This is a genomic window from Mycobacterium sp. NGS69, from assembly GCF_059812165.1.
The window spans coordinates 500,462-557,086 of the sequence record NZ_JCALCD010000002.1 but is presented as its reverse complement, the minus strand read 5'-3'; the positions used below and the strand labels follow the sequence as shown (position 1 = coordinate 557,086).

The 56,625-nt window shown below is 69.9% G+C and carries 51 protein-coding genes and 1 pseudogene (2 of these 52 only partly in view); 21 read left to right on the top strand and 31 right to left on the bottom strand.

What is annotated here, in order from left to right; genetic code table 11:
• A protein-coding gene (gene alaS / locus AC5Y2S_RS08005; protein ID WP_499955239.1) for an alanine--tRNA ligase crosses the window boundary here: on the bottom strand, positions 1 to 2,646 show its 5' portion. Its footprint begins 66 nt before the window's first position; only the first 2,646 of its 2,712 coding nucleotides appear in the window; it begins with the start codon at positions 2,644 to 2,646; its stop codon lies beyond the left edge, outside the window.
• Between the two features lie 62 nt (positions 2,647 to 2,708).
• On the bottom strand, positions 2,709 to 3,098 hold the full coding sequence (locus AC5Y2S_RS08000; RefSeq protein ID WP_193376520.1) for a secondary thiamine-phosphate synthase enzyme YjbQ: 390 nt from the start codon (positions 3,096 to 3,098) through the stop codon (positions 2,709 to 2,711).
• 169 nt (positions 3,099 to 3,267) lie between these two features.
• On the opposite strand from AC5Y2S_RS08000, the gene AC5Y2S_RS07995 reads away from it, so the two are divergent.
• Both AC5Y2S_RS07995 and AC5Y2S_RS07990 read left to right on the top strand, forming a co-directional pair.
• Entirely contained in the window at positions 3,268 to 3,888 is a 621-nt protein-coding gene (locus AC5Y2S_RS07995) for a hypothetical protein (protein ID WP_499955237.1), read from the top strand.
• 115 nt (positions 3,889 to 4,003) lie between these two features.
• Positions 4,004 to 4,627: a hypothetical protein gene (locus tag AC5Y2S_RS07990; RefSeq protein ID WP_499955235.1), complete on the top strand. Its 624-nt coding sequence runs from the start codon at positions 4,004 to 4,006 to the stop codon at positions 4,625 to 4,627.
• Here AC5Y2S_RS07990 and AC5Y2S_RS07985 read toward each other — a convergent pair.
• Entirely contained in the window at positions 4,624 to 4,959 is a 336-nt protein-coding gene (locus AC5Y2S_RS07985) for a hypothetical protein (RefSeq protein ID WP_499902236.1), read from the bottom strand. The genes AC5Y2S_RS07990 and AC5Y2S_RS07985 overlap by 4 nt on opposite strands.
• Positions 4,956 to 6,305: a replication-associated recombination protein A gene (locus AC5Y2S_RS07980; RefSeq protein ID WP_499955233.1), complete on the bottom strand. Its 1,350-nt coding sequence runs from the start codon at positions 6,303 to 6,305 to the stop codon at positions 4,956 to 4,958. Before AC5Y2S_RS07980 ends, AC5Y2S_RS07985 begins: the two co-directional genes overlap by 4 nt.
• 138 nt (positions 6,306 to 6,443) lie before the next feature.
• Between AC5Y2S_RS07980 and AC5Y2S_RS07975 the strand changes: the two genes are divergently transcribed.
• The 3 genes from AC5Y2S_RS07975 (at position 6,444) to AC5Y2S_RS07965 (ending at position 13,469) form a co-directional block, all read left to right on the top strand.
• Complete coding sequence (locus AC5Y2S_RS07975) at positions 6,444 to 7,436, top strand: hypothetical protein (RefSeq protein WP_499955232.1); 993 nt, start codon at positions 6,444 to 6,446, stop codon at positions 7,434 to 7,436.
• Positions 7,437 to 7,508: 72 nt separating this feature from the next.
• Positions 7,509 to 10,838 carry a transglutaminase family protein gene (locus AC5Y2S_RS07970; RefSeq protein WP_499955230.1) on the top strand — a complete coding sequence of 1,110 codons (3,330 nt, stop codon included), beginning with the start codon at positions 7,509 to 7,511 and terminating at the stop codon, positions 10,836 to 10,838.
• Positions 10,839 to 13,469, top strand: coding sequence for a circularly permuted type 2 ATP-grasp protein (locus tag AC5Y2S_RS07965; RefSeq protein ID WP_499955228.1), 2,631 nt, complete (start codon positions 10,839 to 10,841; stop codon positions 13,467 to 13,469).
• A 10-nt stretch (positions 13,470 to 13,479) separates the two neighbouring features.
• Here the strand turns inward: AC5Y2S_RS07965 and AC5Y2S_RS07960 are convergent, their stop codons facing one another.
• The 3 genes from AC5Y2S_RS07960 to AC5Y2S_RS07950 form a co-directional block, all read right to left on the bottom strand.
• On the bottom strand, positions 13,480 to 14,178 hold the full coding sequence (locus AC5Y2S_RS07960; RefSeq protein WP_499955226.1) for a hypothetical protein: 699 nt from the start codon (positions 14,176 to 14,178) through the stop codon (positions 13,480 to 13,482).
• 177 nt (positions 14,179 to 14,355) lie between these two features.
• Positions 14,356 to 15,411 carry a zinc-binding metallopeptidase family protein gene (locus AC5Y2S_RS07955; protein ID WP_499955225.1) on the bottom strand — a complete coding sequence of 352 codons (1,056 nt, stop codon included), beginning with the start codon at positions 15,409 to 15,411 and terminating at the stop codon, positions 14,356 to 14,358.
• Positions 15,404 to 16,324 carry a transglutaminase family protein gene (locus tag AC5Y2S_RS07950; RefSeq protein WP_499955223.1) on the bottom strand — a complete coding sequence of 307 codons (921 nt, stop codon included), beginning with the start codon at positions 16,322 to 16,324 and terminating at the stop codon, positions 15,404 to 15,406. Before AC5Y2S_RS07950 ends, AC5Y2S_RS07955 begins: the two co-directional genes overlap by 8 nt.
• A 72-nt stretch (positions 16,325 to 16,396) precedes the next feature.
• Between AC5Y2S_RS07950 and AC5Y2S_RS07945 the strand changes: the two genes are divergently transcribed.
• Entirely contained in the window at positions 16,397 to 16,786 is a 390-nt protein-coding gene (locus AC5Y2S_RS07945; RefSeq protein WP_499902246.1) for an MmcQ/YjbR family DNA-binding protein, read from the top strand.
• Here the strand turns inward: AC5Y2S_RS07945 and AC5Y2S_RS07940 are convergent.
• The 3 genes from AC5Y2S_RS07940 to aspS are packed head-to-tail and all read right to left on the bottom strand — an operon-like array spanning position 16,781 to position 20,024.
• Entirely contained in the window at positions 16,781 to 17,809 is a 1,029-nt protein-coding gene (locus AC5Y2S_RS07940) for an FUSC family protein (RefSeq protein WP_499955222.1), read from the bottom strand. The genes AC5Y2S_RS07945 and AC5Y2S_RS07940 overlap by 6 nt on opposite strands.
• A gap of 11 nt (positions 17,810 to 17,820) precedes the next feature.
• A complete protein-coding gene (locus tag AC5Y2S_RS07935) occupies positions 17,821 to 18,252 on the bottom strand; it encodes a nitroreductase family deazaflavin-dependent oxidoreductase (RefSeq protein ID WP_499955220.1) in 432 nt (143 codons plus the stop codon).
• A complete protein-coding gene (gene aspS / locus AC5Y2S_RS07930; protein WP_499955218.1) occupies positions 18,249 to 20,024 on the bottom strand; it encodes an aspartate--tRNA ligase in 1,776 nt (591 codons plus the stop codon). The genes AC5Y2S_RS07935 and aspS overlap by 4 nt, the downstream gene beginning before the upstream one ends.
• Before the next feature lie 84 nt (positions 20,025 to 20,108).
• Here aspS and AC5Y2S_RS07925 point away from each other — a divergent pair, with 84 nt between their 5' ends.
• From AC5Y2S_RS07925 to AC5Y2S_RS07905, 5 genes are read left to right on the top strand one after another with little or no spacing between them, the layout of a single operon-like run.
• Entirely contained in the window at positions 20,109 to 21,050 is a 942-nt protein-coding gene (locus AC5Y2S_RS07925) for an alpha/beta hydrolase (RefSeq protein ID WP_499955216.1), read from the top strand.
• 13 nt (positions 21,051 to 21,063) lie between these two features.
• Positions 21,064 to 21,951, top strand: a complete 888-nt coding sequence (locus AC5Y2S_RS07920; protein WP_499955688.1) for an oxidoreductase — start codon at positions 21,064 to 21,066, stop codon at positions 21,949 to 21,951.
• Positions 21,952 to 21,960: 9 nt separating this feature from the next.
• Positions 21,961 to 22,464, top strand: coding sequence for an SRPBCC family protein (locus AC5Y2S_RS07915; RefSeq protein WP_499955214.1), 504 nt, complete (start codon positions 21,961 to 21,963; stop codon positions 22,462 to 22,464).
• Positions 22,465 to 22,473: 9 nt separating this feature from the next.
• Entirely contained in the window at positions 22,474 to 23,352 is an 879-nt protein-coding gene (ypfJ, locus tag AC5Y2S_RS07910) for a KPN_02809 family neutral zinc metallopeptidase (RefSeq protein ID WP_499955212.1), read from the top strand.
• A 6-nt stretch (positions 23,353 to 23,358) separates the two neighbouring features.
• Positions 23,359 to 24,972 carry an MFS transporter gene (locus AC5Y2S_RS07905; protein WP_499955210.1) on the top strand — a complete coding sequence of 538 codons (1,614 nt, stop codon included), beginning with the start codon at positions 23,359 to 23,361 and terminating at the stop codon, positions 24,970 to 24,972.
• A gap of 15 nt (positions 24,973 to 24,987) precedes the next feature.
• On the opposite strand, the gene AC5Y2S_RS07900 is transcribed toward AC5Y2S_RS07905, so the two are convergent.
• Entirely contained in the window at positions 24,988 to 25,416 is a 429-nt protein-coding gene (locus AC5Y2S_RS07900) for an Rv2576c family protein (protein WP_499955208.1), read from the bottom strand.
• Positions 25,417 to 25,497: 81 nt separating this feature from the next.
• On the opposite strand from AC5Y2S_RS07900, the gene AC5Y2S_RS07895 reads away from it, so the two are divergent.
• Positions 25,498 to 27,063, top strand: a complete 1,566-nt coding sequence (locus AC5Y2S_RS07895) for a purple acid phosphatase family protein (protein WP_499955206.1) — start codon at positions 25,498 to 25,500, stop codon at positions 27,061 to 27,063.
• Between the two features lies 1 nt (position 27,064).
• Here AC5Y2S_RS07895 and AC5Y2S_RS07890 read toward each other — a convergent pair whose 3' ends face one another.
• Positions 27,065 to 28,069, bottom strand: coding sequence for an Rv2578c family radical SAM protein (locus AC5Y2S_RS07890; protein ID WP_499955204.1), 1,005 nt, complete (start codon positions 28,067 to 28,069; stop codon positions 27,065 to 27,067).
• A 52-nt stretch (positions 28,070 to 28,121) separates the two neighbouring features.
• Here AC5Y2S_RS07890 and AC5Y2S_RS07885 point away from each other — a divergent pair, with 52 nt between their 5' ends.
• Positions 28,122 to 28,994 carry a haloalkane dehalogenase gene (locus tag AC5Y2S_RS07885; RefSeq protein ID WP_499955202.1) on the top strand — a complete coding sequence of 291 codons (873 nt, stop codon included), beginning with the start codon at positions 28,122 to 28,124 and terminating at the stop codon, positions 28,992 to 28,994.
• Here AC5Y2S_RS07885 and AC5Y2S_RS07880 read toward each other — a convergent pair.
• The gene (locus AC5Y2S_RS07880) at positions 28,991 to 30,499 is read right to left on the bottom strand and encodes an HNH endonuclease signature motif containing protein (RefSeq protein WP_499955200.1); all 1,509 of its coding nucleotides are present in this window, start codon (positions 30,497 to 30,499) and stop codon (positions 28,991 to 28,993) included. The two genes, AC5Y2S_RS07885 and AC5Y2S_RS07880, sit on opposite strands and share 4 nt — an antisense overlap.
• A gap of 203 nt (positions 30,500 to 30,702) precedes the next feature.
• Between AC5Y2S_RS07880 and AC5Y2S_RS07875 the strand changes: the two genes are divergently transcribed.
• The gene (locus tag AC5Y2S_RS07875) at positions 30,703 to 31,119 is read left to right on the top strand and encodes a hypothetical protein (RefSeq protein WP_499955198.1); all 417 of its coding nucleotides are present in this window, start codon (positions 30,703 to 30,705) and stop codon (positions 31,117 to 31,119) included.
• Positions 31,120 to 31,168: 49 nt separating this feature from the next.
• Here the strand turns inward: AC5Y2S_RS07875 and AC5Y2S_RS07870 are convergent, their stop codons facing one another.
• From AC5Y2S_RS07870 to AC5Y2S_RS07845, 6 genes and pseudogenes are all read right to left on the bottom strand, one after another.
• On the bottom strand, positions 31,169 to 31,645 hold the full coding sequence (locus tag AC5Y2S_RS07870) for a hypothetical protein (protein WP_499955196.1): 477 nt from the start codon (positions 31,643 to 31,645) through the stop codon (positions 31,169 to 31,171).
• Between the two features lie 8 nt (positions 31,646 to 31,653).
• Entirely contained in the window at positions 31,654 to 31,962 is a 309-nt protein-coding gene (locus AC5Y2S_RS07865; RefSeq protein ID WP_499955194.1) for a hypothetical protein, read from the bottom strand.
• Between the two features lie 48 nt (positions 31,963 to 32,010).
• Positions 32,011 to 32,100 (bottom strand): annotated as a pseudogene (locus tag AC5Y2S_RS07860) (hypothetical protein); the annotation flags it as partial.
• A gap of 31 nt (positions 32,101 to 32,131) precedes the next feature.
• The gene (locus AC5Y2S_RS07855) at positions 32,132 to 32,887 is read right to left on the bottom strand and encodes a hypothetical protein (protein ID WP_499955193.1); all 756 of its coding nucleotides are present in this window, start codon (positions 32,885 to 32,887) and stop codon (positions 32,132 to 32,134) included.
• Between the two features lie 113 nt (positions 32,888 to 33,000).
• Entirely contained in the window at positions 33,001 to 34,266 is a 1,266-nt protein-coding gene (gene hisS, locus AC5Y2S_RS07850) for a histidine--tRNA ligase (protein WP_499955191.1), read from the bottom strand.
• Positions 34,263 to 34,925, bottom strand: a complete 663-nt coding sequence (locus AC5Y2S_RS07845) for an MBL fold metallo-hydrolase (protein ID WP_499955189.1) — start codon at positions 34,923 to 34,925, stop codon at positions 34,263 to 34,265. Before AC5Y2S_RS07845 ends, hisS begins: the two co-directional genes overlap by 4 nt.
• Positions 34,926 to 35,032: 107 nt before the next feature.
• On the opposite strand from AC5Y2S_RS07845, the gene AC5Y2S_RS07840 reads away from it, so the two are divergent.
• Positions 35,033 to 35,929, top strand: coding sequence for a peptidylprolyl isomerase (locus AC5Y2S_RS07840; protein WP_499955187.1), 897 nt, complete (start codon positions 35,033 to 35,035; stop codon positions 35,927 to 35,929).
• 78 nt (positions 35,930 to 36,007) lie between these two features.
• Positions 36,008 to 37,807 carry a protein kinase domain-containing protein gene (locus AC5Y2S_RS07835; protein WP_499955185.1) on the top strand — a complete coding sequence of 600 codons (1,800 nt, stop codon included), beginning with the start codon at positions 36,008 to 36,010 and terminating at the stop codon, positions 37,805 to 37,807.
• 5 nt (positions 37,808 to 37,812) lie between these two features.
• Here AC5Y2S_RS07835 and AC5Y2S_RS07830 read toward each other — a convergent pair whose 3' ends face one another.
• From AC5Y2S_RS07830 to yajC, 6 genes are all read right to left on the bottom strand, one after another.
• Positions 37,813 to 40,173 carry a RelA/SpoT family protein gene (locus tag AC5Y2S_RS07830; protein WP_499955183.1) on the bottom strand — a complete coding sequence of 787 codons (2,361 nt, stop codon included), beginning with the start codon at positions 40,171 to 40,173 and terminating at the stop codon, positions 37,813 to 37,815.
• Between the two features lie 64 nt (positions 40,174 to 40,237).
• A complete protein-coding gene (locus tag AC5Y2S_RS07825) occupies positions 40,238 to 40,783 on the bottom strand; it encodes an adenine phosphoribosyltransferase (protein WP_499955181.1) in 546 nt (181 codons plus the stop codon).
• Complete coding sequence (locus AC5Y2S_RS07820; RefSeq protein ID WP_499955179.1) at positions 40,765 to 42,423, bottom strand: ABC transporter substrate-binding protein; 1,659 nt, start codon at positions 42,421 to 42,423, stop codon at positions 40,765 to 40,767. Before AC5Y2S_RS07820 ends, AC5Y2S_RS07825 begins: the two co-directional genes overlap by 19 nt.
• 5 nt (positions 42,424 to 42,428) lie before the next feature.
• Positions 42,429 to 43,670 (bottom strand): protein translocase subunit SecF, encoded by a 1,242-nt coding sequence (secF, locus tag AC5Y2S_RS07815; protein WP_499955177.1) that lies wholly within the window; start codon positions 43,668 to 43,670, stop codon positions 42,429 to 42,431.
• 3 nt (positions 43,671 to 43,673) lie between these two features.
• Entirely contained in the window at positions 43,674 to 45,446 is a 1,773-nt protein-coding gene (secD, locus tag AC5Y2S_RS07810) for a protein translocase subunit SecD (protein ID WP_499955175.1), read from the bottom strand.
• A 70-nt stretch (positions 45,447 to 45,516) separates the two neighbouring features.
• On the bottom strand, positions 45,517 to 45,864 hold the full coding sequence (yajC, locus tag AC5Y2S_RS07805) for a preprotein translocase subunit YajC (RefSeq protein ID WP_499955173.1): 348 nt from the start codon (positions 45,862 to 45,864) through the stop codon (positions 45,517 to 45,519).
• Between the two features lie 160 nt (positions 45,865 to 46,024).
• On the opposite strand from yajC, the gene gabT reads away from it, so the two are divergent.
• Together gabT and car are read left to right on the top strand one after the other, a co-directional pair.
• Positions 46,025 to 47,374, top strand: a complete 1,350-nt coding sequence (gabT, locus tag AC5Y2S_RS07800) for a 4-aminobutyrate--2-oxoglutarate transaminase (protein ID WP_499955171.1) — start codon at positions 46,025 to 46,027, stop codon at positions 47,372 to 47,374.
• Between the two features lie 129 nt (positions 47,375 to 47,503).
• Positions 47,504 to 51,001, top strand: coding sequence for a carboxylic acid reductase (gene car / locus AC5Y2S_RS07795; protein WP_499955169.1), 3,498 nt, complete (start codon positions 47,504 to 47,506; stop codon positions 50,999 to 51,001).
• Between the two features lie 58 nt (positions 51,002 to 51,059).
• On the opposite strand, the gene AC5Y2S_RS07790 is transcribed toward car, so the two are convergent.
• The 6 genes from AC5Y2S_RS07790 to ruvC all read right to left on the bottom strand — a co-directional run bounded on the left by AC5Y2S_RS07790 (position 51,060) and on the right by ruvC (position 55,300).
• Positions 51,060 to 51,734 carry a hypothetical protein gene (locus AC5Y2S_RS07790; RefSeq protein ID WP_499955167.1) on the bottom strand — a complete coding sequence of 225 codons (675 nt, stop codon included), beginning with the start codon at positions 51,732 to 51,734 and terminating at the stop codon, positions 51,060 to 51,062.
• Between the two features lie 126 nt (positions 51,735 to 51,860).
• A complete protein-coding gene (locus tag AC5Y2S_RS07785) occupies positions 51,861 to 52,247 on the bottom strand; it encodes a DUF1304 domain-containing protein (RefSeq protein WP_499955165.1) in 387 nt (128 codons plus the stop codon).
• Between the two features lie 120 nt (positions 52,248 to 52,367).
• Complete coding sequence (locus tag AC5Y2S_RS07780) at positions 52,368 to 53,018, bottom strand: hypothetical protein (RefSeq protein ID WP_499955163.1); 651 nt, start codon at positions 53,016 to 53,018, stop codon at positions 52,368 to 52,370.
• 70 nt (positions 53,019 to 53,088) lie between these two features.
• Positions 53,089 to 54,147, bottom strand: coding sequence for a Holliday junction branch migration DNA helicase RuvB (gene ruvB, locus AC5Y2S_RS07775; RefSeq protein ID WP_499955161.1), 1,059 nt, complete (start codon positions 54,145 to 54,147; stop codon positions 53,089 to 53,091).
• Positions 54,144 to 54,734 carry a Holliday junction branch migration protein RuvA gene (ruvA, locus tag AC5Y2S_RS07770; protein ID WP_499955159.1) on the bottom strand — a complete coding sequence of 197 codons (591 nt, stop codon included), beginning with the start codon at positions 54,732 to 54,734 and terminating at the stop codon, positions 54,144 to 54,146. Before ruvA ends, ruvB begins: the two co-directional genes overlap by 4 nt.
• Complete coding sequence (gene ruvC, locus AC5Y2S_RS07765) at positions 54,731 to 55,300, bottom strand: crossover junction endodeoxyribonuclease RuvC (protein WP_499955157.1); 570 nt, start codon at positions 55,298 to 55,300, stop codon at positions 54,731 to 54,733. The genes ruvA and ruvC overlap by 4 nt, the downstream gene beginning before the upstream one ends.
• 144 nt (positions 55,301 to 55,444) lie before the next feature.
• On the opposite strand from ruvC, the gene AC5Y2S_RS07760 reads away from it, so the two are divergent.
• The 3 genes in view from AC5Y2S_RS07760 to AC5Y2S_RS07750 are tightly spaced (at most 10 nt apart) and all read left to right on the top strand, a layout consistent with a single transcriptional unit that may run on beyond the window.
• Positions 55,445 to 56,056, top strand: a complete 612-nt coding sequence (locus AC5Y2S_RS07760) for a DUF4178 domain-containing protein (protein WP_499902281.1) — start codon at positions 55,445 to 55,447, stop codon at positions 56,054 to 56,056.
• 10 nt (positions 56,057 to 56,066) lie between these two features.
• Complete coding sequence (locus tag AC5Y2S_RS07755) at positions 56,067 to 56,573, top strand: DUF2617 family protein (protein WP_499955155.1); 507 nt, start codon at positions 56,067 to 56,069, stop codon at positions 56,571 to 56,573.
• Positions 56,570 to 56,625, top strand: partial view of a DUF4247 domain-containing protein gene (locus AC5Y2S_RS07750; RefSeq protein WP_499955153.1) — the beginning only. The gene runs 376 nt beyond the window's last position; only the first 56 of its 432 coding nucleotides appear in the window; the start codon lies at positions 56,570 to 56,572; its stop codon lies beyond the right edge, outside the window. Before AC5Y2S_RS07755 ends, AC5Y2S_RS07750 begins: the two co-directional genes overlap by 4 nt.

The following is a 56,625-nucleotide window of genomic DNA, read 5'->3' as shown; positions in this document are numbered from 1 at the left end:
CGGGTCCTTTCCGGAGCCCTGCGCCAGGTCGGCCTTGCCGCCGCCGCGGCCGTCGACGGCCCCGGCGAGCGGCTTGATCAGTTCGTTGGCGCGGATGCCGAGATTTTGGGCGGCGGCGTTGGCGGCGATCGCATACGGCACGACTGGTGCGTCGCCCGCTGAATTCTCTGCGATCAGCGCCACCACCGCCGGATCGCTGCCCAGCTTGCCCCGGATGTCGCCGACCAGGGAGCGCAGGTCGGCCGCCGTCATCCCACTCGACATCCGCTGCGCCACCACACGCACGTTACCGATGCGCTCGGCGCCGGCCGCGGCGTTGGTCGCGGCGGCCCGCGCGCCCGCGAGCCGGGCGCGCTCCAATTCCTTCTCGGCCGCCTTGAGGCGCTCCACCAGGTTGGCGACCCGGGCCGGCACCTCCTCGGACGGCACCTTCAGCGACGACGCCAGCCCGGCCATCAGCGCGCGCTCCTTGGCCAGGTGGCGGAAGGACTCCAGCCCGACGTAGGCCTCCACGCGGCGGACCCCGGAGCCGATCGACGACTCGCCCAGGAGGGTCACCGGACCGATCTGCGCCGAGTTGTGCACGTGCGTCCCGCCGCACAGCTCCAGGGAGAACGGCCCGCCGATCTCCACCACCCGCACCTCGTCGGGGTAGGCCTCGCCGAAGAGCGCCATCGCCCCCATCGCCTTGGCCTTCTCCAGCCTCTCGGTGAAGGTGTGCACCTCGAAGTCGGCCTGCACGGCCTGGTTGGTGACCTCTTCGATCTGGGTGCGCTGGTCCTCGCTCAGCGGCCCCTGCCAGTTGAAGTCGAAACGCAGGTAGCCCGGCCGGTTCAGCGATCCCGCCTGAACGGCGTTGGGCCCCAGCACCTGTCGCAGCGCGGCGTGCACCATGTGGGTGCCCGAGTGTCCCTGGGTGGCGCCGCGGCGCCAATCCGGATCCACGGCGGCGACGACGGTGTCACCCTCCACGAACTCCCCGGACTCGACGTTGACCCGGTGCACCCAAAGGGTTTTGGCGATCTTCTGCACGTCGGTGACGGCCGCGCGGGCGCTCCCGCCCGCGCCGGTTCCGCTGATGCTGCCCTCGTCGGCGATCTGCCCGCCCGACTCCGCGTACAGCGGGGTGCGGTCCAGCACCAGCTCGACGCGCTCGGCCCCGTCGGCTCCGTGCGCGACGACCGGCACCCGCTTGCCGTCCACAAAGATGCCCAAAATCCTTGCCTCGGAGGTCAACTCGTCGAAGCCGGTGAACTCGGTGGGCCCGGCGTCGACGAGCTCGCGGTAGGCGCTCAGGTCGGCGTGCGCGTGCTTGCGGGCGGCGGCGTCGGCCTTGGCACGCTGGCGCTGCTGCAGCATCAGCTCGTGAAAGCCCGCCTGGTCGACCTTCAAACCGGCCTCGGACGCCATCTCCAGCGTGAGCTCGATCGGGAAGCCGTAGGTGTCGTGCAGGGTGAACGCATCGGAGCCCGAGACCTGTTTGGCGCCCGATGATTTCGTCGCGCTGACCACCTCGTCGAACAACCTCGAACCCGACGACAGCGTCCGGTTGAAGGCCGTCTCCTCGGCCACGGCGATGCGCCGGATCCGGTCGAAGTCGGTGACGAGTTCGGGATACGACGGGCCCATCGAGTCGCGCACGGTGGCCATCAGGTCGCCGACGATCGGGTCCTCGATGCCCAGCAGCTTGGCCGACCGGATCACCCGGCGCAGCAGCCGGCGCAGCACGTAGCCGCGCCCGTCGTTGCCCGGGCTGACGCCGTCGCCGATCAGGATCGCCGCCGTGCGGCTGTGGTCGGCGATGACGCGGTAACGCACGTCGTCGTCGTGGTTGCCCAGGTCGTAACCGCGCGGGGCGCGCGCCGCCACCACGTCGATGATCGGCCGCAGCAGGTCGGTTTCGTAGACGTTGTGCACACCCTGCAGGACCAGCGCGATCCGCTCGACGCCCATGCCGGTGTCGATGTTCTTGCGCGGCAACGGCCCGAGGATGGCGTAGTCCTCCTTGGTGCTGCCCTCGCCGCGCTCGTTCTGCATGAAGACCAGGTTCCAGACCTCGAGGTAGCGGTCCTCGTTGGCGACGGGACCGCCCTCGGGGCCGAACTCGGGCCCGCGGTCGTAGTAGATCTCCGACGACGGCCCGCACGGTCCGGGAATGCCCATCGACCAGTAGTTGTCGGCCATGCCCCGGCGCTGGATCCGTTCGGTCGGCAGGCCGGCGATCTCCTGCCAGAGCTCGACGGCCTCGTCGTCGTCGTGAAACACCGTGGCCCAGAGCCTTTCGGGGTCCAGGCCGTAGCCGCCGTCGGCGACCGGATTGGTCAGCAGCGACCAGGCCAGCTCGATCGCCCCGCGCTTGAAGTAGTCGCCGAAGGAGAAGTTGCCGGCCATCTGGAAGAAGGTGTTGTGCCGGGTGGTGATGCCCACCTCGTCGATATCGGGCGTGCGGATGCACTTTTGGATGCTGGTGGCCGTCGCGTACGGCGGCGTGCGCGCGCCCAGGAAGAACGGCACGAACTGGACCATCCCGGCGTTGACGAACAGCAGGTTGGGGTCGTCGAGGATCACCGATGCGCTGGGCACCTCGGTGTGGCCCGCCTTCACGAAGTGATCGAGGAATCGCTTCCTGATCTCGTGTGTCTGCACTTTTGGTCCGCTTCTTCCTTGTCGCGTTGCTTTGCTTCGATCGGGGTTCCCAGCCTAGACAGCTAGCCCTCCAGGAAGCTCAACCGCACCGACCGCCGCGGATTGTCCCGGTTGAGGTCGACCAGCACGATGCTTTGCCACGTGCCCAGCTGCGGGTCGCCGCTGGCGACCGGCACCGTCACCGACGGCGCGACGATCGCCGGCAGCACGTGGTCGGCGCCGTGCCCGGGCGACCCGTGCGCGTGCCGGTACCGCTCGTCGCGCGGCAACAGCCGCTCCAGCGTGTCGACCAGGTCGTCGTCGGAGCCGGCGCCGGTCTCGATGATCGCGACCCCGGCCGTCGCGTGCGGGACGAACACGTTGCACAGGCCGTCGCCGTAGCTGAAGCAGAACCGGCGCACCGCATCGGTCAGATCGACGATGCGGCGCTGGGCGGTGTCTACCTGCAGCACATCGGTATGCACCCGGTCCAGCCTACGGCGAGGCCAGCATGACCGGCCAATCGTTTGTGAGGGCGGCCACACCCCCGGGGGGCATTGCCACCGTTAACTGCCAGGAGGAAGGTAACTCCTGGACCGGTGGCGCCACCGGGGCGCTGCCCCGACAAAGAGGGGGTGGATCGTGTACGCACGCTCTACCACTATTCAGGCGCAAACCTCTTCCATCGATGGGGGTATCGCGCACGTTCGCGATGAGGTGATGCCCGCGCTGCAGGCCATGGCGGGCTGTGTCGGGGTGTCCCTTTTGGTCGACCGGCAGTCCGGCCGGTGCATTGCTACGAGTGCGTGGGAGACCGAGGACGCGATGCGCGCCAGCGCGGATCAGGTGACGCCGATCCGCGATCGGGCCGGGGAAATGTTCGGCGGCACGGCATCTGTCGACGAGTGGGAGATCGCGTCGCTGCACCGCGACCACCACGCGCCCGACGGTGCGGGCGTCCGAGCGACCTGGGTCAAGGTGCCGCAGGACCAGATGGACAGCGGCATCGAGTACTTCAAGTCGTCCGTCCTGCCCCAGCTCGAGGACCTCGACGGGTTCTGCAGCGCCAGCCTGCTGGTCGACCGCGCATCCGGGCGGGGGGTGTCGTCCGTGACGTTCGACAGCCTCGACGCGATGGATCGCAACCGGGACCAGGCGACCGCCCTCAAGATCGCGTCGATCCGGGAGGCCGGCGTCGAGGAACTCGACGAGCGCGAGTTCGAGCTGGCGCTGGCGCACCTGCGGGTTCCTGAGATGGCCTGACCTGGGTCAGGTGGCTCCGCCGGGCCCATTGCCACGCCCAGTCCGCAGGAGGAAGGTAGTCGGTGGGACCGGTGGCGCCACCGGGGCGCTGCCCCGACATGAGGAGGGGTCGGTCGTGTACGCACGCTCTACCACCATCCAGGCGCAACCCTTGTCGGTCGACATCGGCATTGCGCACGTTCGCGATGTCGTCATGCCCGCCCTGCAGGAGATGGACGGGTATGTCGGGATGTCGCTGCTGGTCGACCGGCAGGACGGCACCTGCATCGCCACCAGCTCCTGGAACAGCCTGGAGCAGATGCGCGCCAGCGCCGAGCGGGTGGCGCCCATCCGCGACCGCGCCGCCATGATGTTCTCCGGCCAGGCGAGGGTCGAAGAATGGGACATCTCGCTGATGCGTCGCGATCATCGGTCGCATCAGGGGGCATGCGTGCGGGCCACGTGGCTCAAAGTGGTGCCGGACCAGATCGAGCGGTCCCTCAACTTCTACCGGATGTATGTGCTGCCGGAGTTGGAGACGCTCGACGGCTTCTGCAGCGCCAGCCTGATGGTCGACCACCCGGCGTGCCGGCGGGCGGTGGCGTGCTCGAGCTTCGACAGCATGGAAGCGATGGCACGAAACCGGGACCGGGCCAGTGAGCTGCGCAGCAGGCGCGCGCGGGACCTGGGAGCCGAGGTGCTCGACGTCGCCGAATTCGAGCTGGCGATCGCCCATTTGCGGGTGCCCGAGCTGGTCTAGGGCAAAGCGTCCCCGGGGAATCCGCGGCACTCGTGCACCTGATAGGTGAACACCCCCGCCGCCACCCCGGGGTCGTCGGCCATGATCGTGGTGGTCTCGTCGACCGTGGCCGCGAACACCCCGATGCCGCACACGTCGGAGGAGTCGGTGACCGGCAGCACCACCGCCAGCACGCCGTCGTCGCGCAGGCCGAAGTTGCGCCGGCCGTGCTCCCAGATGATCCCGGGCGACGACTCGTCGCCGAACCTCGGGCCGCGCTTGAGGATGACGACGCTGTAGGCCTTGGCAGTGGGCAGCAGCCGGCCCATCTCCTCGTCGGTGAACGTCTTCATGCCCGTCCCCCCTTGCGGATGATCGCGCGCAGCCGGTCCAGTCGGCCGGCCATCTCGCGCTCGCCGCCGCGGCCGGTGGGCCGATAATAGTCCACGCCCACCAGCTCGTCGGGCGGATATTGTTGGGCGACAACGCCATCCGGGGCGTCGTGCGAGTACTTGTAGCCCTGCGCGTTGCCCAGCGCCGCGGCGCCGGAGTAGTGCCCGTCACGCAGGTGCGGCGGCACCAGGCCGGCCTTGCCGCCCCTGATGTCGTCCATCGCCGCCGCCAGCGCGGTGGTGACCGCGTTGGACTTCGGCGCGGTGGCCAGGTGGATGGTGGCGTGCGCCAGCGTCAGCTGGGCCTCCGGCATGCCGATCAGCGCCACGGTCTGGGCGGCGGCGACCGCGGTCTGCAGCGCGGTCGGGTCGGCCATCCCGATGTCCTCGCTGGCCAGGATCACCAGCCGCCGCGCGACGAACCGCGGGTCCTCCCCCGCGACCAGCATGCGGGCCAGGTAGTGCAGCGCGGCGTCGACGTCGGAGCCGCGCACGGACTTGATGAAGGCGCTGACGACGTCGTAATGCTGGTCGCCGTCGCGGTCGTAGCGCACGGCGGCCTTGTCCAGCGACTGCTCGATGGTCTCGACGGTGACGAGCTCGTTCGCCTCGGCCGCGACCTCCAGCGCGGTCAGGGCGCGGCGGGCGTCGCCGGCGGCCAGCTGCACCAGGAGGTCGACGGCCCCGGGCTCCACGTCGACCCGGCCGCCCAGGCCGCGGGGGTCGTCGATCGCGCGGCGGACCAGGGCGCGGATGTCGTCGGAGGTCAGCGGCCGCAGCTGCAGGATCAGCGAGCGCGACAGCAGCGGCGCCACCACGGAGAACGACGGGTTCTCCGTCGTCGCCGCCACCAACAGCACCACCCGGTTCTCCACGGCGGACAGCAGCGCGTCCTGCTGGGTCTTGGAGAACCGGTGCACCTCGTCGATGAACAGGACGGTCTGCTCGCCGGAAAGCAGCGCGTGCCTCGCCTTGTCGATCACCGCGCGGACGTCCTTGACGCCGGCCGACAGCGCCGACAGCGCCTCGAACCGGCGGCCGGTCGATCCCGAGATCAGTGCGGCCAGCGTGGTCTTGCCGCTGCCCGGGGGCCCGTACAGGATCACCGACGCGACGCCGGAACCCTCCACCAGGCGGCGCAGCGGCGATCCGGGCGCCAGCAGGTGGCCCTGGCCGACGACTTCGTCCAGCGACGCCGGCCGCATCCGCACGGCCAGCGGCGCACCCGCCGACACGCCGAAGCCCTGGTCGGTTGTCTGCGGTGCGCCGGGAAGGTCGAAGAGACCGTCGGACACGGTTTTAGGCATACCACGTCGGGACGACGGCATGCGCCGGGGAGAAAAGGTCCGAAAACAATCCAAGCGTCCTGGCGACTTATTTGCTAAGTTCCGGTTTGCCAGATTCCGTGCGCGTGGCCACAGGTTGAATCAACAGCTAGGACGGACATGAGCCAGCCCCCCGAGTACCCCGGCACCCCCCAGAACCCTCCCGGCTACCCGCCACCGCCCGGTTACGGCGCACCTCCGCCACCACCGCCCGCGGGCCCGCCGCCCGGTTACGGCGCACCGCCGCCTGGCCCGCCGCCCGGTTACGGCGCGCCCCCGCCACCCCCTCCCGGCTACGGCGCGCCGCCGCCCGGCTATGCGCCGCAGCCCGGCTACGGCGGCGCCCCCGGCGGTCCGCCGGCCTTCAGCATCGGCGAGGCGTTCAGCTGGGCCTGGGGCAAGTTCACCCAAAACGTCGCGCCCCTGGTCGTCTCCGCTCTGATCTACGCGGTCCTGATCGGCATCGCCTACTGCGCGATCCTGTTCGGCGGCGGCATGGGCTCGACCACGACGACCACCAACATCGACGGCTACACCACCGCCACGACGAGCATCGGCGCCGGCGGGATGATCGTGATGATCGTCGGCTACGTATTGATCTATGCGGTAGGCATTTTCGCCCAGTCCGCGTTCCTGTCCGGGTGCCTGGACATCGCGGACGGCCGGTCGGTGAGCATCGGTTCGTTCTTCAAGCCGCGCAACCTCGGCAATGTGATCCTCGCCGCGATCATCATCGGGATCCTGACCTCGATCGGCTCGGTGTTGTGCTTCATCCCCGGCCTGATCGTGGGCATCTTCGCGCAGTTCGCCATCCCGTTCATCATCGACCGGTCGCAGGGCGCCATCGACGGGCTGAAGTCCAGCTTCACCACCGTCCAGGCGAACTTCGTCAACGCCCTGCTGGCGTGGCTGGTGCAGGCGGCGGCCGTCGTCGTCGGCTTCTTGGCTTGTGGCCTGGGCATCCTCGTCGGCGGGCCCGTCGCCGCGCTGATCGGGATCTACGCCTACCGCAAGCTGTCCGGCGGCCAGGTCGTTCCGCTGGAGCAGCCGGGCGGTGGTTACCAGGCCGGGCCGCCCCCGGGCGCGCCGCCGCCGGGGCCCCAGTACGGGTAGGCCGGGGGGCCAAGGCGGTTCGCCGATTGCGGCCGCGCTGCGACCTTGTGGCGCTTGTGATGCAATCAGCGGGTGAGTATCAAAGTTGCGCTGGAGCACCGCACCAGCTACACCTTTGACCGACTGGTCCGGGTCTTCCCGCACGTGGTGCGGCTGCGCCCCGCCCCTCATTCCCGCACGGCCATCGAGGCCTACTCGCTGCGCGTCGAGCCGGGCGACCACTTCATCAACTGGCAGCAGGACGCGGTCGGCAATTTCCTTGCCCGGCTGGTGTTTCCGAATCCCATGAGCCGGCTGACCATCACCGTCGGGCTCATCGCCGACCTCAAGGTGATCAACCCGTTCGACTTCTTCATCGAGGACTGGGCCGAGACATGGCCCTCGGGCGGGTGGACCTACCCCAAGGAGCTGGCCGACGACCTCAAGCCGTACCTGCGGCCGGTCGACGAGGACGGTGAGGGGTCGGGCCCCGGCGAGCTGGTGCAGGCCTGGGTTAGCAACTTCCGGGTGCCCGACGGCACCCGCACCATCGACTTTCTGGTCGCGCTCAACCGCGCCATCAACGCCGACGTCGCCTACAGCCTGCGGATGGAACCCGGCGTGCAGACACCGGATTTCACGCTGCGCAACGGCGTGGGCTCGTGCCGCGACTCGGCGTGGCTGTTGGTGTCGATCCTGCGCCAGCTCGGGCTGGCCGCCCGCTTCGTGTCGGGCTACCTGGTCCAGCTGGCCTCCGACGTCGAGGCGCTCGACGGGCCGTCCGGCCCCGCCGCCGACTTCACCGACCTGCACGCGTGGACCGAGGTTTACATCCCCGGCGCGGGCTGGATCGGGCTGGACCCGACTTCGGGGCTGTTCGCCGGCGAGGGCCACATCCCGCTGGCCGCCACGCCGCACCCGGCGAGCGCGGCGCCCATCAGCGGCGGCACCGAGCCCTGCGAATCGATCCTGGAGTTCTCCAACACCGTCACCCGCGTCCATGAAGATCCGCGCGTCACGCTGCCCTACACCGACCAGGCCTGGCGGACCATCTGCGACGTGGGGCGGCGCGTCGACGAGCGGCTGGCCGCCGCCGACGTCCGGCTGACGGTCGGCGGTGAGCCGACGTTCGTCTCGGTGGACAACCAGGTCGACGAGGAGTGGACGACGGCCGCCGACGGCCCGCACAAGCGGCAGCGGGCCTCCGACCTGGCCGCCCGGCTGAAGTCGGTGTGGGGGCCGCAGGGGCTGATCCAGCGCGGGCAGGGCCGGTGGTATCCGGGAGAACCGTTGCCGCGCTGGCAGATTGCGCTCCACTGGCGCACCGACGGGCGGCCGCTGTGGACCGACGACACGCTGCTGGCCGATCCGTGGGGCGCCGCGCCGGGCCGGGTCGCCAAGGACGCGGCCTACGAGGTGCTCGCCGCGATCGCCGACGGGTTCGGCCTGCCGGCCTCGCAGCTGCGGCCGGCCTACGAGGACCCGCTGGCCCGGCTGGCCGCCAAGGTGCGCAAGCCGCACGGCGAGCCGGTCGAGGCGGGCGACGACCTCGACCCGGACACCGACACCGCCGAGAACCGCGCCGCGCTGCTGGCGCGCCTCGACGAATCCACCACGGCCCCGGCCGCTTTCGTGCTGCCGCTGCACCGGCGTGAAGACGAGCTCGGCTGGGCCAGCGCGAACTGGCGGCTGCGCCGCGGGCGCATCGTACTGCTCGAGGGCGACTCCCCGGCGGGCCTGCGGCTGCCGTTGGACTCGATCAACTGGCGCCCGCCCCGCGCCACCTTCGACGCCGACCCCCTGACCGCGGGAGGCGAACTCGCGGCGGACGCCGCGAGTGACGCCGTTGTCACCGACCCCGGCGGGGCGCCGCCGACCGCGATGGTCGCCGAGGTGCGCCGCGGGATGCTGTACATCTTCGTGCCGCCCACCGAGGCGCTCGAGCACTTCGTCGACCTGATCGCCCGGGTCGAGGCCGCGGCGGCCAAGGCCGACTGCCCGGTGGTGATCGAGGGCTACGGCCCGCCGCCGGACCCGCGGCTGACGTCGGTGACCATCACCCCCGACCCGGGCGTCATCGAGGTCAATGTGCCGCCCACGGCCAGCTTCGCCGAACAGACGCGGCTGCTGGAGAGCCTGTACGAACAGGCCCGGCTGGCCCGGCTGTCCACGGAGTCCTTCGACGTCGACGGCACCCACGGCGGCACCGGCGGCGGCAACCACATCACGCTGGGCGGCGTGACGCCCGCGGACTCGCCGCTGCTGCGCCGCCCCGACCTGCTGGTCTCGCTGCTGACCTACTGGCAGCGGCACCCGTCGCTGTCCTACCTGTTCGCCGGGCGGTTCGTCGGCACCACCTCGCAGGCGCCGCGCGTCGACGAGGGCCGCTCCGAGGCGCTGTACGAACTCGAGATCGCGTTCGCCGAGATCGCGCGCCTGTCCGGACCTTTCGGGGGCGGTGCCCCAAAGCCCTGGGTGACCGACCGCGCGCTGCGCCACCTGCTCACCGACATCACCGGCAACACCCATCGCGCCGAGTTCTGCATCGACAAGCTCTACAGCCCCGACAGCCCCCGCGGCCGGCTCGGCCTGCTGGAGCTGCGCGGCTTCGAGATGCCGCCGCACCTGCGGATGGCGATGGTGCAGTCGCTGCTGGTGCGTTCGCTGGTGGCGTGGTTCTGGGACGAACCGCTGCGCGCCCCGCTGATCCGGCACGGCGCCAACTTGCACGGGCGATACCTGTTGCCGCACTTCCTGATTCACGACATCGCCGACGTCGCCGCCGACCTGCGCGCGCACGGCGTGCCCTTCGAGACCAGCTGGCTGGACCCGTTCACCGAGTTCCGCTTCCCGCGCGTCGGCACCGCCGTCTTCGACGGCGTGGAGATCGAGCTGCGCGGGGCGATCGAACCGTGGAGCACCCTCGGCGAGGAGGCCACCGCGACGGGCACGGCCCGCTACGTCGACTCGTCGGTCGAGCGCATCCAGGTCCGCATCATCGGCGCCGACCGCCACCGCTACGTGGTGACGGCCAACGGCTACCCGGTGCCGCTGCTGGCCACCGACAACCCCGACATCCACGTGGGCGGCGTGCGGTTCAAGGCCTGGCAGCCGCCCAGCGCGCTGCACCCGACCATTAGTACCGACGTGCCGCTGCAGTTCGAGCTGGTCGACCTCACCACCGGGACGTCGCGCGGCGGCTGCACCTACCACGTCGCGCATCCCGGCGGCCGCTCCTACGACGAGCCCCCGATCAACGCCGTCGAGGCCGAGTCGCGCCGCGCCCGCCGCTTCGAGGCGACGGGCTTCACCCCGGGCAAACTCGACCTGTCCGAGATCAAGGAGCGGCAGGCCCGGATTTTCACCGACATCGGCGCGCCGGGCATTCTCGACCTGCGGCGCGTGCGTACCGTTCAGCAGTAAATGTCGTCCCTCGAAGTCCCCTCCGCCCACTACGACGCCGACCGGCTGCTGGCCGGGTACCGGACCGCGCGGGCCCAGGAAGCGCTGTTCGACCTGCGGCACGGACCCCGGGTCGGCTACGACGAGTTCGTCGACCGTGACGGCAACGTGCGCCCGGCGTGGTCCGAGCTCGCCGACGCGGTCGCGGAGCGCGGCCGGGCCGGGCTGAACCGGCTGCGCTCGGTGGTGGACGGCCTGATCGACAACGACGGCATCACCTACACCGAGGTCGATCCCGACCACGGCGGCGTGGAGCCCCGGCCGTGGAACCTGGACACGCTGCCGATCGTGCTGTCCGCGGCCGACTGGGACGTGCTGGAGGCCGGGCTGGTGCAGCGCTCGCGCCTGCTCGACGCCGTGCTCGCGGACCTGTACGGGCCCCGCGCCCTGCTCACCGAGGGCATCCTGCCGCCGCAACTGGTGTTCGGTCACCCCGGTTACGTGCGGCCCGCCAACGGCATCGAGGTGCCCGGGCACCACCAGCTATTCATGCACGCCTGCGACGTCAGCCGGGTGCCGGACGGCAGCTTCGCGGTCAACGCCGACTGGACGCAGGCGCCGTCCGGCGCGGGCTACGCGCTGGCCGACAGACGCGTTGTGGCGCACTCGATTCCGGACCTCTACGAGCGGATCGCGCCGCGGCCGACGACGCCGTTCGCGCAGGCGCTGCGGCTCGCGCTCATCGACGCCGCCCCCGACGTCGCCCAGGACCCGGTGGTCGTGGTGCTGTCCCCCGGCATCTACTCGGAGACCGCGTTCGACCAGGCGTACCTGGCCACCCTGCTGGGCTTCCCGCTGGTGGAGTCCGCGGACCTGGTAGTGCGCGACGGCAAGCTGTGGATGCGCTCGCTGGGCACGCTGAAGCGCGTCGACGTGGTGCTGCGCCGGGTCGACGCGGAGTACACCGACCCGCTGGACCTGCGCGCCGATTCCCGCCTCGGCGTCGTCGGACTGGTGGAGGCGCAGCACCGCGGGACGGTGACCGTGGTCAACACGCTGGGCAGCGGCATCCTGGAAAGCCCTGGGCTGCTTCGGTTTCTGCCGCAGCTGGCCGAGCGGCTGCTCGACGAGGCCCCGCTGCTGGCGACCGCGCCGGTCTACTGGGGCGGTGTCGCCGGCGAACGCTCGCACCTGCTGGCCAACCTGTCGTCGCTGCTGATCAAGTCCACCGTCGGCGGGAAAACCTATATCGGACCGACGCTTTCGTCGGCGCAGCTGGCCAAGCTGGCCGCGCGCATCGAGCACATGCCGTGGCACTGGGTCGGCCAGGAACTGCCGCAGTTCTCGTCGGCGCCCACCGACCACACCGGCGTGCTGTCGTCGGCCGGCGTGGGCATGCGGCTGTTCACCGTCGCCCAGCGCGGCGGCTATGCGCCGATGATCGGCGGCGCCGGCTACGTGCTGGCCCCCGGCCCGTCGGCGTACACGCTGAAAACCGTTGCCGCAAAAGATGTCTGGGTGCGGCCGACGGAGCGGGCGCGGGCCGAGACGGTGACCCTGCCGTCGGCGCCGGAGCCGGCGAAGACCGCGGCGGGCACCTGGGGGGTCAGCTCGCCGCGCGTGCTGTCCGACCTGTTCTGGATGGGCCGCTACGGCGAGCGGGCCGAGGAGATGGCCCGGTTGCTCATCGTGGCCCGCGACCGCTTCCACGTCTACCGGCACCAGCAGCAAACGGAGGAAAGCGAGTGTGTGCCGGTGCTGATGGCCGCGCTGGGCCGGATCACCGGCAGCGACACCAGCGCGGGCTACGGCGACACCGACGACCACGCGGAGATGATCGCCGTCGCCCCCTCGATGCTGTGGTCGCTGACCCTGGACCCGAATCAGCCCGGGTCGCTGGTGGGTTCGGTGGACGGGCTGGGGCTGGCCGCCAGGTCGGTGCGCGACCAGTTGTCCAACGACACGTGGACGGTGCTGTCCGGGGTGGAGCGCGCGCTGGCGGTGCGAACCGAACCGCCGGACTCGCTCGCCGAGGCCGACGCCCTGCTCGCGTCGGCCCAGACCCACACGCTGGCCGGGATGCTGACGCTGGCCGGGGTGGCCGGCGAGTCGATGGTGCGCGACGTGGGCTGGACAATGATGGACATCGGCAAGCGCATCGAACGCGGCCTGTGGCTGACCGCCCTGCTGCGGGAAACGCTGACCACCGTCCGCGGCGCGGCCGCCGAGCAGACCATCATCGAGGCGACGCTGGTGGCGTGCGAGTCGTCGGTCATCTACCGGCGGCGCACCGTGGGCAAGGTCAGCGTCGCCGCGGTGGCCGAGTTGATGCTGTTCGACGCCAGCAACCCGCGGTCGCTGCTGTACCAGCTGGAGCGGTTGCGGATCAACCTCAAGGACCTGCCGAGCTCTTCGGGGTCGTCGCGCCCCGAGCGGTTGGTGGAGGAGATCAACACGCTGCTGCGCCGCTCGCACCCCGAGGAGCTGGAGGAGATCACCGACGGCCGTCGCGCGCAGCTGGCCGAACTGCTCGACGCGATCCACGCCGAGCTGCGCAACCTGGCCGAGGTCATCACCGAGACGCAGTTGCGGTTGCCGGGCGGGTTCCAGCCGCTGTGGGGGCCCGACGAACGCCGGGTGATGCCCGCCTAACCGTCCAGTTTCATTGGACCTCAACCGTTTCACGCGTATCGGCGGCGCGGATAGCGTTCCGCAGCACGAGTCCCATGGCGATCAGGAAGACCGCGTACGCGACGAAGGCGAGCCAGAACACGAAGATCCCACGCCAGGCGAACGGTCCGCTGTGGAAGAAGAAAGCAAGCACATCGGGCAGGAAAGAGAAGGCGATCCAAAAGTTCAGGTAGCCCACCCACCGGGGCAGGATGGCCCGGTGATCGCTCAGGATCGCGGTGCCGATCGCGATGTTCTGGATGATGAACGGCCCGATGGGCGTGATGAAGAGTAGCCACGCCACATCGTTCAGCGTGATGGTCAGCTCCGGAGTGCGGTCGGGCCGAAACGGGATCACCGTCATCAACAACAGCGGCATCACCAGGAACACGCCGGTCGCCGCGCCGCTGACGAGTTGCAGGAAAGTCAGTATCGGCGTCCGGCCCTCCATCCGCGCCAGGAACACGCCGATCAGCGCGATGAGGGGGAGCACCAGGCAGATACCGAGGCCGGCGATGACCAGGCCCGCCGCGACGCGGGTGGTGTGGCCGTAGAAGTCGACGACCTCTTGGGTCGTGCTGTTCGGACCGAGCGGCATGGGCAGAACGCCCGCTATCAGGAACCCGATCGAGACGATCAGCACCGTCGCAGGCCCGGACCAAGCGCACAGCAGCTGGACACGCTTCGACATGGCTACTCCCTGGCGTGGGCGGACGAGCACGAATTTAATGTAAATAAAATTCTGACACACCCAGGGATCGCCATCAAGAGTGTTACTTCCCCAGCTGTCTGCGCCAATGCGCGGAGTGACCGCTCGGCCGAGCAATTGAACCTCGGATAAAATCCGTCCCGATTGGCCGGCGTCTGGTCAGCCCGCGGCGGCCGCGGGTCCGCGCAACTCCGAGGTCACCTCGTCGATCACGTCGTGGATGAACTGCATCTTGTCCAGGACCGCGACCGGCAGCACGAACGGGTAAAGGTCGTCGTGGCCCATCGAGCGGTTCACCATGTTCAGCGACCACGACAACGGCAGCCACATCTCGATGATGGTGGGAAATGCGCTGGGGCCCAACGCCGGACTGTTGAACGTCGCCGACGCCGGCGCCAGGCCGCACCAGGCCGAGGTGTCCAGCGCGTCGCGGATGTGCAGGTAATGGGCGAAGGTCTCGGCCCAGTCCTCGGCGGCGTGCATGGTCGCGTACGACGAGACGAAGCTCTCCTGCCACCCCTCGGGCGCGCCGTCGGCGTAGTGCCGGTCCAGCGCCTCGGAGTAGTCGGCGTCGGGGTCGCCGAACAGCTCCTTGAACCGCGCCAGGTTGTCGCTCGACGGGGTGATCAGCCGGTAGTAGTAGTAATGCCCCACCTCGTGCCGGAAGTGCCCGAGCAGGGTCCGGTACGGTTCGTCCATCTCGACCCGCAGTTGCTCGCGGTGCACGTCGTCGCCCTCGGCGAGATCCAGTGTGATGACGCCGTTCTCGTGGCCGGTGAGCACCTTCTCGTGTGCGCTGGACAGCAGCCGGAACCCCAACCCGTAGTCCGGGTCGCGGTCCCGCCCGACGATCGGCAGCTTCAGCTCGTGCAGCTCGGCGATCAGCCGTCGCTTGGCCGCCTCCGCGCGGGCGAACGCGGCCAGGCCGTCGGTGTCGTTGTCGTTGGGCCGCTCCAGCGTCAGCGCACACGACACGCACAGCCCCCCGCGATCGTTCTTCGGGACCAGCCAATTGCATTCCGCCAGATGAAGATTGGCGCACAGCTGGTACTCGTCGGCAGCCACGGCGCCGGCGTGCTCGCCGTCGTCGCCGTTGGTGATCACCAGCAGGGCCATCTGCTCGAGGGAGAACCCCAGCGAGCTGCCGCACGACAGGCACGCCGAGTTCTCGAACGCCAGGCGCTGGCCGCAGTTGGGGCAGTGGAAGTCACGCATGCAGCGCGTCACCCCCGAACGGCACGACGTCGACCGCGACGTCGATCACGCTGTGCTCGGAGTTGGTGTAGATGATGCCGCGCAGCGGCGGCACGTCGGCGTAGTCGCGCCCGCGGCCGACGATGATGTAGCGCTCGTCGACCAGCTGGTCGTTCGTCGGGTCGAGCCCCAGCCACTCGAACCGGCCCGGTTCCTGCGGGGTCCACACTCCCGCCCAGGCATGGGTCGCGTCGATGCCGATCATCCGATCCTTCCCCGGTGGCGGGTCGGTGGCCAGATAGCCGGACACGTAACTGGCCGCCAACCCGTTGGCGCGCAGGCAGGCGATCGCCAGCCTCGCAAAGTCCTGACATACCCCTTCCCGGGCCGCCAGAACCTCATTGACCCCGGTGGAAATCGTCGTCGACCCGGATCGGTAGGTGAAGTCGGTGAAGATCCGCGACGCCAGGTCGCGCATCACCTCGACCAGAGGGCGGCCCGGCTCGAAACTGGGGGCGGCGTATTCGCGGACCGCGTCGGTGATCTCCGGCGGGTCCAGGTCCAGGGTGAACTCGGTCGCGAGCGCTCCCCTGCGCCCGGCCGGCCGGGCGGCCTCCCACGGCTGCACCGCCGGCCCGCTGGTGTAGCGCTCCGGGGGCGGCGGATACACGTCGACGATGGAGTCGCCGGTGATCGTCAGCGACTGGTGCGGCTCGGTGACGTGGAAGTAGGAGCTGACGTTGCCGTAGCTGTCGCTGCTGGTGGAGCTGTCGGCGGGGGCCGGGTCGATGGTCAGCCGGTGCGCGATGCACCGCTGCCGCGCGGAATCCCGCGGGGTGAGGAACGCTCGGCCATAAGAGCTGGTCACGACGTCGGAGTAGCGGTACTGGGTGCGATGGGTGACCCGGTGCCGGCGGGCCTCGGCTTCTGACACAACGCTGATCCCATCACACCGGGTTTGCCGATCGCGAGCCAAGCGCGCCATATCGGGCGCACAATCATCAGCGTGGCCACGTGGAACGACGTCGCCCGCATCGTTGGTGAGCTGGCACTTACCTCCGAGCCGTCACCGCACGAGTGGCGGGTCGGCAAGAAGTTGCTGGCGTGGGAGCGGCCGCTGCGCCCATCGGACCGTGAGGCGCTGGCGGACAGCGGGGTCGAACCCCCGGAGGGCGACATCCTCGGCGTCCGGGTTTCCGACGAGGGCGTCAAGTTCGCGCTGATCGCCGACGAGCCCGGCGTCTACTTCACCACCCCGCACTTCGACGGCTACCCGGCGGTGCTGCTGCGGCTGGCCGAGATCGCGCCACGTGATCTGGCGGAGGTGATCACCGAGGCGTGGCTGACGCAGGCGCCCAAGAAACTGGTGCAGGAGTTCCTGGCCGACTCGCTATGACCGCAGGTCGATGACCCGCTGCAGGTCGTCGACGCAGGCCTGCACGGCGTCGGCGAGCACCACCTGGTTTTTCTCGCCGGCGGCCGCCCGCAACTGCGACGCGTGATGGCGCGCGGCCGCGGTGTACGCGCACGCCCCGGCGGGGTCGGAGTCGGCCAGCGCCGTGGCGGCCGCCAGCACCACCAGCGCGCTGTGCACGGGCGGCGCGGGCGCGGCGCGGCAGCCGTCGCCGGGGACGACGGCGCGGGCGACTTCCAGCACCGAGCCCGCGAGCAGGGCCACGTGCACGGCCTGGTGATCGGCGGCCCGCACGGCAGCGCGCAGGCCCCAGCGCCGCGGCGCGACCGCCACGACCTGACGGGCGGTGGTGCGCGCCTCGATGAGCCCGCCGAGCTGCGCGTGCACCCGATCGACGGCCGACAGGGGCCAGTCCGGCGGGGCCTCCCGGCGCCCGGCGGCGAGGTCCGCCGCGCGGGTCAGGACGCCCTGCAGCACGCCCAACACGCCGACGCGGGCGCTGCGCAGGAGCGTCAACGGATCCGCCGGGAACAGCAGCACGGCGAAGACGATCGCCACGAGGCCGCCGATCAGCGCGTCGTAGGTGCGCTCGAAGCCGACGTTGGTGCGGTACAGGGCCAGCACCAGGATCGCCGAGATGGCGGTCTGGTTGGCGAACATCATCCCCTGCCCGATGAAGCCGTGACCGATGAACACCGCGATGCACAGCGCGAGGAACGCGGCGACCCCGATGGCCAGCGCACCCGGCCCGAGCACACCCTGCACCGCGATGCCCACGCCGATCCCCAGAATCACGCCGAAGATCATCTGCACGGCGCGCATGGCGCGCAGCACGTTGCTGATCGACAGCGACACCGCGGCGGCGATCGGCGCGAAGAACGGCTGCGGGTGGCTCAGCAGGTCGTGCGCGATGTACCAGGACAGGCCCGCCGCGACCGAGGTCTGGACGAGGTTGAACCACAGCGCGCGAAGCCTTTTCAGGCCGTCGCGCGCTGCTCGCTTCATCGCTCGCCGGGTTAGGCCGGCTGCAGCTCGAACAGCGGAATGACCCTGCTGGTCTTGGACTGGTATTCGCCGAAGCCGGGCGCCGCGGCCGCGACCTTGTCGAAGAGCGCGTCGCGCTCGTCGCGCGGCAGCTCGTGGGCGGTCACGTCGAACGCGTCCGTGCCGACCTCCACGTGCGCCGCCGGGTTGGCCCGCAGGTTGTGCACCCAGGCCGGGCTGACGGGCGCGCCGGCGAACGAGCCGATGATGATCAGCTTGCCGTCGATGCGAAAGTAGGCCAGCGGCGACACCCGGGGCTGGCCGGACTTGGCGCCCGTCGTGTGCAGCAGCAGTAGGTTGGCGCCGTCGAACTGGCCGCCGACCTTGCCCTCGTTGGAACGGAACTCGTCGATGATGCTCGTGTTGAAGGCGTTGATGGTGGCGGTGTCAGGCATTTCAGTCATGCCCGGTCAACCTTCTCCGGCTTGGCGTCTATTCCGGACTCTTTGCGCTGCTGGGGCGTGATCGGCGCCGGCGCGTTGGTCAACGGGTCGACGCCGCCGCCGGTCTTGGGGAACGCGATCACCTCGCGGATCGAGTCGACCCCGGACAGCAGCGCGTTGATGCGGTCCCAGCCGAACGCGATGCCGCCGTGGGGCGGCGCGCCGAACATGAACGCCTCCAACAGGAATCCGAACTTCTCCTCGGCCTCGGCCTTGTCCAGGCCCATCACGGCGAACACCCGTTCCTGGATGTCGCGGCGGTGGATACGGATCGAGCCGCCGCCGATCTCGTTGCCGTTGCAGACGATGTCGTAGGCGTCGGCCAGCACGCTGCCGGGATCTTTGTCGACGGCGTCCTCGAATTCGGGCTTGGGCGAGGTGAACGCGTGGTGCACCGCGGTCCACGCCCCGGTGCCGACCGCCACGTCCCCGGCGGCGGTCGCGTCCTCGGCCGGCTCGAACAGCGGCGGGTCGACCACCCACACGAACGCCCACGCGTCCGGATCGATGAGGCCCAGCCGCTTGGCGATCTCGCCGCGGGCCGCGCCCAGCAGGGCCCGCGACGACTTCGCCGGACCCGCCGAAAAGAAGATGCAGTCCCCCGGCTTGGCCCGGACATGGCCGGCCAGGCCGGCGCGTTCGGCGTCGGACAGGTTCTTGGCCACCGGGCCGCCCAGCTCGCCGTCGTCGCCGACGAGCACGTAGGCCAGCCCGCGGTGCCCGCGCTGCTTGGCCCACTCCTGCCAGCCGTCCAGGGTGCGCCGCGGCTGGGAGGCCCCGCCGGGCATCACGACCGCGCCGACGTAGGGCGCCTGGAAGACGCGAAACGTGGTGTCTTTGAAGAACTCCGCGCACTCGACGAGCTCGAGGCCGAACCGCATGTCGGGCTTGTCGGAGCCGAACCGGCGCATGGCGTCGGCGTAGCTGATCCGCGGGATCGGCGTGGGGAGCCGATAGCCGATCAACCCCCACAGCGCGGCCAGGATCTCCTCGGAGACGGCGATGACGTCCTCGGCGTCGACGAAACTCATCTCCATGTCGAGCTGGGTGAACTCGGGCTGGCGGTCGGCGCGGAAATCCTCGTCGCGGTAGCAGCGGGCGATCTGGTAGTAGCACTCCATGCCGGCCACCATCAGCAGCTGCTTGAACAGCTGCGGGCTCTGCGGCAGCGCGTAGAACGAGCCTGGGTGCAGGCGCGCCGGCACCAAGAAGTCGCGCGCCCCCTCCGGCGTCGACCGGGTGATCGTCGGGGTCTCGATCTCGACGAAGTCGTGCCGCGCCAGCACCCCGCGCGCGGCGGCGTTGACCTTGGAGCGCAGCCGCATTGCCGCGGCTGGGCCGTCGCGCCGCAGGTCGAGGTAGCGGTACTTCAGCCGCAGCTCCTCGCCGGCGGGCTCGTCGAGCTGGAACGGCAGCGGCGCGCTCTCGCCCAGCACGGTCAGCGAGCTGACGTTGACCTCGATGTCGCCCGTGGCGATCTCCGGGTTGGCGTTGCCCTCCGGCCGGATCTCGACGGTACCGGTCACCGCGACGCAGAACTCGGCGCGCAACCGGTGCGCCTGGGCCAGCACGTCGGCCGCGCGGAACACCACCTGCGCGACGCCGGACGCGTCCCGCAGGTCGATGAAGATGACGCCGCCGTGGTCGCGGCGGCGGGCCACCCAACCGGCCAACGTCACCTGCTGGCCGGCGTCGCTGCTCCTCAGCGCGCCGGCGGCATGGCTGCGCAGCACGAAATACTCCCCTTTGCCCGATTTGAACGACTGCCCAGTCTAGAGTGCATGAGCGACGTCGCCGCGGACGGATCAGGAGTGCACATGACCACGTATGCGTTCGATCCGGAAATCGCCGCCGTCGTCCCACTGCTGCCCGATCTGCCCGGCGACGACCCGTTGGCCATCCGGGCGGCGCTGTCGGAGATGATCGCCCAGTTTCCACCGCCGGACACCACCGGGGTGCGGATCGAGGATCGTCAGATCCCGGGCCGCGACGGCGATCCCGCGGTGCCGATCCGCATCTACCAACCCGAACGGCCCAGCGCTCCCGCCGCGATCTACCACGTCCACGGCGGCGGGTTCATCGCCGGCGACCTCGAGACCGAACACGCCTCGAACGTCGCGCTGGCCCGCGAACTCGGCGTGGTCGTGGTGTCGGTCGACTACCGGCTCGCGCCGGAAACCCCATTTCCCGGCGGCTTGGAAGACGTCTACGCCGGGCTGGTCTGGACGGCCGCGCACGCGGACGAACTGGGCGTCGACCCGCACCGCATCGCCATTCAGGGCACCAGCGCCGGCGGCGGGCTGGGCGCCGCGCTGGCGCTGCTGGCGCGCGACCGCGGCGGGCCGCACATCGCCTTCCAGTTCCTGTCCGTGCCCGAGCTCGACGACCGCCTGGCCACCGCGAGCATGATCGCGTTCACCGACACCCCGCTGTGGAGCCGGCCCCGCGCGATCGTCAGCTGGGACTGCTACCTGGGGCCCGGCCGCGCCGGCGGGGACGACGTGTCGATCTATGCCGCCCCGGCCCGCGCGACCGATCTGGCGGGCCTGCCGCCCGCGTACGTTTCGGTCATGCACTTCGACCCGCTGCGCGACGAGGGCGTCGCCTACGCGCTGGCCATGCTCGCGGCCGGGGTGAGCGTCGAATTGCATTTGTTCCCGGGCACTTTCCACGGCTCGATGCTGATCCAGGATGCGGCGATCTCGAAGCGGGAGCAGGCCGAAACCGTCGCCGTGCTGCGCCAAGCGCTCGCGCTCTAGTAATTTCGGACCTATCGCCACCAACATCGCACTGGTCGGTCCCGGCGCCGTCGGCACGACGGTCGCCGCGCTGCTGCACAAGGCCGGGCATTCCGTGCTGGTGTGCGGCCGCACCCCCCGTGACGCCATCGAGCTGCGGCCCGACGGCGCCGACCCGATCGTGGTGCCCGGCCCCATGTGCACGGATCCCGGCGCGGTCGCCGGCCCCGTCGACGTGGTGATCCTGGCGGTCAAGGCCACCCAGAACGACGAGGCGGCCGGCTGGCTAGGCCGCCTGTGCGACGAGCACACGGTCGTCGTCGTGCTGCAGAACGGTGTCGAGCAGGTCGAGCAGGTGCAGCCGCACTGCCCGTCGTCGCCGGTGGTGCCCGGGATCGTCTGGTACGGCGCCGAGACGCAGCCGGAAGGGTGGGTGCGGTTGCGCACCGAACCGCGGCTGGTGTTGCCGTCAGGGCCCTCGGCGGAAGCGGCGGCCGAGCTGCTGCGCGGCGCCGGCTGCCAGGTGGACTGCGACCCCGACTTCGTCACCGCCGCCTGGCGCAAGCTGCTCGTCAACGCGCTGGCCGGGTTCATGGTGCTGACCGGGCGGCGGTCCGGGATGTTCCACCGCGACGACGTCGCCGCGCTGTCGCGCCGCTATGTGGCCGAATGCCTGGCCGTCGCGCACGCCGAGGGCGCCCGGCTGCCCGACGGCGTGATCGACGAGCTGGTCGACATGTTCCGCAAGGGCCCCAAGGACATGGGCACCTCGATGCTGTTCGACCGGGAGAACCACCGGCGGCTCGAGTGGGACATCCGCAACGGCGTGGTCGTCCGCAAGGCCCACGACCACAACCTGGCGACCCCGATCAGCGACATCCTGGTGCCGCTGCTGGCGGCGGCGAGCGACGGGCCGGGTTAGGTTAGGGCCATGTTCCCCTGCGAGCGTGTCGACCTGGGCTTCGTAGATACCGCGCCGTTTCGTTTCCGCAACAGCGTCGACCTCGCCGTCACGCCCGAGCAGCTGTTCGAGGTGCTCGGCGACGCCGGCTCGTGGCCGCGCTGGGCGCCGGTGATCACGAAGGTGACCTGGACCAGTCCCGAGCCGCGCGGCGTCGGCACCACCCGCATCGTCGAGATGCGCGGCGGCCTCGTCGGGGACGAGGAGTTCCTTGCGTGGGAACCGTTCACCCGCATGGCATTCCGCTTCAACGAGTGCTCGTCGAAGGCGGTCGCGGCGTTCGCCGAGGACTACCGGGTCGAGGTCATCCCCGGCGGCTGCCGGCTGACGTGGACCATGGCGCAGAAACCGGCCGGCCCCGCCCGGCTGGTGATGCCGCTGTTCGGGCCGCTGCTCAACCTGGGGCTCCGCCGGTTCCTGCGCAACCTGCGCAGCTACACCGACGCCCGGTTCCCCGTCACCCGGCAACCTTAGGAGCGTGCGATGACCTTCAACGAGGGCATGCAGATCGACACCAGCACCGCGTCGTCTTCCGGTGGGGGCGGGATGGGGATGGCCATCGGGGGCGGTGGCCTGGGGCTGCTGATCCTGCTCGGGGCGTTGTTCTTCGGCATCGACCCGGGCCGCATCATGACCCAGCAACAGACCAACACCGGCGGCTATTCGGCGCCCGGTTTCGACCTTAGCCAGTGCAAGACCGGCGCGGACGCCAACAAGTACGTCCAGTGCCGCGTGGTCGCCACCGGCAATTCCGTCGACGCGGTCTGGCATCAGCTGATGCGCAACTACACCCGCCCGCACGTGCGTCTGTTCACCGGATCCGTCGACACCGGGTGCGGCCCGGCCACCACCGCGGTGGGACCGTTCTACTGCCCGGTGGACCAGACGGCGTACTTCGACACCGACTTCTTCCAGGAACTGGTCGACCGATTCGGTTCCAGCGGTGGACCATTCGCGCAGGAATACGTCGTCGCCCACGAATACGGCCACCACGTGCAGCAGCTGCAGGGCGTCCTGGGCCGCGCCCAGCAGGGGGCACAGGGCGCCGGGGGCAACGGGGTGCGCACGGAGCTGCAGGCCGACTGCTACGCCGGCATCTGGGCCCACTACGCGTCAACCGTCAAGCAGCAGAGCACCGGCGTGCCGTACCTGGAGCCGTTGAGCGACAAGGATATTAACGATGCGCTTTCGGCCGCCGCGTCGGTGGGCGATGACCGCATCCAGAAGCAGGCGACCGGACGCGTCAACCCGGAGTCCTGGACGCACGGCTCGTCTGCGGAGCGGCAGAAGTGGTTCACCATCGGCTACCAGACCGGTGACCCCAACCAGTGCAATACGTTCGCCGCGACCGATCTGGGCTGAGCGCTCATGGTGGTCCAGGATCAGGAGCTGGCCGACGATGGGCAGGCGTCGGCGTGGGCACCGTTGCGCAATCGCATCTTTCGCAACCTGTTCATCGCGCAGTTCGTCTCGAACATCGGGACCTGGATGCAAAGCGTGGCGGCGCAATGGTTCCTGATCGAGGACCACAGCAGCGCCACCGTCGTGGCGCTGGTCCAGACGGCCAGCCTCGGGCCCACGCTGCTGCTGGGGCTGTTCGCCGGGGTGCTCGCCGACCTGTTCGACCGGCGGCGCCTGCTGATCGTCTTGCAGTCGTATGCGGTGGTGGTGGCGCTGGTCCTGGCGGCGGTGACCTACCTCGGTAGGCTCACGCCGACCGCGCTGTTGCTGTTCACCGTCGCGATCGGCCTGGCCTCCGCGCTGACCGCGCCGGCCTGGCAGGCGATTCAGCCCGAGGTTGTGACGCGCGAACAGATCCCGTCGGCCGCGGGCCTGTCGAGCGTCTCGGCGAGCGTCGGCCGGGTGATCGGGCCGGCGATCGGCGGCGTCGTGGTCGCAATCGCCGGGCCGGCAGCGGTATTCGCGATCAACGCCGTGTCGTTCACCGGGATCATCTTCGCCCTGACGGCGTGGCAGCGGCCCAAGCAACTCGCACCACTCGAACGGGAACAGTTCGGCCAGGCCATGGTGAGCGGATGGCTGTACGTCGTCAACAGCCCGATCTTTCGCCGGATTCTGCTGCGCACAGCGCTTTTCGTGTTTCCCGCCTCGGCCCTGCTGGCGCTGTTGCCGGTGGCCGCCTCCCACAGCTGGCACCTGGGAGCCAGCGGTTACGGTCTGACGCTGGGGGCCATTGGCTGCGGGGCGGCGCTCGCCCTCGCGGTGCCGAACCCGATCCGCGAGAAGGTGCCGCCCAACGCGTTGTTGGCGGCGTGCGCCGCCGCGTACGGAATTGCGGCGCTCGCGGTGGCCCGGCTGTCGTTCACCGCGGCGGCCCCCTTCCTGGTGTTGTCGGGGACGGCCTGGCTGCTCACGTTGACGACGCTGAACGCGGCGGCCCAGTTGCATCTGCCGCGATGGGTCCGGGCCCGCGGGTTGGCGATGTACCTGCTGGTCTTCACCGGATGCCAGGCGATCGGAGCGTACCTCTGGGGTCTCGTCGCCACGCGGGACGGGCTCGACGCCGCTCTGACGTGGTCGGCGGCGCTGCTGGCCATCGCCGCCCTCAGCGTCCCCGTGCTCGGTTTGCTGCCCTCCACCGGGAAGCTGAGCCGCAACATCTCCAGTTGCTGGGCGTCGCCGATGGTGATGCTCGAACCGCGCCCCAACGACGGGCCGGTGCTGGTGACCGTCCGCTACCGGGTGCCAACGGAGAACCTCGACGAGTTCGTCGAGGCGATGAGCGCGGTCCGGCGCTCACGCCTGCGAACGGGTGGCCACAGCTGGCGCCTCTATCGAAACCTGGAAGAACCCGACATGGTCCTCGAGCGGTTCACGGTGCCGTCCTGGACCGAATTCGAACGCCAGCACACCGAGCGCTGGCTGGAGTCCGACCACGACGGCGCGGCCAAGGCGGTGAGCTACACCGTCGACGACGCCCGGCGGCACGAGTACTACCTGGCCGTGCGCGTGCACCGATGAACCGGCCGTGGCCGGCTAGCTGGGTCGGCAGGTGACGGTGGTGGTGGCGTCCGCGTGCGCGACCACCTGGCCGTCCACGGCGATCTCGCAGTGGAACTGGGCGGGGCCGTTGCCCGAGTCCGGCCAGTGCAGCATGCCGCTGGCGGTGATGGTCGCGAACTGGTTCGGGTTCGCCAGCGTGGCGGTGTAGGTGACCGGCGCTCCCCCGCTCAGCGGCGCCTGCACGCTCGTCGTGAACTTCGACGGATCCGCGCTGTAGGCCGCCTGGCTGGGCGGATCCGAACTCACGTAGCTGACCGTGGCGGTCAGATTGTTGGGGCTCGTCACGGTGTAGGTCACCTGGTGGCCATCCGCGTGTGAAATCGCGGGCGCGACGGCCACCCCCATGGCCGCCGCAAACGTTGCCACCGCCACCCCGCTGGTCACTTTTCGCACGTTCGTCATATCGAAAACGCTACCGGATTCGTTACCCCGGTGGCTGTGACCAGGATGCGGGCGTTCACCCCGGTCGGGTATGAAGCAGGCATGACCGACGTTCCGGGGATCAGCCGCCGCAGGCTGTTGACCACGAGCGCGGTCTCGGCCGCCCTGGGGGCGGGCATCGGGGGCGGGGCGGCACTGCTGTGGTCGCAGGTGCGCGGTCCGGCCGTCTGGTATCAGCCGGACCGCGGCGGCGCACCGCCGGTGACCGGCCTGCACCTGCAGTTCGGCGCGAACGCCGCGACCGAGGTGGTGGTGTCATGGCACACCACCGAGGCCGTCCGCAATCCCCGCGTAATGCTGGGCACCCCGGCCTCCGGGTTCGGGCGCACCGTCGCCGCCGAGACCCGCACCTACCGAGATGCCAAGTCCAACATCGAGGTTCGCGTCAACCACGCGCGCCTGACGGGCCTGATCCCCGACACCGACTACGTGTACGCCGCGGTGCACGACGGCGCCGAGCCGGGCGGCGGGACGGTGCGCACCGCGCCATCGGGGCGAAAGCCGCTGCGCTTCACCAGCTTCGGCGATCAGTCTACCCCCACGCTGGCCCGGATGCCCGACGGCCGATACGCCACCGACAACATCGGGTCGCCCGCGGCCGCGGACACCACGCTGGCGGTCGAGCGCCTCGGCCCCCTGTTCAATCTCGTCAACGGCGACCTGTGCTACGCCAACCTCGCCCAGGATCGCGTCCGGACCTGGTCGAACTGGTTCGAGAACAACACCCGCTCGGCGCGGTTCCGGCCGTGGATGCCGGCCGCCGGCAACCACGAGAACGAATTGGGCAACGGGCCAATCGGTTACGGCGCCTACCAGACCTACTTCGCGGTGCCCGATGCGGGCTCCAGCGTTCAGACCCGCGGCCTGTGGTACTCGTTCACCGCCGGCTCGGTGCGGGTGATCAGCCTGAACAACGACGACGTGGCCTACCAGGACGGCGGCAACTTCTACGTGCACGGCTACTCCGGCGGGGAGCAGAGGCGCTGGCTCGCGGGCGAACTCGCCGCCGCGCGGCGCGACCCGGACGTCGACTGGATCGTCGTCTGCATGCACCAGACGGCGATCTCGACCGCCGATAGGACCAACGGCGCCGACCTCGGGATCCGCCAGGAGTGGCTGCCGCTGTTCGACCAGTACGAGGTCGATCTGGTGCTGTGCGGCCACGAACACCACTACGAGCGGTCGCATCCGTTGCGCGGCGCGCTGGGCACCGACACCCGGACGCCGATACCCGTCGAGACCCGCGACGACCTCATCGACTCGACCAAGGGCACCGTGCACCTCGTCATCGGCGGCGGCGGCACCTCCGCGCCGTCCAACGGGATGTTCTTTCCCGAGCCGCGGTGCCGCGTGGTGACCGGCGTCGGGGCATTCGACCCCGGAATCGGCCGCAAGGCGCCGATCTACGTGCTGGAGGACGCGCCGTGGTCGGCGTTTCGCGACCGCGACAACCCTTACGGCTTCGCGGCTTTCGACGTCGACCCGGGCCAACCCGGCGGCAACACCTCGATCAAGGCGACGCATTACGCGCTGAGCGGGCCATTCGGCGCGGTCACCGTGGTGGACCAGTTCACGCTCACCAAGCCGCGCCGCGACCGGCCCGCCTAGCTCAAAACAGCGTCGGCTGCAGCGGTTCCGGTGTGGCTTTTGCCGATGGGGTCGGGCGGGGGTCGCCGCCCAGCCGGTGCTCGGCGATCAGCGGCGCGGCCCGTTCGCGCAGCATGTCGCGGTAGCTCGGCGGCAGGTAGGCGCCGCGGCGGTACAGCTCGCGGTACCGGCCGACCAGCTCCGGGTGCGAGCGGGCCAGCCAGGACATGAACCAGCCGCGCGTCGATCCACGCAGGTGCAGGCCGAAGACCGTGACGCCGGTGGCGCCGGCGGCGGCGATCTGGCCGAGCAGGCCGTCGAGGTGCTCGGTGGAATCCGTGAGGTGCGGCAGCACGGGCGCGACCATCACGTGGCAGCCGAGGCCGGCGTCCCGGATGGCGGTGATGAGGCCCAGGCGCGCCTGTGGCGTCGGCGTTCCCGGCTCGACGTCGCGGTGCAGCTCCGGGTCGGCGACGGCCAGCGAGACGGCGACCGATACCGGAACCTGGTGTGCCGCATCGGCTATCAGCGGCAGGTCGCGCCTGAGCAGGGTGCCCTTGGTGAGGATCGACAGCGGCGTACCGGATCCGGCGAGCGCGCCGATGATGCCCGGCATCAGCGCGTAGCGCCCCTCGGCGCGCTGGTAGGGATCGGTGTTGGTGCCCAGCGCGACCGTCTCCCGCTGCCACGACGGCCGGCGCAGCTCGCGGTTCAGCACCTCGGCGACGTTGGTCTTGACCACCACCTGGGTGTCGAAGTCGGCGCCGCAGTCGAAGTCCAGGTATTCGTGGGTGGGACGCGCGAAGCAGTAGCGGCAGGCGTGCGAGCAGCCGCGGTAGCCGTTGACGGTGTAGCGGAACGGCAGCGCAGACGCCTTGGGCACCTTGTTGAGCGCCGACTTGCACAGCACCTCGTGGAAGGTGATCCCCTCGAACTGCGGCGCCCGCACGCTTCGGACCAGGCCGATCCTGGCCAGCCCCGGGAGTGCCCCGTCGTCGAGAGCGACGGCCTGACTAGCCCAGCGCATGCCCTCTATTCGAACTGTTGTTCGATCCGATGTCAAGTGACAGGATGGCGCCATGGAACTGCGACACCGGGAGATCGCCGGCAAGCGAATGGCCTACATCGACGAGGGCGAGGGCGACGCGATCGTCTTTCAGCACGGCAACCCGACGTCGTCGTACTTGTGGCGCAATGTCATGCCGCACCTGGAGGGGCTGGGCCGGCTGGTGGCATGCGACCTCATCGGGATGGGCGCGTCGGACAAACTCAGCCCATCGGGTCCAGACCGCTACAACTACGCCGAGCAACGAGACTTCTTGTTCGCACTCTGGGACGCGCTCGACCTGGGGGACCGCGTGGTGCTGGTGCTGCACGACTGGGGCTCCGCGCTGGGCTTCGACTGGGCGAACCAGCATCGCGACCGCGTGCAGGGGATCGCATTCATGGAGGCGATCGTCACGCCGATGACATGGTCGGATTGGCATCCCAGCGTGCGAGGTGTTTTCCAGGGGTTCCGGTCGCCGGAGGGTGAGCGGATGGTGTTGGAACAGAACATGTTTGTCGAAGCGGTCCTGCCCGGCGCTATTCAGCGGAAACTTTCCGACGAGGAGATGAACGCCTACCGCGAGCCGTTCCTCAATCCCGGCGAGGACCGGCGACCCACGCTGTCGTGGCCGCGCAACATACCCATCGATGGCGAGCCAGCCAACGTTGTCGCCATCGTCGACGAGTACCGATCCTGGCTCGAAAAAGACGACGTGCCAAAGCTGTTCGTCAACGCCGAGCCCGGCGCAATCCTCACCGGCCGCATCCGCGACTACGTCCGGACGTGGGGTAACCTCAGCGAAGTCACGGTCCCCGGGGTGCATTTCATCCAAGAAGACAGCCCGGACGAGATCGGTTTGGCCGTGGCGCAATTCGTCAGGCGGCTACGGTCGGCCGGCACCTAGAAGGGCGGCGGATCGTCGTCGCCGTCGGGGGGTTGGGCGGATCCGAAATAGTCGTTGACTTCGGTTTTGCGGGCCAGGCGGGCCTCGCGGTTGTGGCGGCGTTCGGTGGCCACGCGGTAGGCGCGGTCTTGGGCGCGGGTGCGGCGACGTTTGGGCATCATCGCGGTGAGCTCACCGCAGCGGTCGGCGACGGCCGCGGCGATGGGCGCCTCGCCGGTGGGCGCACACATGCCGGGGAACAGCAGCGCGCTGCCCGGGGTGGTGACGTAGATGTGCCCGTCGGGCAACGTCCAGACGATGGTGCCGTCGGGCAGCTGCCGATCGCGCCAGCCGCCGAACGTTTTGAGCAAATGATGAAGCCGGCAAAGGCATTTCAGGTTGGACGCGTGCGTCGCACCGCCGTCGGCGTAGGGAACGGTGTGGTCGATGTCGGTATGGACGGCCGGGCGATCACAGCCCGGGGCCCGACAGGTCAGGTCGCGGCAGCGCACGAACTCGGCCAGCGCCTTGGAGGGCACGTAACCCTTTTCGGGCGCGGTGTCGGCGGGGTGGGTCAGCGGCACCAGCTTGGCCGAGGCGGCCAATTCCCGCACGAGTTCGGGCGGGATGAGACCGTCGGCGCTCAGCTCGGATCCCGGTGCGTTGCCGGTGCCGTCGAGGGTGGCTTGTTCGGCGATCACATGAATCACCACCGGACCGGCCGCCGGGCGCTTCCCGGCCGCGCAATCAGGACGCCCGCAGCGGCAGCCCAGCCGATCCGCCCCGGCTGCCAGCGCCCCCAGCGCGTCAGCGCGGCGCTGCTCCCTGGTGCGTGGATCGTGCGCACACACGGTGGTCGCCAACGCATTCAGGCGTTTCTCCAAGGCATGGGCATCCGGGGTCAGCAAGACGCCACCGATCTCGGCGCAACCGTCCTGGTCCGGCCCGATCCAGACCTCGCGATCGCGTTGGGCTTTGGTGCGCCGGCGCACCGCGTCGGCGTCGGCGCGGGCCACGATCCGGTCCACTTGCCCGCTCAGCCGCCCCTGGCTCATCGACGGCCAGCGGACCACATTGGCCGCCAACTGCGCATCGACGCGGGCCAACACGGAGGCATCCTCGATCAAATCGGTGCGAAACACGATCGTCTGAAACATCCGGTAATCGATATCGCCGGCCTTGAACACCTCACCCACGTTGGGCAGGCGCTCGCACATCGCCCGGGCGTAGTGCAGCCGGCTCCCCGCGAGGGCCTGGCTGATCCGCAACGCCGCGGCCACCTCGGCCGTCACCGCCTCCATCGTGTCAATCGCCCAGTCCTCGCTCTCCGAGCACCGTGACAATCGATATCTGAACAATTCGTGGATCGCGGCCAGCTGCGCGGCCGCCTCCCGGTTCTCCGCCCGCGCCGCGGCGCAGATCCGATCGACCATCACCGCGGACTCCGCCGTCTTCGACGGATAGCACCGCTCGATCATCTCGTCGAACCGGGTGATCACCTCAGCACGGGCCGTCTCATCGAACATGTGTTCGAGTATGCCATGACACCCCGACAATCCGCCGACGCCGAGAACGGCGCCGCAAGAATCGCACAAGGATCAGGCAAGCCGGCTGCGGGAATGTATGCACGAACGGCCGCCACAGGCGGGCACAAGCTAGGGACACCCACATGACCAGAACGTCGCACCGCCAACGGGCCATGACAAACACAAAGCTCGCCCTCGTCGCGATGACGGCGGTCGCGGCGGCCGCCGGCCTTCCGGCCGCTGCACACGCAGATGAGGGCTATGACTTTCAGTCCCCGTCGGGCAACATTCACTGCAAGATGGGCTATGCCCAGGGGACCGATCCAGGCGTCGTTTGCACCATCGCGAACTCCACCTACGCGGGACAATGCCAGTCCGGCGGCGTGGTCGCCTGGCCGCAATTCGGGCTTTGGCAGGGCGGATCGCCGTCGTCGCCGAAGGACATGCCGTGTGTCGTCGGTGATATCAAAACGCCGATATCGCCCGTGCTCGACTACGGCCAGAAAACGCGCTCGTTGGGCCCGATCAGTTGCGTCAGTGAGCAATCCGGCGTGACATGCACCGACAGCAGCACCGGTCACTTCTTCCAGGTGTCATCGGAGTCCTACCAGGTGGGCTGATCGAGCCCCCACGCCTTTTCAGGGGTATGCGCCGAGCCGGCGACGCTCGTCAGGCGCCACAGAAGCGGCTGTAGCCATACTTCTGTGAGCACCAAATGTCACCTGCGTTCGCATCGGTGAGTTCGGCATCGTTGTGGGCCAAGTGGAGGACCGTGACACCGTCGGGGGCCACGACGAGCTCGGCCTTCCACGCGGTCTGCTCGTTGATGTCGCCGCCGAGTCCGTCGCCCCAGGCACCGATGCGCTGCTCCAACCTGATCCCGAGACCCCGGCCGTCGGCCTGCGTCCAGCGCATCGTCCACCTCTCGCCGTCGCGGGCGCTGGACCCGAGCAGCATCGTCCCGGTGCCGTCGGGCGCGATCGTCATCATGCTCAAGTGTCTCTGCCAGTCACCGACGTAGTCGCCGCGCGCCGTCTGCATCGGCGGGTTGTCCGCCGGATCGGCGTTGGCGACCGCGGCATGCGCAATGAGGGCGGCGGCTGTCGCGGTGAGCGCCGCGATCGAGCGGCCAGCAAATTTGGTCATGGCGAATGTTACAACCCGGGCAGGCAGATGGGCGCCCCGTAGCACGGCGGCGGTCCGAGCGGCTGCCGGGGAGCGTCGCCCTCCCAGACGAACTGGCCGACGTTGCCCATGCCCCCGACAGGAACCCAGTACCAGTGGTGGCATACGTTCATGTCCCACCGGACATCCGGCATCGGCAGGGGTTCACCCGGGCACCAGTCGTGCGGGACGGTGAAGTTGTCGGCGTGGGCGGTGCCCGCGGTCGGCCCCAAACCCGCCACCGCGAGGCTGCCCGAAAGCAGCGCCCCGACAACCACTTTCTTCAAGGTGGTATCCATGACCGCAATGTAACGCCGGCCGCTTGCGAATTTCTTGCGCCGGATCGGCTACCGGCCGAGGCGCGGAAGAACTTCGGCGACAACGGAATCCACGGTCACCGAGACCTGGTCACCCGAGCCGAGATCCTTCACCCCGACAGCCCGGACTTCGCGGGCAGTCTCGACTGACCTAAGTGGCCGTCGCGGCCGGCGAAGTCGAATCCAGGGGCTCATAGCAGTGCTTCTCCGCGCGAATCGCCCGATAGAACTGGACGAACGTGACGACGAGAAACGGGACGTACGACCCGACGGGCAGCCAGAATCCGATGATGCCGTTCCACGTCAACGGTCCGGAGAAGAAGAAAATGCACGCGAGCCCAGTCCCACCGATCGTTGCCATCCAGAGATTCAGATACAAAAACCAGCGGGGAAACACCTGGGGCCCCTGCCGCTGAGTAAATCCGGCCATTGCGAGACAGAACAGCTGCATGCTGAAGGTCGGAAAGAACATCAGGAACTCGAGCCACGTCATGTCGTTGATGAGCTGAACCAGCTCGGGCGAGCGGTCGAGGCGATAGAAGGCGCCGGCCCAGAAGATGAACGGCAGGATGAAGGCCACCGCATTCACGCAGCCGGCGCCAAACGCAAAGATGGCCCAGAGCGGGACGCGGCGCCCCTGCTCCATACGAGATATCTGCAGGGCGACCATCGCCGACCAGGGAACCAGCAGGGTGCTGCCCAGCAACCCCACGACGATCCCGAGCTTGACCCAGGTCAGCCTGGGCCCGAACTCGGCCATCAATTGGGCACCGGACAGCTGGGGCGACGGCGGCGGAATGAAACCCGACAACGGCATCAGTCCGACAAAGAACAACACCCCGAACGCGATGCCGCAGCCCCAGAGCGCCAGCTGGAGCTTTTCGTGGACGTACTGCGATGGTGTCATGACTTCGCGCGCCCCCTACGTGGACTGTAATTGAGATCGTTTGTATCATAAAAACTGATCTATGTGCAGGGTCCTCCGCCTATGACGTTGTCCGGCCTCACCGCCGCGCCCCCCTAGGTCTGCTGCAGCTTCGAAATCAACTCGACAACAACGGAATCCATGGGCACCGAGACCTGGTCACCCGAGCCGAGGTCCTTCACCCCGACGGTCCCGGACTCGAGGTCCCGGTCGCCCGCCACCAACGCGAAGCGGGCTCCCGAGCGGTCGGCGGCGCGCATCGCGCCCTTGAGCCCGCGGTCGCCGTAGGCCATGTCGACGCGGACACCGGCGCCACGCAGCTGCACGGCGAGCACCGCCAGCGACAGCTTCGCCGCGTCGCTCAAAGGCACCGCGAACACGTCGCAGCGCGTGGTCTCCCCAATGGTCTTGCCCTCGGCGCGCAGCGCCAGCATCGTCCGGTCCACGCCCAGCCCGAAGCCGATGCCCGACAGGTCCTGTCCGCCGAGCTCGCTCATCAGGCCGTCGTAGCGGCCGCCGCCGCCGATCCCGGACTGCGCGCCCAGACCGTCGTGCACGAACTCGAACGTGGTCTTCGTGTAGTAGTCCAGCCCGCGCACCATCCGCGGGTTGATCACGTACGGCACCCCGAGCGCGTCGAGATGGGCCAGCACCGTGTCGAAGTGTTGCTTGGCGCCGTCGGACAGGTGGTCGAGCAGGACCGGCGCGTCGGCCGTCATGGCCCGCACGTCGGGCCGCTTGTCGTCGAGCACCCGCAACGGATTGAGCTGCGCGCGTCGCCGCGTCTCCTCGTCGAGGTCGAGGCCGAACAGGAACTCCTGCAACAGTTCCCGGTACTGCGGGCGGCAGCTTTCGTCGCCGAGGGAGGTGATCTCCAGCCGGAAGCCGTCCAGGCCCAGCGAGCGGAAGCCACCGTCGGCGACGGCGATCACCTCGGCGTCCAGCGCCGGGTCGTCGACGCCGATCGCCTCGACGCCGACCTGCTGCAGCTGGCGATACCGCCCGGCCTGCGGACGCTCGTAACGGAAGAACGGGCCCGCGTAGCAAAGCTTCACCGGCAGCGCGCCGCGATCCAGGCCGTGCTCGATCACCGCGCGCACCACCCCGGCCGTCCCCTCCGGCCGCAAAGTCACCGAGCGATCGCCACGGTCGGCGAACGTGTACATCTCCTTGGAGACGACGTCGGTGGATTCGCCGACGCCGCGGGCAAACAGGGCGGTGTCCTCGAAGATCGGCAGCTCGACGTCGCCGTAGCCGGCCCGGCGGGCCGCGGCCAGCAACCCGTCGCGCACCGCGACGAACTGCACCGAATCGGGCGGCAGGTAATCCGGCACCCCCTTGGGGGCAGAGAACTCCGTCACCGGCTCAGGCCCTCGAGGAACGGATTGAACCGCCGCTCCGCGCCGATGGTGGTCGACGGGCCGTGCCCGGGCAGCACGACGGTCTTGTCGTCCAGCACCAACAGCTTGTCGATGATCGACGTCAGCAGGTCGCGGCCGCTGCCGCCGAACAGGTCCGTGCGGCCCACGGACCGCTCGAACAGCGTGTCGCCGGTGAAGACGACGTCCTTGTCGGACGAGACACGGAAGACGACCGATCCGCGCGTGTGCCCGGGCGTGTGATCGACGTTGACGGTCACACTGCCCAGATCCAGCTTGTCGCCGTCGCGGTCCAGCTCCACCACCTGCTTGGGCTCGCGGAAGAACGCGCCCGTCACCAGCTGCGCCAGCTTCGGGCCGTAGCCGTGGATCGGGTCGGTCAGCATGAAGCGGTCCTCGGGGTGGATATAGGTGGGGCAGCCGAACGTGTCGGAAACCTTCTGGGCCGACCAGATGTGGTCGATGTGCCCGTGGGTCAGCAGCACCGCGGCGGGGGTCAGCCGGTTCTCGTCCAGGATTCGCCGCAGCGCACCCATCGCCCGCTGACCGGGATCGACGATGACGGCGTCGCTTCCGGGCCGGTCAGCCAGCACGTAGCAGTTGCACTGCAACATGCCGGCGGGGAATCCGGTGATCAACACGGTTCCCAGTTTCCCACGGGACCCGATTGACACCGGTCACCGCGCCCACATTAGCCTGGGCTGGCGATCTCGGGCCCCGACCCATCAACCATGGAGGCATTCCGGCCGTGCCGACCAACGAACAGCGACGTGCCAACGCCAAGCGCAAACTCGAACGGCAGCTCGAGAAGCGCCAGAAGCAGGCCAAGAGGCGCCGGATCGTGGTGATCGCCGCGGGTTCGGTCGCGGCGGTGGCCGTGATCGTCGCGGTGGTGATCGCAATCGTCAACACCAAGCACGAGAACAAGAGCAACACCGCGGCGCCGACCAGCACCACCGCCGCCAGCAGCTCCCCCGAGAGCACGACGCCCGGGCCGACGCCGGGCGTCCCGCCGCTGCCGCCGTTCAAGCCGTCGGCCAACCTGGGCGCCAACTGCCAATACCCGGCGTCCTCGGACGCGGCCGCCAAGCAGGTCAAGCCGCCGCGCACCGGGAAGGTCCCGACCGACCCGGCCCAGGTGAGCGCGAGCATGTCGACCAGTCAGGGCAACATCGGGCTGATGCTGGCCAACAACGAATCGCCTTGCACGGTAAACAGTTTCGCCAGCCTCATCGGCCAGAAATACTTCGACGGCACCAAATGCCACCGGCTGACCACCTCGGACACGCTGGGCGTGCTGCAATGCGGCGACCCCAAGGGTGACGGCACCGGTGGCCCCGGCTACCAATTCGCCAACGAGTACCCGACCGACCAGTACCCGCCCAACGACCCCAAGGCGCAACAGCCGGTCGTCTATCCGCGCGGCACCCTGGCGATGGCCAACGCCGGGCCCGGCACCAACGGCAGCCAGTTCTTCATGGTCTACAAGGACTCCCAGCTGCCGCCGCAGTACACCGTGTTCGGCACCATCCAGGCCGACGGGCTGGCCATCCTGGACAAGATCGCCAAGGCCGGCGTCGCCGGCGGCGGCGAGGACGGGGCGCCGGCCAGCGAAGTCACCATCAAGTCGCTGCTGCTCGACTAAAGCCGCAAGGCCGCAACACCGGCCGCGGATTGGTGAGAATCACCAGAATCACTTGCTCCACCGTTTAGGGTTCGATGGGTGAGTGTGGATCCGGAGACGTTCGGCCGCTACCAAATAATGGGGTTGCTGGGCCGGGGCGGCATGGGACGCGTGTACCGCGCCTACGACCCCGCCACCGATCGCGTGGTGGCGCTCAAAGTGCTCCCGCCGCATTTGGCAGAGGACAATCAGTTCCAGCAAAGGTTCCGCCGCGAGGCACGCATCGCGGCCGGCCTCAACGATCCGCACATCGTGCCCATCCACGGCTACGGCGAGATCGACGGCCAGCTCTATGTCGACATGCGGCTGATCGAGGGGCGCGACCTGGCGGAGTACATCGTGCAAAGCGGTGGGCGCCTGTCCCCCGAGCGCACCGTCGCGGTGATCGAACAGGTTGCGGCGGCGCTGGATACGGCCCACTCGGTGGGCTTGATCCACCGTGACATCAAGCCGAAGAACATCCTGGTGACCGCCGCGCGAGATTTCGTCTACCTGATCGATTTCGGCCTCGCCCGCGCGCAGACCGACACCGAGCTCACCGGCACCGGCGCCACGATGGGCACCGTGGCGTACCTGGCGCCCGAACGCTTCAGGGGCACAACGGATCACCGCGCCGACGTGTATTCGTTGGCCTGCGTGCTCTACGAGTGCCTCACCGGAAGCCGGCCCTTCCCCGGCGACAGCCTCGAGGAACAGCTCAACGCGCACGTGAACACGCCGCCACCGCGAGCGTCGATCATCGCGCCCGGCGTGCCGCCGGCCCTTGACGCGGTGATCGCGCGGGGCATGGCGAAGGACGTCAACGCCCGCTACCAGTCGGCGATGGAGCTCGCCGAGGCCGCCAGGGCAGCGCTGACCGCCACCGACGCGCCAGCCGTCGCACCACTCGTCGCACCACTCGTCGCACCACTCGTCGCCCCACTCGTCGCGCCGCCCTCCGCTGTGGAACCGGCGGCACCGGCGTCGCAGCCGCAGCCGGCGCCGCAGCCGGTCCAGGCGAAGACGTTCAACAGGCGGCTGGCCCTGGGCATCGTCGGCGGGTCGCTCGTCGCGCTGGCTGCGGTGGTGGCCCTGGTCATTTCGCTGGTGACGCAGAGCCACGGCTCGACGAACAACGCGGCCTCCCCCACCCCGAGCCGCGCCAGGGTGCCCGCCCGGCCGGGGTCGGCCCCCGGGCCGACGTCGGCGACCGGCGCGACCGTGCCGCCGCTGCCGGCGTTCGCGGCCCCGCCCGACCTCGGCGCCAATTGCCAGTACCCGCCGTCGCCGGATCCGGCGAGCAAGTCCGCCAACCTGCCGCCGACGGGCCGGGTCGCCACCGAACCGTCCCCGATCCACGCCGTCATCTCGACCAACTTCGGCGACATCGGCGTCCAGCTCGCCAACAACGAGTCCCCGTGCACGGTGAACAGCTTCGTCAGCCTGGCGAAGCAGGGGTTCTATGACAACACCGTGTGCGGGCGGATGATCGACGAGCCGGAGGGCGGGACGCTGCTGTTCGGCGGCCCCGATGCCGACGGCGGCGGGGGCGCCGGTTACGAATTCGCCGACGAATATCCCACCAACCAGTACAAGGCCGACGACCCGGCGCTCAAGGCGACCGTGATCTATCCGCGCGGGACCCTCGCGGAGGCCACCAACGGGCCCAACACCAACGGGAGCCAGTTCTTCGTGGTGTTCCGGGACGCCGAGATCGAGCCGACGTCCACGGTGTTCGGCTCGGTCGACGAGGCGGGCCTGGCCACCCTCGACAAGATCGCCAAGGTGGGGGTGGCCGGCAACCGCACCAGGGGCATGCCCACCAGCACCGTCACGATCACGTCCGTGCGGGTGGGCTAGGAACTTCAGGCTGCGGACGTCACGCGGTAGACGTCGTACACGCCCTCGACGTTGCGCACGACGTTGAGCAGGTGCCCGAGGTGCTTCGGGTCGCCCATCTCGAAGGTGAACCGGCTGATCGCCACCCGGTCGCCCGAGGTGGTGACCGACGCCGACAGGATGTTGACCTTCTCGTCGGCCAGCACCCGCGTGATGTCCGACAGCAGCCGGTGCCGGTCGAGCGCCTCGACCTGGATGGCCACCAGGAACACCGACGACGCCGACGGCGCCCACAGCACCTCGATGATGCGCTCCGCCTGCTGCTGCAGCGACGCGGCGTTGGTGCAGTCGGTGCGGTGCACGCTGACCCCGCCGCCGCGGGTGACGAATCCCATGATCTGGTCGCCGGGCACCGGCGTGCAGCACTTGGCCAGCTTGGTCAGCACGCCCGGGGCGCCGGGGACGGAGACGCCGACGTCGTCGCTGCTGCGCGGGCGCCGCAGCATGGTGGTCGGCGTGGACCGCTCGGCGAGTTCCTCCTCGGCCTGGTCGATGCCCCCGAGCTCGGCCAGCAGCCGCTGCACGACGTGGCGGGCCGACACATGCCCCTCACCGATCGCGGTGTAGAGCGCGGACACGTCGGCGTAGTGCAGCTCGCGGGCCACCGCGGCCATCGACTCGCCGTTTACCAAGCGCTGCAACGGAAGTCCGCCGCGGCGCACCTCGCGCGCCATCGCGTCCTTGCCGGCCTCCAGCGCCTCCTCGCGGCGCTCCTTGGCGAACCACTGGCGGATCTTCGTCTTGGCGCGCGGGGACACCACGAACTGCTGCCAGTCCCGCGACGGCCCGGCGTTGGGCGCCTTGGACGTGAAAACCTCTACGACTTCCCCGTTTTCGAGCTTGCGTTCCAGCGCCACCAGGCGGCCGTTGACCCGGGCGCCGATGCAGCGGTGGCCGACCTCGGTGTGCACGGCGTAGGCGAAGTCCACCGGCGTCGACCCGGTCGGCAGCGTGATCACGTCGCCTTTGGGGGTGAACACGAAGAGCTCCTGGACCGCAAGGTCATAGCGCAGCGACTCGAGGAACTCGCCCGGGTCGGCGGCCTCCCGTTGCCAGTCGAGCAGCTGACGCATCCAGGCCATGTCATCGATCTCGGCGGTGGCGTGCGGATGCGGAAGGCCGTTGCGGCCCTTTGCTTCCTTGTAGCGCCAGTGCGCGGCGATGCCGTACTCGGCGGTGCGGTGCATGTCGCGGGTGCGGATCTGGATTTCCAGCGGCTTGCCCTCCGGCCCGACGACGGTGGTGTGCAACGACTGGTACACCCCGTAGCGCGGCTGGGCGATGTAGTCCTTGAACCGGCCCGCCATCGGCTGCCACAGCGAGTGGACGACGCCGACCGCGGCGTAGCAGTCCCGGATCTCGTCGCACAGGATGCGGATGCCGACCAGGTCGTGGATGTCGTCGAAGTCGCGGCCCTTGACGATCATCTTCTGATAGATCGACCAGTAGTGCTTGGGCCGGCCCTCGACCGTCGCCTTGATCTTCGACGCGCCCAGGGTGTTGACGATCTCGGTGCGGACCTTGGCCAGATAGGTGTCGCGGGAGGGCGCGCGTCCGGCGACCAGCCGCACGATCTCCTCGTACTTCTTGGGGTGCAGGATCGCGAACGACAGGTCCTCCAGCTCCCACTTGACGCTGGCCATGCCTAGCCGATGGGCAAGGGGCGCAATGACTTCCAGCGTCTCGCGGGCCTTGCGGGCCTGCTTCTCCGGCGGCAGGAAGCGCATGGTACGCATGTTGTGCAGCCGGTCGGCGACCTTGATCACCAGCACCCGCGGGTCGCGGGCCATGGCGGTGATCATCTTGCGGATGGTCTCGCCCTCGGCGGCGCTGCCCAGCACCACCCGGTCCAGCTTGGTCACGCCGTCGACGAGGTGGCCGACCTCCTCGCCGAATTCCTCGCTCAACGCCTCGATCGTGTAGCCGGTGTCCTCGACGGTGTCGTGCAGCAGCGCGGCCACCAAAGTGGTGGTGTCCATGCCCAATTCGGCCAGGATGTTCGCGACGGCCAGCGGGTGCGTGATGTAGGGGTCACCGGAGTGGCGCAGCTGGGTGGCGTGCCGCTCGTCGGCGACCTCGAACGCCCGCTGCAGCAGCTGCAGGTTCGCCTTGGGATAGATCTCCCGGTGCACCGCCACCAGCGGCTCGAGCACGGGGTTCAGCGTGCTGCGCTGCGCGGTCATGCGCCGTGCCAGCCGGGCCCGGACCCGGCGGGAGGCGCTGCTGGAGGTCTTCAGCGTCTCGGTCGGCGCCTCCGAGGGCTCGACGACCGGCGTCTCGTCGATGGGCGGCGCAACGGCCTGCGTCGTGCTCTGGTCGTCCGCCACGATTGTCACCTCCGAAGTCGAGGATATCTCCAAAGTCCGCCTTTCCGGCCGCGTCGAGCGCGCGCTACGCGCGGCTCAGGCTGTACACCGGCAGCGGCGCCACCGCCTCGCGACCGCCCAGCGCGACGAGCTCCACCACCACCGCGGCCGCCGTCACGTGCGCCCCGGCCCGCTCCAACAGCCGGGCGGCCGCGCCGAGCGTGCCGCCGGTGGCCAGCACGTCGTCGATGACGACAACGTCTCGGCCGCGCAGATCGATCCCGTCGGCCGGGATTTCCAGGGTCGCGCTGCCGTACTCCAGGTCGTAGCGCTCGGCGTGCACCGGCGGCGGCAGCTTGCCGGCCTTGCGGATGGCCAGCACGCCGGTGCCCAGCCGGCCTGCGACGGCCGCGGCGACCAGGAACCCCCGGGAGTCGATGCCGGCCACCAGGTCGGCGCCGGCCGCGATCTCGGCCAGCGCGTCGACGACCGCGTTCATCCCGCCCCGGTCGGCGAACAGCGGGGTGAGGTCCTTGAACTGCACGCCGGGCTGCGGGAAATCGGCGACGTCGCGCGTCAGCGACGCGATCAAGTCGGCCACCGGGACGCGCGTCACTCGACCAACGCCCATCGATCCATGTTCCAGCCGGCTCCCCACCTGGTCGGATTCCTGGTCACGGCGTACATCTTCTTCGATGTCAGCAGCGTGCGCTGCTGCCGGTACAGCGGCAGGGTCGGCATGTCGGCCCACAGCAGGGGGGCCGCCTGCGCCAGCAGCCTGACCCGCTCGGCCGGGTCGGCCGACACCACCAGCGCGCTGATCGCCGCGTCGACCTGGGGATTGTTGTAGCCGGACAGGTTGTTGCCGTTGCCGCTGTGCAGGGCGTAGGCGTCCATGGCCGACGAGCCCGTCGACCCGCTGCCGGTGGCCCCGCCGGTGCTGGCCAGCAGCACGTCGATCTTGCCGTCGCGCAGCGCCTGGGGCCCGGAGGTGTCCAGCGGGACGCCGGTGACGGTGACGCCGGCCGGGGCGCAGGACTTGGTGATCGTCCCGACGGTCACGGCCAGCCGCGCGTTGGGCCCCTGGTAGCCGATGCGCACCGGCAGGGGCGCGCCGCCCAGCGCGTCGCGGGCGGCGGCGGGGTCGGCCTTGCCGAACGGGCCGGCTTCGGCAGCGCCCTCACCGGCCGCGATGGCGTCCTCGGTGGCCGGCTGCAGGCGGGAATTGGCGATCGCCACCCCGGCGTCGTGCGCGATCGTGTCGCGCGGCGTGCAGAACGCGAACGCGCGGCGGGCCTTGGGCTGCGCCAGAGGCCCCTGCGGCGCGAAGATCAGCTGCTCGATGCCGTCCGACGGCGAATCGGCGCGCTCGTAGTTGTCCGGGGTGGCCAGCGCGCCGGAGGAACCGGCCGCGACGTCGACGACGTCGACGCTGCGGCCGTTGACCCGGTCTTGGATGTCGGGCCCCTGGGGCCAGACGGTGATCCGCTTGGTGACCGCCTTGGGCCCCCACCACCGGTCGTTGGCGACGAGCACCACCGCGCCGCCGTCCAGGATTCGCTCGATCTTGTACGGCCCCGACGACGGGAAGCGCTTGACGTCGGCACCGGGCTTGAGGTCCCAGCCGGTGTTCCACAGCTTCGCGATCTGCGCCACCACCGGCCCGTTGTTGCTCAGCAGCGCGGCGGTCACGTCCACGTTGAGCTGATCGGCGATCACGTGCGACGGCAGGATCGAGGTCGCGGAGAACAGCTGGGCGTAGTCGACGACGGCGCGGTCGGGGGCGAAGGACACCCGAGCCTTCTTCTGGCCGGGGACGCACTCGACGTTGGCGATGTCGACGTAGCCAGCCTGGGTGGCGGCGTCGAAGCCGGGAAACCGGCCCGACTGGGCCGCCCAGGCCAGCACCAGGTCGTCGCAGGTCACCGGCTTGCCGTCGCTGTAGACGGCGTTGTCGGCGATCTGGTAGTCCAGCACCAGCGGAGACCCGCTCACGACCGAGACGGAGCCGAAGTCGCGATCGGCGACGACCTGGCCGTCGGGGCCGTGATAGCCGAAGCCGGTGAGCGTGCGGGCGAACGCCTGCGCCCCCGCCGACGCGGCGCCGGCGACGGTGTTGGTGTTGTAGGTGGCCAACGGGCCGTCGACCACGTAGTCGACGTTCGAGGCGGCGCTGCCCGAACACCCGGTCAGCGCGAAGCCCGCCAGCAGCGTCGCGGCCAACGCAGCCGCCGCGGTCCCCCTCAGGTTCCCCCGGCCGGCCCCCACCATCTGGCCTACCGCCGGCCTGCGTTTCGCTTGCCGGTGGGGCGCCGGGTCCCGGTGGGGCGCACCGGGCGCGCGCCGGGCGCCGGCTTGCTCGGGGCGGCCTTGGCGGGGGCCTCGGACGCCTCGGACGCCTCGGCCGGCTCGGCCGCCTCAGACGCTTCCGTGGGCTCGTCGGCGGCGGTCTCGGAGATCTCGACGGCCGAGTCGTCGGAGCGGCCGCGCCGCTTGAGGACCCGGCGGGTGTGGGTGCGCACCAGCTCGGTGCGTTCACGCAGGGTGACCAGCAACGGGGTGGCAAAGAAGATCGACGAGTAGGTGCCCACCAGGATGCCGACCAGCTGGACCAACGCCAGGTCCTTCAGCGTGCCGACACCCAGCAGCCACACCGCCACGACCATCAGCGCCAGCACCGGCAGCACGCTGATCAGGCTGGTGTTGATCGAGCGCATGAACGTCTGGTTGATCGCCAGGTTGGCGTGCTCGGCGAAGGTGCGCCGGTTGGTGTGCTGGAAGTCGCGGGTGTTCTCCTCGACCTTGTCGAACACGATGACGGTGTCGTAGAGCGAGAAACCCAGGATGGTCAGCAACCCGATGACCGTGGCGGGGCTGACCTCGAAGCCGACCAGTGAGTAGATGCCGGCGGTGACGGTCAGGTCGAAAACCATGGTGGTCAGCGCGGAGATCGCCATGTACCGCTCGTAGCGGATGGTGATGTACAGGCTGACCAGCGCCAGGAACACCACCAGCGCGATCAGCGCCTTCTTGGTGATCTGGTCGCCCCAGGTCTCCGACACCGCCGAGTCGCTGATGGCCTGCTTGCTCGGCTTGCCGTCGGTGCCCCTCGGCTGGAAGGCGTCGAACAACGCGTTGCGAAGCTTGGTGGTCTGGTCGTTGGTCAGCGTCTCCGAACGGATCTGCACCGTCGCCGAGGCGCCGTTGCCGACGATGACCACCGACTCCGCGTCCTTGCCGATCGTCTTCGCGAAGACCTCGGAGACCTGCGCGGTCTGGGCGCTACCGCGCGGCATCGAGACGGTGGTGCCGCCCTTGAAGTCGATCCCGAAGGTGAAGCCGCGCAGCACGATGCTGAGGAGCGCGACCGCGACGATCGCGCCGCTGATCCCGTACCACAGCCGACGCCGCCCGATGACCTCGAACGCGCCCGTGCCCGTGTAGAGCCGGGAGATGAAATTGTGGTGCGGCAGCTGGGCGCTGTCGGTCAGCGCGGTCGCATCCTTGGCGGCGCTCATGCCCTATCCCCGTCCCGTCTTCACGTCCGCGGCCCGGCGTTCGCGCGCGACCTGCTGCACGGCGCCCAGGCCGTTGTAGGCCGGCCTGGCCAGCGTCGCAGACTGGGACGCCAGGTAGACCAGCGGCCAGGTCACCAGGAACACCACCACGGTGTCGAGCAGCGTGGTGAGGCCCAGGGTGAAGGCGAACCCCCGCACCTGGCCGATCGCCAGGGCGTAGAGCACCGCGGCGGCCAGGAAGGTGACCGCGTTGCCCGACAAGATCGTCCGGCGCGCCCGCACCCAGCCCCGCGGCACCGCCGACCGGAACGAACGACCCTCGCGGATCTCGTCTTTGATGCGTTCGAAGAACACCACGAACGAGTCGGCGGTGGTGCCGATACCGATGATCAGGCCGGCGATGCCCGCCAGATCCAGGGTGTAGTCGATCTGGCGGCCCAGGATCACCAGGATCGCGAAAACCATTGCGCCGGAAGCGGTTAGCGACAAAGCGGTGAGCAAACCCAACACCCGGTAGTACAGCAACGAATAAACCAGAACCAGGACCAGGCCGATCGCGCCGGCGAGCAGGCCGGCCCGCAGCGAGGTCAATCCCAGTGTCGCCGAGACGGTTTGGGCCTCCGATGATTCGAAGGACAGCGGCAGCGACCCGTATTTCAGGACGTTGGCCAGCTGCTTCGCGGTGGTGGCGTTGAACGGCGGCTGACCGCCGGAGATCTGGGTGCGCCCGCCGGGGATGGCCTCCTGGATCATCGGGGCGCTGACCACCTGGGAGTCCAGCGTGAAGGCGGTCTGGGTGCCGACGTGGGCGGCGGTGAAGTCCGCCCAGGTGTTGGCCGCCGCGGGCTTGAACTGCAGGTCGACGACGTAGCCGATGCCGCGCTGGTTCTGGCTCGACGTAGCGTCCGCGATCTGGTCGCCGCTGATGATCGACGGCCCCAGCAGGTAGGCGACCTTGTGGTCGGTCGAGCAGGTCACCAGCGGCAGCGCCGGGTCGTCGTTGCCGGCCAGGATGTCGTCTTTATCGCATTGGGTCGCCTGGAACTGCAGGGCCAGGAACTGGATGCCCTGGCGGGTGCTCTGCCGCCAGGTCTTCTCCTCGGAGATGCGCTCGGCCAGGTCCTTGCGTGGGTCCGGCGGTGCGGGCGCCTCCGGCGGCGGAGCGGGCGCCTCGGGCGGCGGCGCCGGTGCCGGGCTGGGCGCCGGGCCCGGGGGCGGGTCCTGCGGATAGGGCCGCGGTTGCGGGCGCGGCGCCGGCTGCGCGGGCGGCGCCGGCTGCGCCGGTTGAGCGGGCGGCTGGGGTTGCGCCCCGCCAGGCTGGCCCGGCGCCGGCTGCTGGCCGGGCGCCGGCCCGCCCGGGGGCGCCTGGGCCGGCGGCTTGGGCTGGGCGGCCTGCGCCGGCATCGAGTTGAGCACCGGCCGGATATAGAGGCGAGCGGTTTGGCCCAGGTTGCGGGCCTCGTTGCCCTCGTTGCCGGGCACCGTGATGACCAGGTTGTCGCCGTCCACCACGACTTCCGAACCGGACACGCCCAGGCCGTTGACCCGGGCGCTGATGATCTGCTGCGCTTGCGCCAGCGCCTCCCGGCTGGGCCGGGAACCGTCGGGCGTGCGCGCGGTCAGCGTTACGCGGGTGCCGCCCCGCAGGTCGATGCCGAGCTTGGGCGCTGCCCGCTTGTCGCCCGTGAGGAACACCGCCAGGTAGACACCGATCAGCAGCAACAGGAACACCGACAGGTAGCGGGCAGGGTGCACCGGCGCCGATGACGATGCCACTTTCCTCGTATCTCCTCGCGAATCGGTTTCTTGCCCCGGCAGAGCCTAGAAAAGCCTACGTGCCTGTCACCTACCGGCCCGGGTCGGTCAGCCCGTCGGATTCCTCCAAGTCGTCGGCGCCGTCGTCGTCGCCGAACTCGTGGGCCCCGGTGGGCTCCTCGGGCAGGATCTTGTCGCGGATGGCCAGCTTCATCCACGTGGTGACCACGCCGGAGGCGATCTCCAGGTCGACGGTGTCGTCGGTGAGGGCGACGACGGTGGCTTCCAGACCGGACGTGGTGTGCACGCGGTCCCCGGGGCGCAGGGAGTCGTGCAGGTCGATGGTGGCCTGCGTCGCCTTCTTCTGCCGGCGCCCCTGCAAGTAAATGAAGCCGACCATGATGAGCACGAACGGCAAAAACATGACCAAACTATTCATCGCGCCTATCTCTCTTATTCGGCGTTCCGGGGCTCGAAACGACCAGTAACGGCCAGTCTGCCAGCACCCCGGGTGGCCGATGACTGGCCCCGCTGAGTCGCGGCCGACCAGATAGGCTTGACGCGCGACGTGACACTCGCGCCGCGGTGAGGAGGACGTCGTGGCCAGCCTCGAGCAGACTCGCCGGCTGGTCACCGAAATCCCCGGTCCCACATCGCTGGAACTCAACACGCGCCGGGCCGCGGCTGTGTCCCACGGCGTCAACGTCTCGCTGCCGGTCTACGTCGCGCGCGCCGGCGGCGGCATCGTCGAGGACGTCGACGGCAACCGGCTCATCGACCTGGGGTCCGGCATCGCGGTCACCACGATCGGCAATTCGTCGCCGCGGGTGGTGGACGCGGTGCGCGCGCAGGTCGCCGACTTCACGCACACCTGCTTCATGGTGACGCCGTACGAGGAGTACGTCGCCGTCGCCGAGGAGCTCAACCGGATCACCCCGGGCTCCGGCGAAAAACGCTCGGTGTTGTTCAACTCCGGCGCCGAGGCGGTCGAAAACGCCGTCAAGGCCGCGCGCGCCTACACCCGCAAGCCGGCCGTGGTGGCGTTCAACCACGCCTACCACGGGCGCACCAACCTCGCGATGGCGCTCACCGCCAAGTCCATGCCCTACAAGAGCGGCTTCGGGCCGTTCGCCCCGGAGATCTACCGCGCCCCGCTGTCCTATCCCTATCGGGACGGCCTGCTCGACAAGGAACTGGCCACCGACGGCGCGAAGGCCGCCGCGCGGACGATCCGGGTGATCGAGAGCCAGGTCGGCGCCGAGAGCCTGGCCGCCGTCCTGATCGAGCCGATCCAGGGCGAGGGCGGGTTCATCGTGCCGGCCGAGGGATTCCTGCCCACCCTGCTGGATTGGTGCCGCCGCAACGACGTGGTGTTCATCGCCGACGAGGTGCAGACCGGCTTCGCGCGCACCGGCGCCATGTTCGCCTGCGAGCACGAGGGCCCGGCCGGCCTGGAACCCGACTTGATCTGCACCGCCAAGGGCATCGCCGACGGGCTGCCGCTGTCGGCGGTGACCGGCCGCGCCGAAATAATGGACGCCCCGCACGTCGGCGGGCTGGGCGGCACGTTCGGCGGCAACCCGGTGGCGTGCGCGGCGGCGCTGGCCACCATCGCGACCATCGAGAGCGACGGCCTGATCGAGCGGGCGCGGCAGCTGGAACGGCTGATGACCGAGCCGCTGTTGCGGGTCCAGGCATCCGACGACCGGATCGGTGACGTTCGTGGCCGCGGCGCCATGATCGCCGTGGAGTTGGTGAAGTCGGGGACGGCGGACCCCAACCCCGAACTGACCGAAGCGCTTTCGAAGGCCGCCCACGCGGCCGGGGTGATCGTGTTGACGTGCGGGATGTTCGGCAACGTCATCCGGCTACTGCCACCGCTGACCATCAGCGACGAGCTGCTGACCGAGGGTGTCGACACCCTGACCGGTCTTCTCAGCGAGCTCTAGCGCCGGTGTGCAACATCACACCCCGGGCGGGCTCGTTGAGGAATACCGTTAGTTTTGCTAACGTTTTTGACATCAGCGCAACGTCGCGCGACCCAATCACCTAGTGCTTACGCGTTAAAGGGAACCTTTATGTCGACTACCACCACGCAGGAACAATGGCTCGCCCGCCGCGTCGACGACCTCACCGCCAACGACGCACAGTTCGCTGCCGCCCGACCGGACCCGGCCGTCGCCGAGGCCCTTGAGCAGCCTGGACTGCGCCTGCCGCAGATCATCCAGACTGTGCTCGAGGGCTACGCCGACCGCCCGGCCCTCGGGCAGCGCGCCGTCGAGTTCGTCAAGGACGCCAAGACCGGACGCACGTCGCTCGAGCTGCTCCCCCGCTACGAGACCGTCAGCTACGGCGAGCTGCGCGACCGCGTCGGCGCGCTGACCCGCGCGCTGGCCCACGACTCGGTCCGGCCCGGCGACCGGGTGTGCGTGCTCGGCTTCAACAGCGTCGACTACGCCACCATCGACATCACGCTCGGCATGATCGGCGCCGTGTCGGTGCCGCTGCAGACCAGCGCCGCGATCACCCAGCTGCAGCCGATCGTGGCCGAGACCGAGCCGAGCGTGATCGCGGCCAGCGTGAACCAGCTGCCCGACGCCGTCGAGCTGATCCTGGGCGGGCAGGCGCCGGCCAAGCTGGTCGTGTTCGACTACCACCCCGAGGCCGACGACGAGCGCGAGGCCGTCGAGGCCGCCCGCGCGCGGCTGGCCGACACCGCCGTCGCCGTCGAGACCCTGGCCGACCTGCTGGAGCGCGGGAGTGAGCTGCCCGAGGCGCCGGGTGGCGGCGCCGACCCGGAAAATTCAGCCGACCCCCTGGCCCTGCTGATCTACACCTCCGGCAGCACCGGCGCGCCCAAGGGCGCGATGTACCCGGCGAGCAACGTCGGGAAGATGTGGTGCCGGTCGGCCCGGAACTGGTTCGGGCCGAGCGCCGCGTCGATCACCCTCAACTTCATGCCGATGAGCCACGTCATGGGGCGCGGCATCCTCTACGGCACCCTCGGCAACGGCGGCACGGCCTACTTCGCGGCCCGCAGCGACCTCTCGACGCTGCTGGAGGACCTCGAGCTGGTCCGGCCCACCGAGATGAACTTCGTGCCGCGGATCTGGGAGACCATCTACGCGGAGTACCAGCGCCGGGTCGACCGCGGAGACGGCGAGGCCCAGGTGATGGACGAGCTGCGCCAGTACCTGCTGGGCGGCCGGTTCATCTTCGCGATGACGGGCTCGGCGCCCACCTCCCCGGAGCTGCGCGAGTGGGTCGAGTCCCTGCTCGAGATGCACCTGTTGGACGGCTACGGGTCCACCGAGGCGGGGATGGTCCTGTTCGACGGCGAGGTGCAGCGCCCGCCGGTGATCGACTACAAGCTGGTCGACGTCCCGGACCTGGGCTACTTCGCCACCGACCGGCCGTACCCGCGCGGCGAGCTGCTGCTCAAGACCAACAACATGTTCCCCGGCTACTACAAGCGGCCCGAGGTCACCGCCGGCGTGTTCGACGAGGACGGCTACTACCGCACCGGCGACGTCGTCGCCGAGGTCGCCCCCGACAAGCTGGTCTACGTCGACCGCCGCAACAACGTGCTCAAGCTCGCGCAGGGCGAATTCGTCACCGTCGCGAAGCTGGAGGCGGTGTTCGGCAACAGCCCGCTGGTGCGCCAGATCTACGTCTACGGCAACAGCGCCCACCCGTACCTGCTGGCCGTCGTGGTGCCGACCGAAGAGGCGTTGGCGGCCAACGACATTCAGTCGCTCAAGCCGCTGATCGCCGACTCGCTGCAGAACGTCGCGAAGGACGCCGGCCTGCAGTCCTACGAGGTGCCGCGCGACTTCATCATCGAGACAACGCCTTTCACGCTGGAGAACGGTCTGCTGACCGGCATCCGCAAGCTGGCCTGGCCGAAGCTGAAGCAGCACTACGGCGAGCGGCTGGAACAGCTCTACGCCGAGCTGGCCGAGGGCCAGGCCCACGAGCTCAGCGAGCTGCGCCGCAGCGGAGCCGACGCGCCGGCGCTGCAAACGGTCACCCGGGCCGCGGGCGCGCTGCTGGGCAGCGCGGCCGGCGACCTGTCCGCGGACGCGCACTTCACCGACCTGGGCGGAGACTCGTTGTCGGCGTTGACATTCGGCAACCTGCTGCACGAGATCTTCGACGTCGACGTGCCGGTGGGCGTGATCGTCAGCCCCGCCAACGACCTCGCGGCGATCGCCACCTACATCGAGGGCCAGCGCACGGGCACCAAGCGGCCCAGCTTCGCCTCGGTGCACGGCTTTTCAAATAAGGAAGACGCGACCGAGGTGCACGCCGCCGACCTGACGCTGGACAAGTTCCTCGAGGCGTCGACGCTGACCGCCGCGCCGGAGCTGCCCAAGCCCACCTCCGAGGTGCGGACGGTCCTGCTGACCGGCGCGACCGGCTTCCTGGGCCGCTACCTGGCGCTGGAATGGCTCGAGCGGATGGACCTGGTCGACGGCAAGGTGATCGCCCTGGTGCGGGCCCGCTCCGACGAAGAGGCCCGCGCGCGGCTCGACAAGACCTTCGACAGCGGAGACCCGGAGCTGCTGGCCCACTACCGGGCGCTGGCGGCCGACCACCTGGAGGTCGTCGCCGGCGACAAGGGCGAGGCCGACCTCGGCCTGGACCGGCAGACCTGGCAGCGGCTGGCCGACACGGTCGACCTGATCGTCGACCCCGCGGCGCTGGTCAACCACGTGCTGCCGTACAGCGAGCTGTTCGGGCCCAACGCGCTGGGCACCGCCGAGCTGATCCGGCTGGCGCTCACCACCAGGCAGAAGCCGTACGTCTACGTGTCGACGATCGGCGTGGGCGACCAGATCGAGCCGGGCAAGTTCGTCGAGGACGCCGACGTCCGGCAGATCAGCCCGACGCGGGCGATCAACGACGCCTACGCCAACGGCTACGGCAACAGCAAGTGGGCCGGCGAGGTGCTGCTGCGCGAGGCGCACGACCTGTGCGGCCTGCCCGTGGCGGTGTTCCGGTGCGACATGATCCTGGCCGACACCACCTACGCGGGCCAGCTCAACCTGCCCGACATGTTCACCAGGATGATGCTGAGCCTGGTCGCCACCGGCGTCGCGCCCGGTTCGTTCTACGAGCTGGACGCCGACGGCAACCGGCAGCGGGCGCACTACGACGGCCTTCCGGTCGAGTTCATCGCCGCCGCGATCTCCACGTTGGTGCCGACCGAGGGGTTCGAGACGTACCACGTGATGAACCCCTACGACGACGGCATCGGCCTCGACGAGTACGTCGACTGGCTGATCGACGCCGGTTACCCGATCCAGCGCGTCGCCGAGCACGGCGAGTGGTTGCGCCGGTTCGAGGGGTCGATGCGGGCCCTGCCGGAACGCCAGCGCCAGTACTCGCTGCTGCCGCTGCTGCACAACTACCAGAAGCCCGAGAAGCCGCTGCGGGGTTCGCTGGCGCCGACCGACCGGTTCCGCGCCGCGGTGCAGGAGGCGAAAATCGGCCCGGACAAAGACATTCCGCATGTCTGTCCGCCGATCATCGTCAAGTACGTCACCGACCTGCAGCTGCTCGGACTGCTGTAAACACCAATGCGATCGCCCAGCCCCCTTCGGGGCGGGGCGATTCGCTTTATCCGGAGACTCAGCCCTGCGGATGCGGCCAGCGCAGGTACGCCGCGTTCGGCGACCCCGCTTCGCGCTGGCGGCGCCAGCCACGCTCCATGCGGGGCTTGGTCAGCGCGCCCGACGACACCGCGGACGACTCCTCGAGGCCGGACGCATACGCAGGCTCCCCGCCCGGCGCAGCTGCATCGGACTCGCCATAGCCCAGTGATTCCACGTCGCGCGCGAGCCGGACCGCCGTGCGGGCCAGGACCACCCCGCCCACGAAGATGATCAGCGCGCCGAGACCCGAGAAGTAGGAAACCTCGAGCGCGGCCCGCTTGCGTTCGGTCGCGGCGATCGGGTCGCCGGCGGATCCGATGCCCAGCAGCGGAGCGATCTGCCCGCCGACCACGAACCAGGCGCCGGACAGCACCGCGAGCCAGCCGCCCAGCATCGCGGCGATGCGGTTGCCGGCGACGATCAGCAGCAGTCCCCCCACCACCGTGGCGCCGCCCGGGAGCACCTCGAGCCAGCCCCGCGCGGTCGTCCACGCCCAGTCGCGGTCGGGCGTGTACGCGAAGTTGAAGTGCGGACCGACGAACGGGATCAACGCACCCCAGGCGCCGAGGATCACCAGGATCAATCCGCTGATCGCGCCGCGCGAGCGCGGCATGGTCAACGCGCCTGGATGGTCCCTATCTGCGTATTTCATTCCATCTCCTCAATTGAAGCCGGGCCGATTTCCGGCCCCCCGGGAGTACCCGACCCGGCCGCGATATAACACCGCGCGGGCAGAAGGAGCGGCAAAGCGTGACCAGTGGGGCTGCTGTTCCTGGTGTTACCAGGACAGGCCGAGCACCAGCAGCACGATGGCGATCACCGGCAGCGTGCCCTGGATCACCGCGGCGCGCGCCTTGTCACGCGCGGAGAACAGCAGCACCATCGCGGCGGCGGCCATGGATCCCACGCCGGCGAGAACGAGCGCGACGCCCACGGCCTTGTCGCCCATGATCACCGGGGGAATGCCGAGGATGGTGACGATCGCGAGGAACAGGTTGTAGAAGCCCTGGTTGAAGGCGAGCAGCCGGGTGGTCTCGGCCTCCTCGGGCGTCGTGCCGAAGATGGCGCGGGTGCGCGCCGAGGTCCAGGTCAGCGACTCCATCGTGAAGATGTACACGTGCAGTAGGGCGGCCAGCCCGGCGAACACCAACCCGGCGGTGATCATCGCTCCTCCTCGCTAGTCGAAGACCCAAGAACCATACCGAGCCGCCGTCGCCCTGGCGCGCAAAAGCACCGGCGGCCCCTCAGGAACTACCGGTGCTCTCGCGCGGTCAGCGGGCTGGCACTAGACGCCGGCGTGATGGTGCCGGCGGAACAGGCCACCGCGGTGGAAGAAGCCGCCGCGGGCGGGCTCGTCGGCCCGCACGTCGCGAGGTGATTCGTCGTACCCGGCCGGTTCCGGTGCCGGCGTCGCGGCGACCGGTGCCGGTTCGGCCACTGCGACATCCCGGACGTCGCGCGCATGCCGGACCGCGACGCGCGCCAGGGCGGCGCCGCCGAGGAACACGATCAGCGCGCCCAGCCCGGTGAAGTAGGTGACCTCGAGCAGCGCCCGTTTCAGGTCCGTCGCCGCCACCGGCTGGCCGACGTCGCCGATGTTCAGCGTCGCGGCGAAAGCGCGGCCGACCACGAACCAGGCGCCGGCGAACACCGCCAGCCACCCGCCGAGCATGGCGCTGGACCGGCTGCCCGCGACGAGCAGGATCAGGCCGCCCACCGCGGCGACGACGCCGGGCAACACCTCCAGCCAGCCTTTGGCGGCCGTCCACGTCCAGGCCGGGTCGACGGAATACGTCCACCTGATCAGGGGTCCGATGAACGGGGCCAGCGCCCCCCATGCACCCAAGAGGATCAGGAGCAGCCCGGACACCGCACCGCGGGTGCGTGGCATGTATGCCGTGCGTGGGCTTTCATAGTCAGGACCAGTGCGCCTCATCAGAATCTCCTCCGCCGAGCGGTTTGCTGATGCTGACCGGGTACCCGGGTCGGCGGTGGCGTAACCGGCGCTAGTCGAATAGGCCCGGTTGCCCCAGGCCGGCCGCCCCGGCCGGCGGGGTGAGGCCGAGGTGCGTCCAGGCCTGGGCGGTGGCCACCCGGCCACGCGGGGTGCGCGCGACCATGCCCGCCCGCACCAGGAAGGGCTCGCACACCTCCTCGACGGTCGCGGGCTCCTCGCCCACCGCCACCGCCAGCGTCGAAACCCCGACCGGGCCGCCGCCGAAGCCGCGGGTCAGCGCCGACAGCACCGCCCGGTCCAGCCGGTCGAGGCCGAGCTCGTCGACGTCGTAGACCGCCAGCGCGGACTTGGCCACGTCGCGGGTGATCACGCCGTCGGCGCGGACCTCGGCGAAGTCGCGCACGCGGCGCAGCAGCCGGTTGGCGATGCGCGGGGTCCCCCGCGAGCGGCGCGCGATCTCGGTGCCCGCGTCGGCGCCCAGCTCGATGCCGAGGATCCCGGCGGACCGGGCCAGCACCCGCTCCAGCTCGGCGGGCTCGTAGAAGTCCATGTGCGCGGTGAATCCGAACCGGTCGCGCAGCGGGCCGGTCAGCGCGCCGGACCGGGTGGTCGCGCCGACCAGCGTGAAGGGGGCCACCTCCAGCGGAATCGACGTCGCCCCAGGCCCTTTGCCGACCACCACGTCGACCCGGAAGTCCTCCATGGCCAGGTAGAGCATCTCCTCGGCGGGCCGCGCGATGCGGTGGATCTCGTCGATGAACAACACGTCGTGCTCGACCAGGTTGGACAGCATCGCGGCCAGGTCGCCGGCCCGTTCCAGCGCCGGGCCGGACGTCACCCGCAACGACGAGCCGAGCTCCGCCGCGATGATCATCGCCAGCGAGGTCTTGCCCAGCCCCGGCGGGCCGGACAGCAGGATGTGATCCGGTGTGCCGCCGCGGTTCTTGGCGCCCTCGATGACCAGCTGCAGCTGCTCGCGCACCCGCGACTGCCCGATGAACTCCCGCAGCGAGCGGGGCCGCAGGCTGACGTCGATGTCGCCCTCGCCGACGGTCAGCGCCGGCGAGACGTCGCGTTCGGAATAGTCGGAAAAGTCGTCGTCCGTCATCGCGACTTACCCAGCAGGGACAGGGCGGCCCGCAACGCGCTGGACGTCGTCGCGTCGTGATCGCCGGCCAGCACCTTGTCGGTGGCCTCCTCGGCCTGCTTGGCGGCGAAACCCAGGCCGACCAGCGCCTCCACCACGGGGCTGCGCACCGCGTGGCCGTTGACCAGCGTTGCGCCCCCGGCCACGACCCCGCCGACCTTGTCGCGCAACTCCAACACCATCCGCTCGGCGCCGCGTTTGCCGATGCCGGGCACCCGGGTCAGCGCGGTGACGTCGCCGTCGTGCAGCACCTGGCGCAGCGTGGCGGCGTCGTGCACGGCCAGCGTCGCCATCGCCAGCCGGGGCCCGACCCCCGACACCGACAGCAGCGTCAGGAACAGGTCGCGGGTCTGGGCGTCGGTGAACCCGTACAGCGTCATCGAGTCCTCGCGCACGATCATCGCGGTGATCAGCCTGGCCTCGGTCCCCTGCCGCAGCGTCGCCAGCGTCGACGGCGTCGCGTTGACCCGGTAACCGACGCCGGCCGCCTCGATCACGACGTGGTCGAGCGCCACCTCGATCACCTCACCGCGCACCGACGCGATCATCGGGCGACCGCCTTCCGCTTCGCCGCCAACTTGGCCCGGTAGGCGTGCCGTTGCTGCGCCGCCAGGGCCTCCGCCTTGGCCATCCGGGCGATCATCGGCGCCCGCCAGCTGTGGCAGATCGCCAGCGCCAGCGCGTCGGCCGCGTCGGCCGGCGTCGGTTTCGTCTGCAGCGCAAGGATTTTGGTGACCATCGCGGTGACCTGCGCCTTGTCGGCGAACCCGTTGCCGGTCACCGCGGCCTTCACCTCGGTGGGGGTATGGAAGTGAACGTCGATGCCGCGCCTGGCCGCCGCCAGCGTAACCACGCCGCCGGCCTGCGCGGTGCCCATCACCGTCGACACGTTGTGCTGGGAGAACACCCGCTCGATGGCCACCACGTCCGGCCGGTGGGTGTCCAGCCAGTGCTCGACGGCATCACTGACGGCCAGCAGCCGCTTGGTCAGCGGCGCGTCCGACGCGGTGCGCACCACGTCGACGTCGAGCGCGACGACGTTGCGCCCGCCGCCGCTCTCCACGACCGCCAGGCCGCATCGGGTCAGCCCCGGGTCGACGCCCATCACGCGCATTTGCCGGCTCCTTCGTACGAACAGCTGTTCGATAGCCTAACCGGCGACACCGACGGCGCCCGGCAGGACACGCTGCCGCCGGGCAAAAGCTGTTAACTTATAGCCCACGTTTCGCTCAAGCACTGCGGCAACGGAAGGTTTGGCGTGGGAACACTCCTGCTCGTCCTCGCGGCGGTGCTGTTCATCGCGTCGGTCGTGGTGCTGGTCATCGCTTTGCGGCGGCCCAAGAAGCCGGCCCGCTCGGCCGGGCGGGCCGATCCGCTGTCGTTCAACGCCATGCCGCAGTTCGGGCCCCGCCAACTCGGGCCCGGCGCCATCGTCAGCTACGGCGGAGTCGACCTGGTGGTCCGCGGGTCGGTGACGTTCCGCGAGGGCCCGTTCGTGTGGTGGGAGCACCTGCTGGAGGGCGGCGACCAGCCGATCTGGCTGAGCGTCGAGGAGGACGACGGGCGCCTGGAGCTGGCGATGTGGGTGACCCGCAAGGACCTTTCGTTGCAGCCGGGCGACCAGTACGTCATCGACGGCGTGGCGTTTCACGAAACGGAACGTGGGCGGGCGTCCTACACGACCGAGGGCACCACCGGCCTGCCGGCCGGCGGTGAGATGGAATTCCTCGACTGCACCAACGCCGACGAGACGGCCCTGCTCTCCTTCGAGCGCTGGGCCCCGGACATGCCCTGGGAGGTTTCGACGGGCAAGTCCGTGGTGCCCGGCGAGTTGACCGTCTACCCAGCGCCCCCACCCTCCTCCCCATAGGAGCGCGTCGGTGCCCCTCCATCAGCTCGCCGTGACCCCGGCGGACGTATCCGGGGAAAGGCTGGGGCTCGCGCTCAACGCGCCCGCGCCGGCGCCGCTGGCCACCTGTTCCCTCGAGCATCCCGGCGGCGGCGCGCTGCTGCTCGGCGTGCTCGGCGCGTCGCATGTCGTCGCGGTCGAGCACGCGAAAGGCCGCTTCTCCGAACAGGTTTCGTGCACCGCCCGCGGCATCGGCGGCGACCTGCCGCGGCGCACCGACGCGCCCGGTTACCGCCTGCGGTCGCGCACCGAGACGCACGACGAGGCGAGCTTCCGCCGGCTGGCCGGCGAGCTTCGCGAACGCTGCGCGCGGCGACCGGGCTGGCTCGGAGGCACCTTCCCCGGCGACGACGCCGCGCTGACCGCCCTGGCCGCCGAGCCCGACGGCGCCGGATGGCGTTGGCAGACCTGGCATCTGTACCCGCAGCCGGGCTCCGGCGGCGTGGTGGTGCACACCGACAGCCGGTGGCGCCCGTGAGCCGCAACCGCCTGTTCCTGATCTCCGGGGCGCTGGCCGTCGCGGCCGTCGT

Excerpts from the sequence above, each read along its gene's own strand:
- AC5Y2S_RS07985 (WP_499902236.1), bottom strand. The coding sequence starts at position 4,959 with ATGAAGACGTTCACCGACGAGGAGATGGGCCGGCTGCTGCCCACTGCC.
- AC5Y2S_RS07980 (WP_499955233.1), bottom strand. The coding sequence starts at position 6,305 with ATGCCTAAAACCGTGTCCGACGGTCTCTTCGACCTTCCCGGCGCACCG.
- AC5Y2S_RS07975 (WP_499955232.1), top strand. The coding sequence starts at position 6,444 with ATGAGCCAGCCCCCCGAGTACCCCGGCACCCCCCAGAACCCTCCCGGC.
- AC5Y2S_RS07965 (WP_499955228.1), top strand. The coding sequence starts at position 10,839 with ATGTCGTCCCTCGAAGTCCCCTCCGCCCACTACGACGCCGACCGGCTG.
- AC5Y2S_RS07960 (WP_499955226.1), bottom strand. The coding sequence starts at position 14,178 with ATGTCGAAGCGTGTCCAGCTGCTGTGCGCTTGGTCCGGGCCTGCGACG.
- AC5Y2S_RS07955 (WP_499955225.1), bottom strand. The coding sequence starts at position 15,411 with ATGCGTGACTTCCACTGCCCCAACTGCGGCCAGCGCCTGGCGTTCGAG.
- AC5Y2S_RS07940 (WP_499955222.1), bottom strand. The coding sequence starts at position 17,809 with ATGAAGCGAGCAGCGCGCGACGGCCTGAAAAGGCTTCGCGCGCTGTGG.
- AC5Y2S_RS07935 (WP_499955220.1), bottom strand. The coding sequence starts at position 18,252 with ATGACTGAAATGCCTGACACCGCCACCATCAACGCCTTCAACACGAGC.
- AC5Y2S_RS07925 (WP_499955216.1), top strand. The coding sequence starts at position 20,109 with ATGACCACGTATGCGTTCGATCCGGAAATCGCCGCCGTCGTCCCACTG.
- AC5Y2S_RS07915 (WP_499955214.1), top strand. The coding sequence starts at position 21,961 with ATGTTCCCCTGCGAGCGTGTCGACCTGGGCTTCGTAGATACCGCGCCG.
- ypfJ (WP_499955212.1), top strand. The coding sequence starts at position 22,474 with ATGACCTTCAACGAGGGCATGCAGATCGACACCAGCACCGCGTCGTCT.
- AC5Y2S_RS07905 (WP_499955210.1), top strand. The coding sequence starts at position 23,359 with ATGGTGGTCCAGGATCAGGAGCTGGCCGACGATGGGCAGGCGTCGGCG.
- AC5Y2S_RS07900 (WP_499955208.1), bottom strand. The coding sequence starts at position 25,416 with ATGACGAACGTGCGAAAAGTGACCAGCGGGGTGGCGGTGGCAACGTTT.
- AC5Y2S_RS07895 (WP_499955206.1), top strand. The coding sequence starts at position 25,498 with ATGACCGACGTTCCGGGGATCAGCCGCCGCAGGCTGTTGACCACGAGC.
- AC5Y2S_RS07890 (WP_499955204.1), bottom strand. The coding sequence starts at position 28,069 with ATGCGCTGGGCTAGTCAGGCCGTCGCTCTCGACGACGGGGCACTCCCG.
- AC5Y2S_RS07885 (WP_499955202.1), top strand. The coding sequence starts at position 28,122 with ATGGAACTGCGACACCGGGAGATCGCCGGCAAGCGAATGGCCTACATC.
- AC5Y2S_RS07880 (WP_499955200.1), bottom strand. The coding sequence starts at position 30,499 with ATGTTCGATGAGACGGCCCGTGCTGAGGTGATCACCCGGTTCGACGAG.
- AC5Y2S_RS07875 (WP_499955198.1), top strand. The coding sequence starts at position 30,703 with ATGACGGCGGTCGCGGCGGCCGCCGGCCTTCCGGCCGCTGCACACGCA.
- AC5Y2S_RS07870 (WP_499955196.1), bottom strand. The coding sequence starts at position 31,645 with ATGACCAAATTTGCTGGCCGCTCGATCGCGGCGCTCACCGCGACAGCC.
- AC5Y2S_RS07865 (WP_499955194.1), bottom strand. The coding sequence starts at position 31,962 with ATGGATACCACCTTGAAGAAAGTGGTTGTCGGGGCGCTGCTTTCGGGC.
- AC5Y2S_RS07855 (WP_499955193.1), bottom strand. The coding sequence starts at position 32,887 with ATGACACCATCGCAGTACGTCCACGAAAAGCTCCAGCTGGCGCTCTGG.
- AC5Y2S_RS07825 (WP_499955181.1), bottom strand. The coding sequence starts at position 40,783 with ATGGGCGTTGGTCGAGTGACGCGCGTCCCGGTGGCCGACTTGATCGCG.
- AC5Y2S_RS07820 (WP_499955179.1), bottom strand. The coding sequence starts at position 42,423 with ATGGTGGGGGCCGGCCGGGGGAACCTGAGGGGGACCGCGGCGGCTGCG.
- secF (WP_499955177.1), bottom strand. The coding sequence starts at position 43,670 with ATGAGCGCCGCCAAGGATGCGACCGCGCTGACCGACAGCGCCCAGCTG.
- yajC (WP_499955173.1), bottom strand. The coding sequence starts at position 45,864 with ATGAATAGTTTGGTCATGTTTTTGCCGTTCGTGCTCATCATGGTCGGC.
- car (WP_499955169.1), top strand. The coding sequence starts at position 47,504 with ATGTCGACTACCACCACGCAGGAACAATGGCTCGCCCGCCGCGTCGAC.
- AC5Y2S_RS07790 (WP_499955167.1), bottom strand. The coding sequence starts at position 51,734 with ATGAAATACGCAGATAGGGACCATCCAGGCGCGTTGACCATGCCGCGC.
- AC5Y2S_RS07785 (WP_499955165.1), bottom strand. The coding sequence starts at position 52,247 with ATGATCACCGCCGGGTTGGTGTTCGCCGGGCTGGCCGCCCTACTGCAC.
- AC5Y2S_RS07780 (WP_499955163.1), bottom strand. The coding sequence starts at position 53,018 with ATGAGGCGCACTGGTCCTGACTATGAAAGCCCACGCACGGCATACATG.
- ruvB (WP_499955161.1), bottom strand. The coding sequence starts at position 54,147 with ATGACGGACGACGACTTTTCCGACTATTCCGAACGCGACGTCTCGCCG.
- ruvA (WP_499955159.1), bottom strand. The coding sequence starts at position 54,734 with ATGATCGCGTCGGTGCGCGGTGAGGTGATCGAGGTGGCGCTCGACCAC.
- ruvC (WP_499955157.1), bottom strand. The coding sequence starts at position 55,300 with ATGCGCGTGATGGGCGTCGACCCGGGGCTGACCCGATGCGGCCTGGCG.